Here is a 57,671-nt window from a genome sequence, read left to right as displayed (position 1 = left end):
CACAACTATTGATGCCCAAAGCTACAGCCGTTTGGCTGGTTGATAATACGGCGCTTTCTTTTGACCAGATCGCCGCTTTTTGCAAATTGCATCCATTGGAAGTCAAAGCGATTGCCGATGGAGAATCAGCACAAGGCATCAAAGGGCTTGATCCCATCATTACCGGTCAATTGACGCGTGATGAAATCGAACGCGGCGAAAAGAATAATGATTACCGCCTGAAAATCTCCGAACCCAAAGTTCGCCTTCCGGAAAACAAGCGTAAAGGGCCGCGTTATACACCGCTTTCAAAGCGTCAGGACCGTCCGAATGCGATTTTGTGGCTGGTACGCAATCATGCCGAATTGAAAGATGCACAGATTGCCCGTCTGATCGGCACAACAAAGTCGACAATCGAACAAATTCGCAATCGTACACACTGGAATTCGGCAAATTTGACACCGATGGATCCGGTAACACTGGGACTTTGCTCGCAAATCGAACTTGATATAGAAGTAGAAAAAGCAGCCAAAAACCGTCCTGCTGCAATGCCTGAAGATGGCACATTGCTACCGGCATCGGCAACCGAAAACCTTGAAATTAACGATAAGAAAGACGAAGAACTGGACGCCGACAAGGTTTTCGCCAAGCTTTCTTCGCTCAAAAGTGATAACAGCGAAACAAACGATAGCGACGACAAGTAAAAGAGCTTTCTCTTATAGGTGAAGTTGCTTGTGTATATAGACCCCGTGCCTATACACATTGTTACGTGCTTATCACGATTGAAGAATTGTTGAATTTCTGAATTTTATTTTTTAAGCACCCGCAATTTTTGTAAATTGCGGGTTGTCTTTATAGCATCTACCCAAGTTTTCAAAATGACGGAAGTCATCATGACCCGTTGTATAATATCAACGGGAAACATTATATTTCATATGTTCGGGTAAAAAATGGTAAAATCCGGAGTTTATTATTGTAGAAAATTTAAAAATATAATTTATGAAAGAAAAATAGAAATAAAATAAGTCATCATAAAATATCTATTGTTTCAAAAATTGAATATGATGTTTGAATATATTTTTACTAATTATTTCAGCACGTTTGGCAATGCTTTTTTGGCTGTTTTTTAGATAATCGGGAAAGGAAAACAGGCAAAGCAGAGATCATCCATTTTATGGCGATCGACTTTGTAGAAGCGAGAAAAAATTACTAAAAATTAACCATCTTTGGCTATCTATAAACGAGAAGCATAAGCGCCGTAATCTTTGCGTTTTGGCCTTTGTTTCACCAAATTTGAACGTCATAGAAATGTCGTGAAGCATTGCTAATAGAATTTGAAAACATGCTTCGGGCGTTTAGACAGGAATTGAAGAGTTTTGCTAAAGGCCGCCCGGTAAAAGATGCCGGGCGTTTGGATTCAGGGATTAACACATTATGCCGGGAATAGAATTAGCAAGTCCAGCGTCAGTAGGAATCTGGAGCCTGTTCATGCAGGCCAATTGGGTTGTAAAAGCTGTCATGATCGGCTTGCTATTGGCATCTATCTGGAGTTGGGCAATCATTATTGACAAATTGATTACCTATAGTCGCATTCGCCACGCGATGAACCGTTTCGAGCAGATCTTTTGGTCCGGTCAATCGCTCGAAGATCTTTACAGAAGCTTGAACGACCGACGCGTTTTCGGCATGGGCGCTATTTTTATGGCGGCTATGCGGGAATGGAAGAAGTCGCTCGAAAAGGGTGCGCGTTCGCCTATGGGATTGCAAAGCCGTATTGATAAAGCCATGGATGTTGCACTCGCCCGCGAAAGCGACAGGATGGAATCGCGTTTGGGGTTTCTCGCAACAGTCGGCTCGGCGGGGCCGTTTATTGGCCTCTTCGGAACAGTTGTCGGTATTATGAGTTCCTTCCAGTCAATTGCTGCATCGAAAAATACCTCTCTTGCGGTTGTTGCACCCGGTATTGCGGAAGCTTTGTTGGCAACGGCCATTGGTCTTCTTGCGGCTATTCCGGCGGTTATTGCTTTCAATAAATTGTCGGGAGACGCGGGAAAAATTACAGGCCGTCTTGAAGGCTTTGCCGACGAATTTTCAGCCATTCTTTCCCGTCAAATTGATGAGAAATTGACTTCTCGCCAGTCTTACTAAAAGGAATTCTGTCATGGGTATGGCTGTAGGAAGTTCCGGTGGTTCAAAACGGCGTGGTCGCCGTGGCGGTGCACCGCGCCGTGGCTTGATGAGCGAAATCAACGTGACACCATTCGTTGATGTGATGCTGGTTCTGTTGATTATTTTTATGGTTTCGGCACCATTGCTTGTTAATGGTGTGCCACTTGATTTACCGAAAACGCAAGCAGGCCCCGTCAATACCGAAACAAAACCTTTGACGGTTTCCATTAACGATCAGGGACGGCTTGCCGTTAATGAGGAATATTATGATACGCCGGATGAAGTTGTTGCGAAATTGAAAGCGGTTACAGAATCAGGCGGTGATGCTTCCAAACAACGTATTTTTGTTCGCGGGGCAAAAACAGTAGAATACCAGAAGGTTCTTGACCTTCTTGCAATCATTCAGAAAGCGGGCTTTACCAATGTTGCATTGGCAAGTCTGCCACAACAGTAAAATTGGCGATAAACTGATATTATGAAAGCAGGTCTGGCAACATCGGTAGCGGCACATGCCCTGATTCTTACCTGGGGGCTTATCAGCCTTTCCTCGCCTGCCGATTTTAATGCGGAGGTAACCGAAGCTTTGCCGGTTTCTCTGGTGCCGATTGCCGAAACGACTTCGATACAAAAGGGCGAGTTGACAGCATCCAAAGAGAATAAGGCCGCGCCGAAACCGACCACAAAACCGGTTGAAAAACCCGATGCCGAGCATGTCGGTGATGGCAAGGTTGATAATGAAGCGCCATTAAAGCCCAAGGAAAAAGATCGCGATGTGGATGCAACACCGCCGCCTTCGGGTACACCCGACGCGGATCCGAATCCTGTTCCACCTACAAAAACGCCCGAAACAAAGCCGGACAATACTCCGAAACCTGAAGAAAAACCGAAGGTAGAAGAACAGAAACCGGAAGAAAGTTCCAAGCCGGATAAGGCCGAGCCGAAACCGGAAGAATCGGCCGATGCGACCGAACCAGCCAGCGAGCCGAAGAAGGATCCTTTCCCGAATTTACCGGAAAAAGCACCTTTGCCGACAGCAAAACCGAAACCGGCAGAACCAAAGCCTGCTGTAAAAGCCAAAGGTGAAAGTGTCGATGATATTCTGGCAATGAACGAAAAGGCCTTGATTGATAAAACGCGCACATCCGGCGGTGGTGCTGCCCGTTCACAGGGGCCGGCCGGTTTTGGTGCCAAGAAAAATATCGGCAATGGTCAGGATGTTGGACAGACACTCGTTAATGCGGCAACAAGCTGTATCACCAAAAACTTGAAATTGGCCGCCCTTGGTGGCGGGGTTGCCGGAGAAAATCCGGTTGCCGAAGCCAAGTTCAATTTGAGCATAGAGGGTAAAGTTGTCGGTGAACCGATCATTACCGGAATGAGTGGTAACCCCAATAAAGTGGACTTGCTGATTAACCAGACACGCGCGGCCATATTTGCCTGTCAGCCGTTCGAGGATTTGCCACGTGACCAGTATGACAAATGGGGTCAGGGATTTGATTTGAAAATCGACCCGTTCAACTCGTTCTGATTGTGGCGATGAATTTTTGTGACGGGATTAAACAGAGTAAACAATTTTAGGAGAGATAACCGACTTTACTATTCGCCAATGGTGTTGATGAGATAATTTCTTCATAATGGCGGAAAACAGTTTTCGATGTTCATATTGTTTTCGATTGCATATCCGGTTTCCGGCTTGGCAAAATTGTCTCATGGCAATGATGATAGCAGCAGAAAACCCGGCGTTGCTCGAAAATGTTTTGAAGGTGTTGGAAAGGTCGGGAAGGATCTGATGCGAAATGGCTTGGAACCGGTTTTTCAAACAAGTCTTGTCATGAGTGAAAAGCTGTTCATGCAATTGGAATGGATATCCGGAATTTTTACGATTCCGATACAAAAAAGACGTAAAGTGGAATGCTTTAAGGCAACGGAAAGAAAATGGTTTCTTCGATGATTAAGAAAAATAAGCGCCTTTATATTTTTGTTTTTTTGTCAATGGTTTTGCCATTTTTAAGCTGGCAAACCGCTTATGCGCAATTGAAAGGAACTGTCTCGTCGGCCGATTTCAATCCGATACCTATTGCAGTTACCGATTTTATTGCCGGTGACCAGATGGGTGTGCAGATTTCCTCGGTCGTAACTGCCGATCTTGAACGTTCAGGGCTTTTCAAACCGATTGACAAATCGTCATTTCTTGAACGTATTTCCAATCCGGATGTACAACCACGGTTTCCCGATTGGCAGCAAATCAACGCACAAGGTCTGGTAACCGGCCGTGTCACAAAAGAAGCAGACGGGCGTTTGCGTGTAGAATTCCGTCTATGGGATGTTTATGGCGGCAAACAGCTTGAAGGCCGCCAGTTCTATGCAACACCGCAAACCTGGCGTCGCGTTGCCCATATTATCGCCGATGCTATTTATACGAAAATGACCGGTGAAAAAGGTTATTTCGATACGCGCATTGTATTTGTTGATGAAACAGGTGCAGCAAATGCACGTGTCAAACGTCTTGCTATTATGGATCAGGACGGAGCAAACCTCACTTATATCTCGAATGGACGTGAACTCGTTTTAACACCGCGTTTTTCGCCCAGCCGTCAGGAAATTACCTATATGGCTTATGCCGGTAACAATGTCCCGAAGGTTTATTTGCAACAAATCGAAACAGGTCAGCGTGAACTTGTCGGTACTTTCCCGAATATGACCATTGCACCGCGTTTTTCACCGGATGGTCAAAAGGTGATTATGAGCCTTTTACAGGATAATGGCAGCGCCAATCTTTACACTATGGATTTGCGTTCGCGTTCGACAACACGGCTTACAACAACACCGGCCATTGATACATCGGCGTCCTATTCGCCCGATGGCACACAGATTGTTTTTGAATCCGATCGCGGTGGCAAACCGCAAATCTATGTCATGAATACCGATGGCAGCAACCAGCACCGCATCTCGTTCGGAGATGGCAGCTATTCAACACCGGTCTGGTCGCCTCGCGGTGATTACATTGCTTTCACCAAGCAGTCGCAGGGGCAATTTTCAATCGGTGTTATGAAGCCCGACGGGCAGGGTGAACGCTTGTTGACTTCCGGCTTCCATAATGAAGGTCCGACATGGGCGCCAAATGGCCGCGTTATCATGTTCTTCCGGCAAAATCAGGGGCAGCAGCCAAAGCTCTATACGATTGATATAACCGGACGTAACGAACGTGTATTGCCAACCCCCAATGGTGCATCCGACCCGGCCTGGTCACCATTGCTAGATTAGGAATAATCCTGAAAACCGGTTTCGATAAAAAGACCTTCTCGTTTTATAATTTTCGGTTTTCCGGCCCGTTCATTGCATGAGCGATCAAAAAGGAAATATGTTGGTTTCAACGCCGCTTTAAAAGTTTTAAAGCGGCGTTTTTATTTAAGCTCTTTTCACTTTAACTTGCTATTGGACTTTTTACTCATTTCGCGCTAAGGAAAAACACGTCTGCCGTCTTTCCGCCTCAATCAGCGAGCAACCGGTGGATTTGTATTTTTTATAAAAAGTGATGCGTAAGTATTCATTAACCATGCGTGTTGAGAGCTTTTTAAGCAAATCAAGCTAAAAGCCTTGAAATCAACCGCTAACTTTTAAGGAGTCTCGGCACATGGGCCGTTTCCAAAAACTTGCTCGCAATCCGCTTGCTATAGCATTTGTCCTATCGCTAACTCTCGCTGGCTGCGCCAAACACGGCCTGAATGATCCGAATGCGCTTGGACTGAACAACGCAAAACCGGGATCAGCGCAGGACTTTACAGTCAACGTTGGTGACCGCGTATTCTTTGATCTCGATTCTTCCAGCATTCGTGCTGATGCCCAGCAGACATTGACCCGTCAGGCACAATGGTTGCAGCGTTATCCGCAATACACCATCACTGTTGAAGGTCATGCCGACGAACGTGGTACACGCGAATACAATATTGCTCTTGGTCAGCGCCGTGCGGTTGCCGCACGTGACTACCTGATCTCGCAAGGTGTTGCAGCCAACCGTATGCGGACAATTTCCTATGGTAAGGAACGTCCGGTTGCCGTTTGTGATGCTCCACAGTGCTGGAACCAGAACCGTCGCGCTGTTACAGTCTTGAACAACGCACGCTGATTTACATTTTTATTCCAATGTTAAAGACGGCCCCTTCAAGGGCCGTTTTTTTGTGACAAATTTCCGCCGAAGTTGCCTGATAACGTTTTTGGTGCGCGAACATAAATAAAAGGACAAAGCTATGGGTTTTCTTTCATCCCCCCGTTTATTGACATGTTCGGTAAAACGTCTGGTTATCACAGCAGCTTTTATACCGGCATTGTCATTTGCCGCTCTCTCGCCCTGTTATAGTGCATCTGCCGATCAGGGAGGCTCGTCTTTTGCAAACGGGCTTTTTCCCTTTGGCAAGAAAAAAACCGTTGAAAGCCAGACGGTGCAAATGTCACCGCAACCCGATAGCCGGGTAACCGACCTTCAACAACAGGTGCGTGAACTTACGGGGAAAGTTGAAGAACTCAATTTCATGGTTCTGCAAATGCAGGAGCAATTGCGACAATTGCAAGGAGGAGCGGCGGCAAATCCTTCACAACAAACTGCTCAGGAACCGAAAAAACAGTCGCAAGCGGTGGAACCGCAATCGCCTTCATCTTCAACCAATGGCAAGCAGGAATTGCCAAGAACGGCCACCTCGACTGAAAGTTCGGCAACACTTCCCGGTGTGGGAAGCGACAAAAGTGGCGAACAAAAAAATATAAATCCGCAGGAAGCGCCGAAAGATCTGGGATCTATCGAATTCGACAAAAACGGCAATATCCTCAACGGGAGCATCAACCAGAATGCGGTGGCAACAGCTTCACAAGAACAAGCGGCCACCCAGGGGAACTCTGCTGCACCTGTCGCTCCACAGACGGCGAGTGCAAAAGAACTCTATGACATCGGTTATAAAAATATTCTTTCCGGCGATTATCGGACGGCTGAGGCCGATTTTCGAGCTTTTCAGGAGCGTTATCCGACAGATCCGCAAATTGCCGATGCCGGTTTCTGGCTTGGTGAATCACTTTTCGGGCAGAAGCGCTATCGTGAAGCGGCACAAGCCTATATTGATGTGCAACGCAATTACAAGGATTCACCGCGCGGACCGGAAAATCTTTTAAAACTTGGAATGAGCATGGCTCATCTTGATGAACAGAAAGTGGCTTGCGCAACCTTTGCCGAAGTGACAAAACGATATAAAACCGTAGACCCGGCAGTTTTAAAACGTGTCAAGGACGAGCAAAGTCGTAACAAGTGTCAGTAATAGATTTTAAACAACTCTTTCAGCCTTCAGATTTCAAAAACTGTAAAATTGTCATTGCTGCTGTTTCAGGGGGCGGAGATTCGACTTCGCTTCTGTTTCTTCTGCGCGATTATCTGAAACAACTTGAAGACGCACCCGAACTCCTTGCTGTCACAGTCGACCATCGTTTGCGTCCCGAATCCGCAGCCGAGGCGGAAGAAGTTGCCCGATTGTGCAAGCGTCTCGATGTTCGCCACGAGACCGTTTGTTGGGCAGATGCAAAACCGCAAACGGCTTTGTCTCACGAAGCACGGATCGCCCGTTACGGCTTGCTTTTTTCGGAAGCTGAAAAAGTCGGGGCGAACGTTATCATGACCGGCCACACTTTGAACGATCAGGCCGAGACATATGAAATGCGGTTGCATCGCGGTAGCCGTCGCGGACTTGCCTGTATGCCGCGTGAATCACTTCTGATGCGCAAAATACGCTTAATCCGGCCTCTCTTGGGGGTGAAACGGGAACAATTACGGGAATATCTGCGCTCTATCAAACAGGACTGGATCGACGACCCGACGAATGAAAACCCGCATTATGAACGGGTGCGAATCCGTCAACGTTTGAAAGACGAGGATATTGATATTATCGCCAAAAAAGTCGAAGAGGCAGCCATTTTCAGACGTGACGAGAACAAAGCCGCAGTTGAATTGATTGCCAAACTTGATATGAAGATGCAACATGCTTTATGTACGATCAGCAATGTTTCAGATGAACAATTGAATGACCCCCAATTTCCTTTTGTCATGGGTGTTCTTGCCTCAATTATTGGTGGTTCTCAGGCTCTTGCAAGTGATTCACAAGTCGATTTTTTGAAAAAACAATTGGTGAAGAAACGCACGTCACTTTATCATTTTACGTTGCTTGGAACAGTCATCGAAATCAATGGTAAAACGATCAGGCTATGGCGCGAGGCGAGAAACCAGACGGCAAGTGTCGCCGGTCCACAATCTTCCATTATATGGGATGGGCGCTACCGCGTTGATAACCGGTCGAATAATGCAGTCAGGGTAAATGTTCCCTCGGTTTGCGATATAAAGGCTGTCGCTGAAGAACAGAATATAAGCAGCCGTTCAATCCATTTTCTTTCATTGCAAACAGCATTGGCAATTTTCAGCCGGTCGGGAATCGATATTCCGGCACTTACCGGAAAACTTGTTCACGCCGAAAATTTGACTTGCAAAAGATTTATGCGGCCGTTCGGGTGGCTTATATCATCGGACGATTACTCCCTTTTCAATATATTAAGCCCGTTTTTTGAAATGACATTGTCAACATCGCGGGAAAATGACTAAAAAGCCGGATGAATTATGATGAAAGGTGATCTTCAACCTTGGCAAGGCAACTTCAAGCACATATGTTACATTAAAATTATCTGACAGAGCGTAATAGATCGAGTGGACCTAATATGAATCCAAATTATCGTTCCTTCCTGATATGGGGGATCATTGCACTCTTGCTGATTACTTTGTTTTCGTTTTTTAACGGGAATAGTCAGCAAGCTGGCACAGGAGAGATTACTTATTCAGATTTTCTGAAGCGGGTTGATAATAAAGAAATCAAAACCGTCACGATTCAAGGACAACGTTTGACCGGTATCACAACCGATAACCGGACCGTCCTTTCTTTCGCTCCTAATGATCCCGGTCTTGTCGATCGTCTTGAAAGCAAGAACGTCAATGTCCGGGCGCAACCGGAAAGCACGGGAAACAGCACATTCATGAATTTGCTTTTCTCGCTTTTACCCGTTGTTATCCTGATTGGTGTGTGGATTTTCTTCATGCGCCAGATGCAAGGCGGTTCACGCGGCGCTATGGGGTTCGGCAAGTCGAAAGCAAAACTGCTGACAGAAGCCCATGGTCGCGTAACATTCAAGGATGTCGCGGGTGTTGATGAAGCCAAACAGGATCTACAGGAAATTGTCGAATTTTTGCGCGAACCACAAAAGTTCCAGCGTCTTGGCGGCCGTATCCCGCGGGGTGTTTTACTTGTTGGCCCGCCCGGAACCGGTAAAACATTGCTCGCCCGTTCTGTTGCCGGTGAAGCCAATGTGCCTTTCTTCACAATTTCCGGTTCGGATTTTGTCGAAATGTTTGTTGGTGTTGGTGCAAGCCGCGTTCGCGACATGTTCGAGCAGGCAAAAAAGAATGCGCCATGTATCATTTTCATTGATGAGATTGATGCCGTTGGCCGTCACCGTGGAGCCGGTTTCGGCGGTGGCAATGATGAACGTGAACAGACTTTGAACCAGCTTCTTGTCGAGATGGACGGGTTCGAGCCGAATGAAAGCATTATTCTGATTGCCGCAACCAACCGTCCCGATGTGCTTGATCCGGCATTGTTGCGTCCGGGTCGTTTTGACCGGCAGGTGGTTGTTCCCAATCCCGATGTTGCAGGGCGTGAGGAAATTCTTAAAGTCCATGTTCGCAATGTGCCTTTGGCACCCAATGTCGATTTGAAGATTGTGGCGCGCGGCACACCCGGATTTTCCGGTGCCGATTTGATGAATCTTGTCAATGAAGCGGCACTTATGGCAGCACGGCGCGACAAACGTCTGGTCACCATGCAGGAATTCGAGGATGCCAAAGACAAAGTCATGATGGGGGCAGAACGCCATTCCGCCATGACACCGGCAGAAAAAGAGCTGACAGCTTTTCACGAAGCCGGACATGCCATTATTGCTATCAATATGCCGGCAGCCGATCCCGTGCACAAAGCAACAATTGTCCCGCGTGGTCGCGCACTCGGCATGGTTATGCAATTGCCGGAAGGTGACAAATATTCGATGAGCTACCGCTACATGATTTCGCGACTGGCAATCATGATGGGTGGCCGTGTTGCCGAAGAATTGAAGTTCGGCAAGGATAACATCACTTCCGGCGCGTCCTCCGACATTGAACAGGCAACGAAACTTGCCCGTGCTATGGTCACACGTTGGGGCTTTTCCGATGAACTCGGCAAGGTTACTTATGGCGAAAGTCAGGAAGATATGTATCAGGGAGGCGGGCGTAACCAGCAAGTTTCGGAAGAAACTGCAAGGGTGATTGATGCCGAAATTCGTCGTCTTATCGACGAAGCCTATCAGACGGCCAAACAAACCTTGACCTCGAAAAAGAAACAATGGGTTGCACTTGCCGAAGGCCTGCTTGAATACGAAACTCTTACGGGAGCCGAAATTCAGGAAGTTATCAATGGCAAACCGCCTTCACGGGATATGGGCAAGGATTCGCCGACACCGCATGTCTCAAGTGTTCCGAAAGCCGGAAAAACGCCCGAAAAACCCAAAGCCGACCAGTCGAAGTCGGTTGTTGTAAGGGCAAAAGCGGCTTCTCAACCGGCTGATGAAGCCGATGAAAAGTCTGAAACTTCCGAAAAGTCGGAAATCGAAAAAAAGACAACTGAAAAAAAAGCAGCCGAAAAAAAGCCGAAAAGGACAAGAAAGGCGACAAAAACTTCGCCATCGCAAAAGTCCGAAAAACCGGTAACGGAAAGTGAAAAATCGGCAAAGGAAGAAACCGTCACCGATCATGGTGATGATAAAAAGGCCTGAATTCCGGTTCAAAAAATCTGAAGCGGCTTGATACGCTCAAGCCGCTTTTATTTTGTTCAAACATATGAATGTTAACCGTGTCGTGATAATTCGCGCCATGAAGGCCTTCATTGATGCGGTCGACGGTTGGTTTTCTGCTTAAAAATTGTTAGTTGGAACATTGAAAATTGTAGTATGAATGGCCGGCAGAATTTTATCGAAATTTGAATTGATCGAAATTTGAATTTTATCGAACACGGAATTTTGTCGAAAAAGGAAAATATAATGGCGTTTAAATATTTCGGTACCGATGGAATAAGGGGGAAAGCCAATACATTTCCGATGACCGCGGATGTGGCTATGAAAGTCGGTATGGCGGTAGGTATTCTTTTTCGCAGTCAGGGACGGCCGGGAAGAGTTGTTATCGGCAAAGATACACGCCTGTCAGGCTATATGCTGGAAAATGCTATGGTTGCAGGCTTTACGGCAAGCGGCATGGAAGTGTTTCTTTTGGGGCCAATTCCTACACCAGCCGTGGCAATGCTTTGCCGTTCGCTGCGTGCCGATGTCGGCGTTATGATTTCGGCTTCCCATAATCCTTTTTTCGATAATGGTATAAAATTGTTCGGTCCGGACGGTTTCAAACTTTCCGACGAAATCGAGATGAAAATCGAAAAACTCATTGAAAGCGACATGACAAACGAGCTTGCGGGACAGTCGCAAATCGGTCGGGCAAAGCGCGTTGAAGGTGATATTTATCGTTATATCGAGTTTGCCAAACGCACATTGCCGCGTGATGTCCGATTGGACGGTATGCGGATTGTTGTCGATTGTGCCAATGGTGCGGCCTATAAAGCAGCACCGCTTGCACTGTGGGAGCTTGGTGCGGAAGTTGTCACATTGAGCGATAAGCCGACAGGCACAAATATCAACGAAGATTGCGGTTCGACCCACCCGATTGCTTTGATGCGCAAGGTTCATGAAGTGAGAGCGGATGCGGGAATCGCACTTGATGGCGATGGCGACCGCGTGGTGATGGTTGATGAAACCGGAGCCATTATCGACGGTGACCAGTTGATGGCCGTTGTTGCCGAACGGTGGCTGGAAAATGGTCTTTTACGGGGGGGCGGTATCGTTGCAACAGTCATGTCCAATCTCGGACTTGAACGTTTTCTCGGTCAAAAAGGGCTGACCATGGCAAGAACCAAGGTTGGCGACCGGTATGTGGTTGAATATATGCGCCAGCATGGTTTCAATGTCGGTGGCGAACAATCGGGTCATATTGTGCTATCCGATTACGGGACGACCGGCGATGGTCTGGTGACATCGTTACAAATTCTGGGATGTGCGAAGGAATCACAAAAGCCGATGAGCGAGCTTTGTCACCGCTTCGAGCCGGTGCCGCAAGTCTTGAAGAATGTCCGCTTTTCCGAAGGCAAACCGCTTGAAGATGCCCACGTCAAAGATGTTATCAAAAACGCTGAAAAACGTTTGGGAAAAAATGGTCGACTGGTTATTCGCCCGTCGGGAACCGAGCCTCTCATTCGTGTTATGGCGGAAGGTGATGATGAACGTTTGATCGGAAATGTGGTTGACGAGATCGTCGAGGCGTTAAAAAAGGTAAGAGACGCCATCTGACAAGTGCCCGAAGTACAGTTCAAGCGCAAATAGACTTTTCGGTTTTTTGAAAAGCAGCCTGAAAATGGCTGCTTTTTTTATGCCTGTTCCGGCTTTGAATAGCTTTTTGGTTATGGAAAATAGATAGTTAAAATTTATGGTTAAGAACGTCTTAACCAATCATGTTTAAAAAGCTTCACAAGATGATGGCATTTGCGTCTTGTTTAGAGGCTTGAGAATGAAATTTTGCTTTGCATTTATTGGAGCATTGTCGGCACTTGGTTTAAATCAGGCGTTGGCCAATGACATCGACCTTGACAAGGTTCCCGAAATTGCCATCACAACCGAAAACATTCCCTTTTATGCAAAAGCATATGCCGGTGTCAGCCTCGGCGACATCCATAAATTCGACAGATTCGATTCGGGCGACGCAAGTGCCGATTATCACTGGAAAAATAAAGGTGATATGGATAACGCCTTTCTTGGCGGGGTCGGTCTGGGCTATCGTCTCAATGATATTGTCCGCTTTGACGGGACGATCGAATATCGTGCCAAAAATACAATCACTGCGAAGGATCGCGATTTCGATACAACAAGAAAATATGAAGGTGATGTGTCTTCAACCGTATTCATGGCGAATGCTTATGTCGACCTTGTAACCTATCATGATGTTACGCCCTATATCGGGGCAGGCCTCGGAGCAAGTGCCAATCGTGTCAGCGACTTCGAGGTGGATAACGGTAGACAAACCTATGAGGCAGCCGCAAAAACCGAATGGGACTTTGCTTTTGCAATCCATGCAGGCATAGGTGTGAAACTTTCCCCTCGTGTTATATTCGATATCGGTTATAGCTATAGCGATCTGGGCGACGCAAAAACTGCCGGTATTTCGGAAAACGGCGCTCTCAAGCTCGACCATCTGACATCACATGATGTAAAAGTGGGTATAAGATACGCTTTCAAATAATCAATTGTAACCACTTGCGAAAAGACAAAAACCGGTTGGAACACAACCGGTTTTTTAAAATTTCATCCCTTGAATACGGATTTCACGACTTCCGGTTGTTATCCTTGTTCCAGAACATCAATGCTGCCAATCCGATAAGGGGAATTGCAAGAGTAAGCGTCTTTTTGTTTTTCAATATGGCAGGAACGGCAGCAACAAGAGATGCCGCCACAAGGTTGAACCGCTCGTCATTCATCTGTTCTTCATAGATTTTTCGTCTTTTGGCTGAAACAGACCGGCCGATTAAAAAACCGGCAAGCGCCACAATGAGCCAAAAGGCAAAAATAATCGTTGCCGACAAGATCGGAGAGACCACCCATGTAAGGGCAATAAATGCTATGACGCACAGGAATATCACCGCGAAAAACAGTGACAAACCGATCAGTAAATAACAAATTGCCTGATTACGCGTTGATTTGACTGCCGTTTTCACGCTGCCATTTGCCAAACCGCCAATAAGCGGCGCGATAAGCCGCAACATATTTTAACGCCGCATCAACAGAGCAAGAATAAAACCGACACCTGCGGCTGCGGCAAGGCTTGCAATCGGTTTTTCGCGTATGCAATTGCACAATTGTCCTTGCACATCGCCAATCTTTTCTTTTGCCTGCGAGATCGCTTCCTCACCATTTTCTTTCGCCGATGCATAAAGCTTTTCGGCTTTGCCTTTGGCGGCTGTCAGTTTTTCGGAACCCAGATCATTCAATGTGGAATGAATATTGGAAACCTCTTTTTTCAACTGTTCAAATTGTTCCTGGAGACTTTTTTCGGTTGGTGTCGCATTTTCCTTAGGCATATCGTCTTCTCCTGCTTTAAGAATGAATGACCGTACGAAATTTTCGGACGATGTACTTTAATTACATAGTTATTGTGTTTGTTTTTTCCACTTTTTTCGCAAAAGTCTGCAACAATAAACTGTAAATGGAAATAAAAATCTGAAACAAAAGAAACGGGAAACAGATTTTTCGGGGAGGTCATAATTGAAAAATAACAATGATCGTCAATTATTGAACGAACTTTTTGATTGTGCGGTTGCCGCTGCCAATCCGGAATGTTTGATGGAACAGTTTTTACCCGCAAAGCCAAAAGGCAGGACCATTGTTGTGGGAGCGGGCAAAGGTTCCGCTCAAATGGCTTTGGCACTTGAAAAACTATGGGATAAAGCCGGCTATGGCGAGCTTGAAGGTGCGGTTGTCACCTGTTATGGCCACGCGACCTCGCTTCGTTCGATTGAAGTTCTGGAAGCTTCCCACCCCTTGCCGGATGAAAACGGGCTGAAAGCGGCAAAAAAGCTTGTCAAACTTGTTCAAGGATTATCAGCCGATGATCTCGTCATTGCGCTTATCTGCGGTGGTGGCTCGGCTTTGTTGCCTTTGCCGCTGGAACCTTTGACACTTGAAGACGAAATCGCGATCAATGAGGCATTGTTGAAGAGCGGGGCTCCCATCGGCGCGATGAATACGATCAGGAAGCATTTGTCACAAATCAAAGGGGGGCGGCTTGCCTATTATGCAGCGCCCGCCCGCGTCGTCAGTTTCATTGTGTCGGATATTCCGGGAGACATTGCCTCGCAAGTTGCATCTGGTCCCACAGTTGCCGATTGGTCAACCCGCGAGGAAGCGTTAAAATTTGTAAGCCAATATCATATTGCTTTGCCTCCAAAAGCCGTTTCCGTTTTAAAGAGCGAGCTTGCCAAGGCTCCAACTCCCGATAATCCTGCTTTTGAAAAAAATGCCGCCTATATTGTTGCATCGGCGGCGACATCGCTGGAAGCAGCCGCCGCTCATGCGCGCAAAGCCGGTTTGAATGCCATTATCCTTTCCGATTCGATTGAAGGTGAAGCAAAGGATATTGCATTGATGCATGCTGCCATTGCCCGTGAAATTGCCTTGAAAAACCGCCCTTTTGAAAAACCTGTCGTTATGCTTTCGGGCGGCGAAACAACCGTGACGATCACCGGCGATTACAACAAGGGTGACGTTGGCAAGGGTGGAAGAAATAGCGAATTTTTACTGTCATTTTCGATGGCAATAGAGGGGGAGAGTTCTATCACGGCACTTGCGGCAGATACGGATGGTCGCGACGGTAGTGAATTCAATGCAGGTGCATTTTGTGACGGCAATAGTTGTTTACGTCTCAAACAGCAAGGTTTTGATCCCGCAACTTTTCTTGCCCGCCACGATGCTTGGAGTGCATTCAATATGCTTGATGACCTTCTTGAAACCGGCCCGACGGGAACCAATGTCAATGATTTCCGTGCAATCATTGTTCGTTAAGACGGCGCCGGGGGTAGAATTTTTTGGCAGGCAGAAAATAACTTCAATATTTGCATAAACATGACTTGATTTATCATATTAAATTTTGTTAATTAATCGCCATCGAATTGAAGTTCAGGAACGAGAGCGATGATGAGATCTTTGACAAGGCTTGTAACTGCCGCGGCATTTCTATGCCTGGCTGGCGGCTATGCATCGGCACAAAATGAAGTGCAGCAAACAACCGGAAATCAGGTATTGCAAGCTGGTGAACAAGCTGGCGAAAAAGCCTTACAAACCGGTGAAAATGTCTTGCATTCCGGTGAAAGTGCCGTTCAGACGGGCGAAAATGCTTTGAAAGCAGGTGAACAGGCTTTGCAATCGGCCGCTTCGGAGACGGAAAGCACAGCTAAAGCTGCTGCCGATACGGCCAGTCAGGCTGCCGACCATTTTATCGCTTCCATCCCGCATGATCTTTCTCCTATCGGTATGTTCCTGAATGCGGACTGGGTCGTTAAAGTGGTTATGGTCGGTCTGGCACTCGCTTCTGTAGCAACCTGGGTTATTTTCATTGTCAAACTTATCGAAGTATCGGCGGTGAAAAGGCGGGCAAGAGCGACCATGAGGCAGGTTAACGGTGCTCAAAGCCTTTCCGAGCTTGCTTTGGCAGTTAAAAATGACAAAGGCGTCGGCCCCCGCTTGGTACAGGCGGCACAAGATGAAGTGGAAGCTTCGCTCGCAGCCGTGGATTTGGCTGGAACCGAGGGCTTGAAAGAACGATTGAGTTCGGTTCTCTCGCGCATTATTTCAGCATCCGGACGTCATGTTGCATTCGGAACCGGTGTGTTGGCAACAATCGGCGCTATCGGTCCTTTCGTCGGCCTTTTCGGTACTGTCTGGGGTATTATGAATTCCTTCATCGGTATTTCGCAAGCGCAAACAACCAATCTTGCCGTTGTTGCTCCCGGTATTGCTGAAGCGCTTCTTGCAACAGCCATCGGCCTTGTTGCAGCCGTGCCCGCTGTCATTATCTACAATGTCTTTGCCCGTTTGATTACCGGTTATCGGCAACAGCTTATTGATGTTTCAGCCGGAATTGAACGTCTTGTCAGTCGTGATCTCGACTTCCGTAAAGTCAAGCGTGAAACAGCAACACGGCCGAGTTTGTCGATTGCTGCGGAGTAGGAAGAGATGGCAACAAAGCTTTCAGATCTCGACAGTGATGAACTTGATGTCAGTCATGAAATCAATGTAACGCCGTTCATTGATGTTATTCTGGTTTTGCTCATCATTTTCATGGTTGCCGCACCTCTGGCAACAAGCGATATTCCGGTGCAGCTGCCGACATCTTCGACACCTGCGCAACCAAAACCTGACAAACCGGTCTATATCACATTGCAGCAGGATAAATCGCTTTATGTAGGAGAAGAAAAAGCGTCTTTGGACGACCTCAGGACGACTCTTGATCGGCTTACTTCAAACAATCATGAAGAAAAAATCTTTATTCGTGGTGACGCAAGCGTGGAATATAGCGGCATTATCGAACTTCTTAATGAATTGCGTGCGGCCGGATACACAAAAATAGGTCTTGTCGGTTTGGAAAAAACATCGGCGCCGGCTCCACAATAAAATAAGCTGTCCCCTGTGAAACAAGCTGTCAAAGCGGGTTTGTTTCACTTCGGATGGTGTTAAAATCCTGTTCTTGCCAAAAAGATTGACCTATCTGACGGCAAAATCATTGCTCAAATCAGATGGCAAAAGCATCATTCAAATCTGGCGGCCAAAGCATTGCTCAAATTTGAAAGCAAAATCATCGCTCAAATCAGATGGCAAAATTATCATTCAAAGGCAGCCCTATTGAATTCTGCGCCTTATTTTTCAAGTGTTATCCTTCGACATTTATAGATTGGTTGGACAAGTTCCGTTTTCCGGTTATAAAATTGACCGAACTAAAAATGGAGTCCATTGAAATATGCCGCGTAATAAAAAATTCGAAGGAGATATGACCGAAGTCGGTCATATGCGCACGCCTCCTTTCGTCCGGCTTCCCGATATTAATACGTTATTCGAGGAACGGAGCAAACGTTTTGAAGAGCTTGCTCCCACAAGTCCGGTTAAAGACTATATAGATTTTATGGTGGAATTTACCGGAGCACAGCAATTCGTCTGTAACGAGTTTTCTACAAGCGATATTCCGACAGCCGATCAGGTTCAGGCACAAAAATTCGTTATGCCGCCGATCGACCGGCAGGCAATTATATCTGCCCCTGTTTTTGACGAGATTGCGAATAGTTTTTTCAAAGTTCTCGGCAAAAGAAAGTTGAAAGGTTCAAGCCTCCTTGCCCTTGAGGATACACAAGCCAATAAGGCAAAATGGCAAAATTGGGCTTCCGATATTATTGCGCACAAATTGCCGCAGGAAAATTTGGCCCAGCATATTTACGTAACCGGCGCTTTGCAGATTACATTGGCATTGGCTGCTGCAAAACTTGACGCAAAGAAATTGCAGCCTATTGAAGGCAATCTTTGCCCCTGTTGCGGTGGTACGCATTCGGCTTCGATGATTGTCGGTTGGCCATCTTCGGAAGGCATCCGGTTCTGTTCATGCCTTTATTGTGGATCCATGTGGCGTTATGTACGCATCAAATGCACGTTTTGCGAAGAAACCAAAGGTATCAGTTTCCGCGAGATAGACGGGGGGCCGGGAACGATACTTGCCGAGACATGTGATACCTGCAAACGCTATTGCAAACAGATGAATCATCAAAAAGATAGCCATTTCGATGTGTTTGCCGATGATATAGGTTCATTGGCACTTGATCTTTTGATGAAAGAGGATGGTACATTCAAAAGAGGTGCATTCAATCCATTTCTGGCGGGTTATTGATGGTCGCAGATTTTTCTCTCCTACCTCCGGTCAACGCAATTCTTGCCGAACGAGCGGCAAAAGAGGCGGAAGCCGAATTCGGGCACAGTGCAACGGTCGATGCTATCAGGGCAACCCTTGCAGATGAGCGCATTCTCATCAAGGCAGGACGCACACCACGCACAAGCGCTGTTCTGGCAATGATGGCACTTGAACGGCTGGAGGTGGATGCCCAGTCGACCATGCGCGCCGTGTTCAACCTAACCGGCACAATTTTGCACACCAATTTCGGACGTGCGCAACTTCCGGAAGTTGCAATCCAGAATGCCGTTAATGCCATGCGTAACGCCGTTTCACTGGAATATGATCTTGAAAGTGGCGAGCGGGGAGAACGCGACGACCATTTGCGCGAATTGATTTGCGAGCTTACCGGTGCGGAAGATGCAACCCTTGTCAACAATAATGCGGCAGCCGTTCTTCTGGTGTTGAATACGCTTGCGGGCAAACAGGGCGAAAGCATTATTTCCCGTGGCGAACTTATTGAAATTGGCGGTGCATTCCGTATGCCCGATATTATGGAAAGTGCCGGTTGCAAGCTGGTGGAAGTGGGAACAACCAATCGCACCCACCTTGCCGATTATGAAAAAGCCATCAATGAAGAGACCGCACTTTTATTGAAAGTGCACACATCGAACTATCGTATTGAAGGATTTTCTTCTGCGGTTACCACAAAAGAACTCGCGGCATTGGCTGCAACGCGTCATATACCTTTGATGGAAGATCTCGGTTCGGGAACGCTCGTCAATCTCGTGACTTTCGGGCTCCCCTATGAACCGACCGTTCAGGATGTCATCAAAGCGGGTGCAGATATTGTCACTTTTTCCGGCGATAAATTATTGGGCGGTGTTCAGGCCGGTTTTATTATCGGCAAGCAGGAATTGATTGCACGTGTGAATAAAAACCCCATGAAACGCTCGCTTCGTGTCGACAAAGTGCGCCTTGCGGCACTGGAAGCGGTTTTGCGTGCCTATCGGAATGAAGAAAAAAGGAACACAACAATTCCGACCTTGCGTTATCTTTCGCGGAGCCAAAGCGATATTGCCCATCAGGCCGCCGATTTATGCGCAAAAATAAGCGAATTTTTTCAACCGGCTTATCATGTTGAAATCTGCCCGTGTAATAGTCAGGTAGGCTCAGGCGCTATGCCAATGGAAACTTTGCCAAGCTACGGTATTTCGGTAAGTCCTGTTGACCCGACAAATTCCTTGACGGAACTCGCTTATCGTTTGCGCCAATTGCCAAAGCCCGTTATCGGACGCATGCATGCCAACCGGCTGGTTTTTGATTTACGCTGCCTTGATGACACAAACGGTTTTGTTAACAATCTCGATAAATTATCATGATTATTGGTACTGCCGGTCATATTGACCATGGAAAAACGGCTCTCGTCAAAGCATTGACAGGCATTGATACAGATCGTCTGCCACAGGAAAAACAACGTGGTATCACAATTGAACTGGGTTTTGCTTATAAGACTTTGAAAAATGGCGAACGTATCGGTTTTGTGGATGTTCCGGGGCATGAAAAACTCATCCATACCATGCTGACAGGAGCCGGTAGCATTGATTATGTCATGCTGGTTGTGGCTGCCGATGACGGTATTATGCCGCAAACGCGCGAGCATTTTGAAATATTGAAGCTTCTGGGGTTAAAACACGGGGTTGTTGTCATCACACGCATCGACCTTGTCGACAAAGAGCGTGTTGATGCATTGCAAGCGGAATTGCACGAATTTCTCAAAGGTTCATTTCTTGAAAATGCACCGATTTTTCCCGTGTCGTCACTGACCGGCGAGGGGATAGCGGCTCTTCGGGAAGAGATAGAAAATGCAGCCCTGCATTTGAAAAAACGTGTTTCCCATGGGCGTTTCCGCCATGCAATCGACCGCTGTTTTGTGCTTTCCGGTGCGGGGACTGTGGTGACGGGAACCGTGCTTTCAGGTGAAGCATCGACCAATGATCTTATGGTAATTGCCCCCAATCATCTGCCAGCGCGATTACGGTCTATCCATGTACAGGATGAAGTTTCCGAAAAGGCAAGAACGGGCGACAGGGCAGCACTCAATATTGTGGGCGACGCAATCAACAAGGATAAAGTTAAACGGGGTATGATGGTCATTGACCCGTTTCTTGATAAGCCAAGTCAAAGGTTCGATGTTCGTCTCAGAATTCTTTCATCTGAACCGAAGCCTTTGAAACAATGGTTTCCTGTTCACTTGCACCATGGTTCATTGGAAACCAATGCCCGTCTTGTATTTTTGTCGCAAGACACAATGAAAGCCGGTGAAACCGCTTATGTGCAGATTATTTCCGATAAAGCTGTGATTGCCGCAAGCGGCGACCGTTTTGTTATTCGGGATACATCGGCAAGCCGTACAATTGGTGGCGGTATTATTCTTGACCCGCTGGCACCGGAACGCCACCGTCGCTCACCTGAGCGTTTCAAATTTCTTGCCGCAATGGAAAATGAAAATCATCTTCAAGCTTTGTCGGCAATTCTGGCATTGCCGCCTTATGGCATTGACTGGCTTTATTTTTGTCGTGCGCGTAACCTGTCTGAAGTCGAGGCGGCCAAACTTCTTGCGAGTGGAAATTTTGTTGTTCTCGAACATGGTCAAGACCGGTTTGTTATGGAACAGCAACAAGAACAACGCCTGCAAAAGGCGATTGTCGATTATCTTGTCGAATTTCATAAAAACGAGCCTGATCTTTTCGGTGTCGGGCTTGAAAAATTGCGGCGTGACGTTGCCCGCGAAATCCGTGCCCCTTATTTTCGTGATCTGTTACAGAACGAAATTGACAAAGGCCGGTTGAAAATTCGCGGCGCCTGGGTGGGGCTTGCCGGTCATGAAGCCAAATTATCGCCTGAAGATGAAGCAATCTGGCAACGTGTCTATAAAGTTTTGAAAGGTGAAGAACGTTTTCGCCCGCCGCGTACGCGCGATTTTGCGCAAGAACTTGGAATTGATGAAAATCATATGCGGCAAATTCTCAAATCATGCGCACGAATGGGGCGTGTCTATGAAGTGGCGCAAGACTATTTCTTCCCGCGTGAAGTGCTGGCTGAAATTATTATGATTATGCGGGACATTGCCGAAAAAAAAGAAAAGCACGAATTTATCGCCGCCGATTTGCGTGACCGGCTGAATAACGGCCGCAAGGTTTCCATTTTTCTGCTGGAATTTTTTGACCGCCACGGTGTGACAATCAGAAAGGGCGACATAAGGCGGTTAAATCCGCATCGGCTCGACTTGTTTGCCGATAGTTAGGCTTGCAGTTTTTGCCTAAAAGCCGCATAAGACATTCGGAAGGGCTTTTCATCCGGTGATGGATGCGGCCTTCAAAGCCGTAAGGGGCCGTGAGACGGTCTTTTATGGGTTCGACTCCCATGCTCTTCCGCCAATTGTTTTTAATTGAATGATGTCCGATTGAAGCCCATCGCTTATCATCACTATTCCCGAACCGTTGCTGATCGCCTTGGCACGTCAAGTGTCGGGAAAGGCATAAGCCATTGAACGTCGGGAACACGAAAACTAACGGGCGTTAGAGACGTTTTCGACCAAGTTTGTCTTCTGTAAAACAGAATTCATCACGATAGTTTTTTGAAATTGGCAGGATATGTGTCCGCAAAGTTCTGGAAACTTGTAATCAGCAAAAATTGGTCTGCCATTAACGGGGAAATAAAAAGGGTAAAACCGAAAAGACCGGCAAAAAACCTATTAATGCGAGCAAAAATAAAAAAGACGGGCAATAGCCCGTCTGATTTGATGAATCTCACAGTTTGATAAATCCCATAGAATGGCTCAGGCTTCTTCTTCAGCCTTTTCCACTTTCGGTTTTGTCGTGCGTCTGCGACGCGGTTTCTTTTCAACAACCTCTTCGGCTGCAACCGGTTTTTCAACCGTCTCTTCAGAAGCTTCCGCTTTTTCTTTTACTTGCTCTTCGGCCTCGTTTTCACCGCCATCGGAACGATTTGCCGGTGTGCTGCGACGACGTGGTGCACGACGGGGTTTCTTGAGTTCTACAACCTTACCGACTTCGTCTGAATCCTCGGCAAGAGCGACTTCAGCAGGAACACCCTGAATTTCCGGTTGCGGGCCACTTCCTGCGGCTTCATGCTCTTCATTCAGTTCCAAAGAAACGACCGGTGTATTCTCGTCCTCTTCATCGTCATCAATCAGTTCTTCACGCTGGATCGGTTGCGGCATTTGTGCCTGTGCTGCCAGAATGATGCGAACATAATGTTCGGCATGTTGCAGGTAATTTTCTGCCATCACCCTATCACCGGCAGCCTGCGCATCGCGAGCCAAAGCAGTATATTTATCTGCTATATGTTGTGCATTACCACGAATTTTTACATCCGGACCGTTACTTTCATAATTGCGTGAAAGAGGATTTGGACCGCGACGATTATTATTGTTATTATTGCGTCCACGGATGCGCCTATTTTGTTGTGGCCTCATAATGATCTCTTTAAGAATATGTTTTATCTAATTTTATTCAGTTGATTTTCAGACAGGGATATGATGGCGTTCGCGCCAATATCCGTTTTTGATTATGCTTGTTGACAAGCCATCAAGCTCAAACCAATTTTTTGAAAATCTCAAAAAGCCTATGGAAACGACTCCAATAGCTAAGTTCCATGACGATCTATTTGATATGGGGGAAATTAGCGTTCTTCAACCGAATTGCCAAGCATTTTTTTCAAAATTCATTATCTAATTCAAATGAAAAGAGAGAATTGTTCGCAAAAATGGGTCATATTGGTAAATCGTCGCCCGTTCGGGCGGGAAATTGCCGATAGCAACCCCGTCCGCGGGCGAGAAAAGCCACTCGAATCACTCTTCTATAACGACTTTTGGAGTGCCATTGCGGGCTTCGCCAATAATGGTAGAGAGTGGATAGCCCTTGCTTTTCCCGTAAGCAACGAGTGATTGGGCTTTCTCCGGCGAAATTGACACAAGAAGGCCGCCGGATGTTTGCGGGTCGGTCAACAGAAAGCGTTTATAATCGGGATAGTTTTCCGGCAACACAATATGTTCGCCATAGCTATCCCAGTTGCGGCGTGAAGCACCGGTAAAACAACCGTCTTTTGCGAGTGCCTCGGCTTGCTTGAGAAACGGAATTTTCGAATAATTTATAGCAATCTCGACATTGGAACCTTGAGCCATTTCAAGACTGTGTCCCAGAATCCCGAAGCCGGTCACATCGGTCAAGGCGTGAACATCGGGGTTATTTCCAAGCTCTGTACCGATTTTATTGAGAAGCGTCATGGATGCAATCATTTCCTGATAGGCTTCATCGGAAAGTTTTCCGGTTTTGAATGCATGCGAATAAACGCCGACGCCGATACCTTTCATGAGAACGAGTTTGTCACCGGCATGGGCACGGGCGTTCAATTTGATCTCGCTTTTTTTGCAAATGCCGATAACGGCCAAACCATAGACAGGTTCGGGATTGTCGATCGAATGGCCACCGGCGACAGCAATGCCGGCTTCTGCGGCTTTTTGTCGCCCGCCTTTTAAAATCTCTCCGACAATGGCCGGATCAATCTTGTCAACCGGCATACCAAGGATTGCCAGCGACATAATCGGCTTTCCGCCCATGGCATAAACGTCGGAAATAGCATTTGTCGCGGCGATTTGACCAAAAGTGACAGGGTCATCAACCATCGGCATGAAAAAGTCTGTTGTAGCGATAACACAAGTGCCATCGTCAAGTTCGTAAACGGCGGCGTCATCACTCGTTTCGGTTCCCACCAACAAATGTTCAAATGGTCCATATTCCGGCTGGTTTTTCAGCATTTTCTGCAAAACGGAGGGTGCCAGTTTACAACCGCAACCCCCACCGTGAGCAAGACTTGTCAAACGGAAGGGTGTCATCAAAATATCCTCTTAATTATTCATTTTCCTGCGGATACCAGTTTATATCCGGTGGTAAGCCAATGTTACCATTTGTCAAACCTGCGTGCAATGCAGCGCTTCTTCATCCCTGATCGTTGACCAGATCGTTGACCAGACGTTAATTGTGTTCACAATAACGCGACTGTCATAGAAAAGCCGATTGCATTATCGGTTTTTGCGACACATATCGAAATATTGTAGATGATCTCACCCGACCGGCAGACATCCGCTCATGTTCTAACAGAGCGTTGTTTGGACTTTTTCAAAGCAGGATTGGTTGCTTTGGAACAATTGTTGATTTACAATTGTGAGCTTGTGGGATGATCGAAAAATACTAGAGGAAAGCCCGTATGAATATAGAAATTTCGCGTCGCGCCTTTTTAAAGGGTGCTGGTGCGGGTGTCGGCGCAACAGCCTTGGGGGCACTCGGCTTTAGTGAAGCCGAGGCGACCGTTGTTTCGGCGATAAAGCCTTTCAGGTTGGCTTCAACAACCCAGACCCGACAAACCTGTACTTATTGTTCGGTTGCTTGCGGCATTATCCTTTATTCAAAAGGATCAATGAAAGACGGCACAGCAAAAGTTATCCACGTCGAGGGTGATGTTGACCACCCGACCAATCATGGAACTCTGTGCCCGAAAGGTGCAGCCCTTCTTGATACAATCCATTCAAAGAACCGTTTGACAAAACCGAAGGTTCGTCGCCCCGGTTCCGATCACTTTGAAGAAATCACATGGGACGAGGCACTCGATAAAATTGCCCGCTACATGAAAGATGATCGCGACGCCAATTTTGTTCAGAAAAACGAAAAAGGCCAAACAGTCAATCGCTGGTTGACAACAGGATTTCTCGCAGCCTCTGCGGCTACAAACGAAACCGCATTTGCGACTTATAAGGTCGTGCGTTCATGCGGTATGCTGGTATTCGATAATCAGGCACGCGTTTGACACGGCCCCACGGTGTCCAGTCTGGGCCCAACATTTGGTCGTGGCGCGATGACAAATCCATGGACGGATATCCGTGCAACGGATCTCGTCATTATTATGGGTGGTAATGCTGCCGAAGCACATCCTTGTGGCTTCAAATGGGTTACCTATGCAAAAGAGCATCGCGGTGCAAAGCTGATCGTTGTTGATCCGCGCTTTACCCGTTCGGCTTCGGTTGCCGATTTTTATGCACCGATCCGTCAGGGAACCGATATTGCCTTTTTGTCCGGTGTCATCAACTACTGCATAACGCATGACAAAGTTCAGTATGAATATGTCAAACATTTCACCAATGCCGGTTTGATCGTCAATGAAGGTTTCGGTTACAAAGATGGCCTGTTTACCGGATATGACGAAGCCAAACGTGATTATGACCGCTCGACCTGGTCCTACGAAATGGACGAGAACGGTTATGCCAAGAATGACGAGACTTTGACGCATCCGCGTTCGGTCTGGCAGCTTCTTAAAAAACACGTTTCGGTTTACACGCCTGAAATGGTTGAAAGAATTTGCGGTACACCTAAGGATAAGTTCCTTAAAATCTGCGAGATGATTGCAGAATGTTCAAGCCCGACAAAGGCGATGACATCCATGTATGCTCTCGGCTGGACGCAACACTCCAAGGGTGCGCAAAACATTCGCACAATGTGCATGTTGCAGCTTATTCTTGGTGACATTGGTGTTCGTGGTGGCGGTGTGAATGCACTTCGTGGCCACTCCAATATTCAAGGCCTGACAGATGTCGGACTGATGTCCAACCTCATTCCGGGCTATATGAATATTCCGATGGAAAACGAGACAGATCTCAAGACCTATCTCGGAAAACGCAAGTTCACGCCGACACGGCCGAATCAGGTCAGCTACTGGCAGAATTATGACAAGTTCTTCATCTCGTTCATGAAGGCAATGTGGGGTAAGGCCGCAACAAAAGAAAACGACTTTGCCTATGATTATCTGCCGAAGCTTGATATCGCCAATTACGATATTCTTAAAGCTGTCGACCTGATGGATCATAACCGGATGAACGGCTATTTCTGCCAAGGCTTCAATCCTGTTCTTGCTTTCCCGAACCGTAAAAAGGTCGAGCGTGGCTTGAGCAAATTGAAATTCCTCGTCGTGATGGATCCGTTGGAAACAGAGACGGCACGTTTCTGGGAAAACCATGGTGATTTCAATGATGTCAATACATCCGAAATCAAAACGGAAGTTTTCCAATTGCCGACAAGCTGTTTTGCCGAAGATGAAGGTGCTGTTGTCAATTCCGGCCGCTGGTTGCAGTGGCACTGGGCAGGGCAAAATCCGCCGGGTGAGGCAAAGCACGACACATGGATCATGGCGCAACTCTGGTTGAGGCTGAAGAAGCTTTATGAAAAAGAAGGCGGTGTGTTCCCCGATCCTATCGTCAATCTCCATTGGCCATATGAGGACGAAAGCGAACCTCAGCCGGCAGAACTTGCCAAGGAAATGAACGGTTATGCTGTCGAAGATCTTTATGATCCGAAAGACCCGACCAAAAAAATCCTTGAAAAAGGCAAACAGGTTCCAGGCTTTGCTTCCTTGAAGGCCGATGGAAGTACTGCTTCGGGCTGCTGGATTTATTCAGGCAGCTTTACCGAAGACGGAAACATGATGGCACGGCGTGATAACACCGACTATGACGGTGCCGGACTTTATCCGAAGTGGACATTTGCATGGCCGGCAAACCGCCGCATTCTCTATAACCGTGCATCTGCCGATTTTGACGGTAAGGCCTGGGATCCGGAACGTAAAGTTATCGAATGGAATGGCGAGAAATGGACGGGATTTGATGTTCCGGATATTCCGCCTGCATCCGATCCGCACGCTGTTGGTCCATTCATTATGAATGCGGAAGGTACTGCACGACTGTTTACGCTTGCCGGACTTCGCGACGGACCGTTCCCGGTTCACTACGAGCCGTTTGAATCGCCGGTCGTCAACCCGATTGCTCCGAATATTCGTGGCAATCCGGCCGCTCGTATCTTCGATGAAGATCTTGCACAATTGGGAACGAGTGATGAATTCCCATATGCTGCAACCTCTTATCGCTTGACCGAGCATTTCCACTATTGGACGAAAAACAACCGGATCAACGCTGCTTTACAACCGCAATTCTTTGTTGAAATTTCGGAAGAACTGGCAGCAGAGAAAGGTGTTGTAAAAGGTGATTGGGTGAGAGTTTGGAACAAACGCGGGCAGGTTTTTGCCAAAGCGCTGGTTACCAAACGTATCCGTCCGATCATTTGTGACGGCAAACCGGTTCATGTTATCGGCATTCCACTGCATTGGGGCTTTATCGGAGAGGCGAAGAAAGGCTTCGGTCCTAACTCGCTCACGCCGTTTGTCGGCGATGCCAATTCCCAGACGCCTGAATTCAAGGCATTTCTGGTGAATATGGAAAAATCGAAAGCACCAGTCGATGAGAATGGAAAGGCGGAACAATGATTAATATCAATCCTCCAACACAGGATAAAATCGAACCGCAGATCGGTCCGGATGATTACATCCGGATTTCCGCTTCGCCAGCGCCGAAACCGAAGCGAAAATTGGAAGAAATCGCCAAGCTGATTGACGTTTCACGCTGCATCGGCTGTAAAGCTTGCCAATCGGCCTGTTCGGAGTGGAACGAACTGAACCCCGAAATTGGTGACAATGTCGGTGTTTATGACAACCCACGTGACCTTTCTCCGGACGCTTTCACAATTATGCGTTTCACAGAATGGGTTAATCCGGAAACAGATGCACTCGAATGGCTTATCCGCAAGGATGGTTGCATGCATTGTTCGGAACCGGGATGTCTGGCCGCTTGCCCGTCACCGGGTGCTATCGTGCAATATTCCAACGGTATTGTGGATTTTATTCACGATAAATGTATCGGTTGCGGTTATTGCATTAAAGGCTGTCCTTTCAATATTCCGCGTGTCTCGCAAGTAACCCACAGAGCCTATAAATGCACCTTGTGTTCGGACCGTGTTGCTGTCGGGCAAAAGCCTGCTTGTGCAAAAACCTGCCCGACCGAAGCCATTATGTTCGGGACAAAAGCCGAGCTTAAAGAACATGCCAAAGAGCGCATTGCCGATCTGAAAGCCCGCGGTTACAAGAATGCCGGTCTTTATGACCCGCAAGGGGTTGGCGGAACGCACGTCATGTATGTTCTCCATCATGCCGATCAACCAAGCATTTATGCAAACCTGCCGGAAGACCCGCACATTTCACCGATTGTGAAAACGTGGAAGGGCATTTCCAAATATTTCGGGCTTGGTGCTATTGCTGCGGCTATCCTTGGAGCTGCCGCACATGGTATCTTCATCGGGCGTACAAGAGTAACCAAACACGATGAAGAACGAGCCGAAAAGACTCTGGAGGATATCGATCATGACGCATAAGCTTTATGAAAAATACGATTATGTCCATAAAGGTAATCCGGTTATGGTCGACCGCTATACAAAAGGCGCGCGCATCAACCACTGGATTGGCGCCATTTCAATGATTCTTTTGGCATTGACCGGTCTGATGATGTATTGGCCACCGCTTTTCCCGCTTTCAAACCTCATTGGAGGCGGGCAAGTTGTGCGTACCATTCACCCTTATATCGGTGTTGTCATGGTTATCAGTTTTGCCGGACTTTTCTTCCGCTTCTGGCGCCTCAATATCTGGGAAAATACGGATTTGAAATGGATTGTCGATATCAAGGATGTTCTTGAAGGCGATGAAGAAAAACTGCCAATGATCGGAAAATACAATTTTGGTCAAAAATGTATTTTCTGGTCGATGTCGATTGGTCTTATCATATTGATTGTGACAGGCTTTATGGTTTGGCAAGCCTATTTTGCACCTTTTGTTCCTATTGAATGGCAGCGTTATGCATTGCTTACCCATTCACTGGTTGCCGCCTGTATTATCGCGGTGTGGATTTTCCATGTCTATGCCGGTTATTGGGTTGCCGGTTCAATCGGCGCAATGATAAAGGGCAAGATTTCCGGCGGCTTTGCATGGGCTCACCATCGCAAATGGTATATCGCGCTTTTGAGGGCAAATCGCATTAAAGACCGCTAGGTTCAGGCCTTGAGGTTTCAATGAATTTAACCGCAATGTTTTTCCAAACATTGCGGTTTTATATTTTTGAGCGTTGTTTTGTTGTCGATATTATCAAAGCAATACCGCAGAAGGCGAAAGAGAACCTGATAAGAACCCCTGTAATAAATCGGGCATTCGCACTTCTTTTCAGAGGCTTTGTCTTATTTTCAGGTTTGTTGTTTTTAAATCTCTACGGATTCTAATTGTTTAGTTGTGTCCGGTTGAACCAAACCCTTTGGTGCCGCGAATTGTATCCGAAGTTGTTGCGGTTTCCACAACGGCAATTTGCGGAGCGGGTGAAATGACAGTTTGTGCAATTCTCATGCCGCGGGTAATTGTGAATGGTTCCTGACCGAGATTGATAAGCAGAACTTTGATTTCACCGCGATAATCGCTGTCGATTGTGCCGGGTGTATTCAAACAGGTAACGCCGTTTTTGAAGGCCAGCCCCGAACGCGGGCGAATTTGCGCCTCATATCCTTCCGGTAACTCGAATATCAAACCTGTAGGGACGAGTGCGCGTTCACCGGGGGAAAGGATAAGCTCTTTTCCTTCTTCCAATGCCGCTCTCAAATCCATTCCCGCCGAGCCTGCGGTTTCATAGCAAGGCAATTTCAGCCCTTCCGAATGGGGAAGTCGACGGATAGCAAGTTTAACGGAAGAATCTGTTTGCGACATGGAAAGCCTTCAGGACGATATAATCACTACCAACCCTTTTAAAGGGGATAGCGAAAAGTTACAAGTTCCCTTGGAGCGGTCTTTTTCAAGCGCTACCGATAAGAATACCGGTTGCAAAAACCAGAGCCCCGCCGACAACAACCTGTAAAGCGGCACGCCAGAATGGTGTTTCCATAAATTTGTTCTGGATCCATGCAATTGCCCATAATTCAAAAAACACAACAGCAAATGCAATGGCAATTGCGATGTGAAAATCGGGAATGAGAAACGGAAGCGCGTGTCCGAGACCGCCCAAAGAAGTCATAACACCATTGGCAATGCCGCGTTTGATTGGTGAGCCGCGGCCGGATAGTTTTCCGTCATCGTGGGCGGCTTCGGTAAAGCCCATTGAAATACCCGCGCCGAGTGAAGCCGATAAACCGACGAGAAATGTTTGTCTTGTGTCACCGGTGGCAAAGGCAGCCGCAAAAATCGGTGCCAGAGTTGAAACCGAACCATCCATCAAACCGGCAAGGCCGGGCTGGATCCATGTGAGAAGCGTTTGCTTGCGTTCTTTTGCACGTTCTTCATCGGCAACCGATTTCGGCGTGTATTTCTTTTCAAGCTCGATCGCCACATCTTCATGGTGTTTTTCTTCAAGAGCAAGATCGCCCAGGAGTTTGCGTATTTCCGCATCCTTGGCATGTTCGGCAGCCTGTTCATAAAAGCGTGCCGATTGGTCTTCCATTTGTGCAACCGAATCACGCACTTTATCAATGCCGAGCGGGCGAACCAACCAATCCGGTTTGCGATCATAAAAGCCGCTGACATGTTCGCGCCGGATAAGCGGAATCATTTTGCCAAAACGTTTTTCAAAAATCTTTATCAGCCTGTCGCGGTGGCTATGTTCCTCATCCGCCATTTTTTCAAAAATCTTGGCAGTTGCGGGAAACTCGTCACGTAAACCATCAGCATAGTTAAGATAGATGCGCTCATCATCTTCTTCAGAGGAAATGGCAAGAGCGAGAATTTCCTTTTCGCTAAGCGAGGAAAATGGTTTGCGATAGGAAGAGGCGAAAAGTTTTGAAAACATTTGGAACCTGCAAATTAGAATTGTTCTAAACTAATCGAGTTGGTAAGAATTTCAATTGTAAAATACGCTTTGCACCGGATTGTGAATGCCTTTATCCGGCTGGAACGCGTGTTGAGATGGATGAGTGGCGGGGCCTAAGCCTTTTAAATTAACCTGCAAGCCGGAATATGGGGCTTTTCTGCGCTCCTCCAATCGTTTCCAACCGGAATTTTTGTTTGCACCCGTCTGGTTTTGATAAACATGATCGCTTTACCCAATCTCCGGTTTTTAATAAACGGAATTTAACCCCTTTTGATTTGTGACAAAAATAAACCTGAATGTCACCCTTAGAATTGCAAAAAAGCAATTTCCTGTCCACATTATCCGGCGCGGATGAAAATTCGCCGATAGCTCGGAACAAGCCGGATTAAAATGTAAGAAGTGCTCTATAGCGACCATCGGCGTTGGTTTTCATTGCCACTCCAACCGGTTTATTTATGCCCGATCATTCGCTTATATTTTGGAACAATATTTAGAACAATATTTGGAACGCTATAAAGGGGAAGGAATAATTATCACTTCCTCCAAGAGGCCATAAAGATAAAGCCGATGTCTCCGGAATTAAAGAGACATTCATGACAAATATCTATAAAGCCTCGCTAACAGCTAGAGAATTCTTTGCATCAACACAAGATTGAGCCACTGTCCGGCCTTTGTGCCGACTTCCGGCATGTGTCCGGTAATGGTAAAACCGAAGGCTTTATGAATGGCTATGGATGCTTTGTTACCTGCTTCAATACCGGCAATAAGCACATGGATATGGTTTTGTTCGGCATGGGTAATCAAGGCACCGAGAAGTTTTTTTCCGATGCCTTTGCCGCGTTGGGTTTTTTCAATATAAATGGATATTTCGGCAGAATAGCGATACCCCTCGAAAGGTCTGAACGGGCCATAGCTTGCATAACCGACAGTTTTACCATCATCATCTGCTACAAGAACCGGATATCCGCTTGCATTTCTCGTCTTTAGCCATTCCCGACGATTATCAATATCGACGGTTTTTTCATTCCAGATCGCAAGTGTGTTTTTTACTGCATCATTATAAATATCTGTGATGGCTTCGAGATCACGTTCTTCGGCCGGTCTAATAGTAATCATTTTTAAAATCCATCGAATATTATGATTTCAAACCCTAATCGTTTTTTAAAACGGTGGGAAGAGGGGGGAACTGTAGCAACGGTCAAATTTCCGGCAAAATGGCAAGAATGTCTTGTAACGATAGCCCGTGTTCACGCAGCGAGCGCAAACTTGTATCTTTGCTGGATTTTGACAATTTGTGCCCGTCTCGACCAAGAACCAGCGGGTGGTGGTAATAAAGCGGCGGTTTATAACCCAGAATCTCCTGTAACAGCCGGTGAACCGAAGTTGCTTGAAAGAGATCGGCTCCTCTTACGACATGGCTGATCTTTTGAAGAGCATCGTCGACAACAACCGATAAATGATAGCTTGTCGGGATGTCTTTGCGCGCGATAATGACATCACCCCACAGTTCCGGACGCGCTATAATTTTTCCGGTTTCATGGCCTTTAAATTCGTACCAGAAAAGCTCTTTGTTTAAAAAACGCCGTGCCAGATCCATATTGAGCCGCCATGAATAGGGCACACCTTCGGCGATCATTTTTTTCGCTTTCACAGGTGAAAGAGAGCGTTCATCTGTCGGGTAAAGTGGCACTCCATCGGGATCACGCGGCCAATTTTTACCCTTCCGTTCAGCTTCGGCAATGATTTCTTTCACCTCGCCACGGGTCAAAAATGCAGGATAGACAAGTCCGAGTTTTTCAAGTTCGTTGAATGCCTTTCTATAGTCGGAAAAATGTTCCGACTGGCGTCTGAACGGCTTTTGAAAATCGCATTCGAGCCATGAAAGATCTTCAACAATTGCATTTTCAAACTCTGTTGTGCAACGAATTGTATCAATATTTTCCATGCGCAAGATAAGCTCGCCATTCAACTCATCGGCGATATGCTTGTTCACAAGTGCCGAATAGGCGTGCCCCAGATGCAAATATCCATTGGGACTGGGGGCAAAACGTAATCTGGCAGTTTTAGAGTTCACCATTCTTCTTGAAGGCACAAAACGAGCCGATAAAACCCAGAACAGTCAAAATGAGACTTGAAACGCCATTCCAACCGGCAAATGAAAGACCGAGAAAATATCCTGCGGCCTTGTCGCAAGAGGGGGGGCGTTTGCTATTCAAATTGGCGAGCAAATCATTTGCATCGGTGGTAATCGCGGTTGCTGCAGCCGAACAATCTGTCGGCCCTTGCCAGAATTTATACTCGGCTCCGGCGTGATAGATAGATAGACCGCAATTATAGAGCATCAAAACGGCGCAAATTAAAAAAAGCACACGGATAAGAATCCCCGGCTTTCCCTTTAAAGACAGAATAAAAGTAACAGCCATCAAAGGGATGCCCGAATAATAGGGAATACGTTCTTCAAGGCACAATTTGCACGGCATATAGCCGCCAATATGTTCAAAGCCGAGTGCCGTTCCAATCGCGATCACCATAATGACCAGCATCAAACATGACAGAATCGTTTGAAGCCGTCCGGATAAATAAATGGGCGAGGCGAAACCGATCACTCCGAATTCCTTTAAACCAATATTTTATAAAAAATATAGCCGATTATCAGAACAGTGCAAGCGATAGCGATAATCCATTTGAGCCTGGGCAGGATATATTCGAGCATGGCTGCACCATAACGGCTTATGAGCCAGGCCAGACAATAGAAACGCGCACTGCGTGTGATAATTGCCGAAAGGATGAAAATCCATATATTCATTCCCACAACACCGGCAAGAATCGTCACTACCTTGATTGGTGGCAGGTGTGATATTCCCGACGTAATGAGCAAAAGCAGAATGATTTCCATACTGGTATTGCTGCGCAATGCCTCGAAGGTTTCAAATTTTCCATAAAATTCGAGAACCGGTTTTGCTATTGCTTCATATGCAAAATGGCCGATAAGCCATCCAAGTACGCCGCCAAGAACAGAAAACAGCGATGCGATAAAGGCATAGCGATAGGTCTTTTCTTTGTTGATAAGCGACATAGGGATAAACAGAACATCGGCGGGAATGAGAAAGACAGAGCTTTCCACAAAAGCGATAAACGCCAGCCAATATTCTGCCGACCGGCGGCCCGCAAGAGATAGTGTCCAGTCTCCGAGCTTTTTTAGCATTCTTCTTTTCCTCGTCAATGATGCTATCTCTAAAGAGGGTTAAAGCGTTAATCCAGTAGCTCGAACAAATTTTTTTAAGATAATTGTGCGTAAGACAGTTGACGAGACATCGGTTCTTAATATAACTCAACAAATCCATGACACAGGTTTGTGTCCTCACTTCATCGATGCGGGTGTGGTGGAACTGGTAGACGCGCCAGACTCAAAATCTGGTTCCCAAAAGGAGTGTCGGTTCGATTCCGACCACCCGCACCAATCAGACTTTCATGATTCCTGGGCTTCATTGCTATTTTGTTGGCTGCTTGAAGATGTTCTTCAAGAAATATCTTGAAACAAATAATTTTTATAAGATTATCTGATGATAATAGTTTCCTGATATGAAAGCCCATACGCGGCTTTTTTCTCCCATATAAAAACACCTTGTCATTCGGCTTTTTATCTATTCAAGAAAAATTCCGGCACTTTTTTCGTGTCGTATAGACGCAAAGATTCAAGTCTCCCCAACCGATATTTTTAAAAAACGTTTCAGTAACCCGCTTTTATATCAAAAACATAAAAACGGGTTTGATAATTGCTCTATCGGTCAGGAAACAGATAGAATATCCTCGGCAAATCTTTTCCGGCCGTGTTAAAGCAGATAGAGAATACTCAATTATAAAAGGGGCAATTTATGCAAAATACCGATGTTATCATTTATCATAACCCGCGTTGTGCAACCTCGCGAAACGTGGTCGGTCTTGTGCGCGCCATGGGATATGAACCCCATATTATCGAATATCTGAAAACACCACCCACACCGGAAATGCTTCTTTGGCTTGCCAATCGGGCCAATGTTTCCATCCGCGAATTTTTGCGGACGAAAGAACCGGCCTATAAAAAACAGGGTCTTGACGATGAAACATTGCCGGACGATGTCATCGCCAGCAAGATGCACGATTATCCTGAATTGATAAACCGGCCGATTGTCGTTTGTCCCAAAGGGGTTCAATTGTGTAGACCGGCCGAAAAGGTAACAAATCTTCTGATTTTACCGGAAGAATAAAGCTTTTTATAAAAGCTGATAATGAGCCGACAAACGTTCGGGCGCAGAACTACAAAAATAATGAAAGTCCGGTAGGGCTTTCTATTTTCCGGACAAATGGTGTCGGACGAAATGCGCATTAAAAATCGCCAGTTGAAAACTTTTCCTTCAATTTTGAAATAGATTAACCCGATAAATTAAAATTCGACTTGTTAGTTCATTCGACCTTGTCACTTCATCCGACCTTGTCACTTCATCCGGCATTGTCACTTCAGTCAACCTTGTCACTTATTGAAAACATTTCCTTGTTCATTCCGGTCCGGTTTTGAACCTTGTTTTTTGCTTGAAAATAATTTGAATTATCATTCGATATGCCGGTGGTTCTAAACCCGTTTTTTACGTTTGAAACCCTCAATGTTGATATTTTTCAATGAGCTTTTGTGCAAATTCCGGTACGGTCTTTGTTGCCGGTCCGGAAATGACTTCATCGAATAACGTATAGGAATGGGGATTGGCAGCAAGGTTGATTTCCAGACATTCTGCGCCTGAAAGACGTGCAAGGTTTACAAAACCGGCCGCCGGATAGACGAGGCCGGATGTTCCGATAGCAGCAAAAATATCGGCTCTGGAAAGCGCATTTTCGATTTTTTCCATATAATAGGGTATTTCACCAAACCATACGATGTCGGGTCTGAGACTCGCTTTGGCGTGACAATGCGGACAAACACTTGTTTCTGTTACGTCGGTGAGCCATTCGGATTTTTTATGGCAGGAAAGGCACAGAACCTGATTGAGCCTTCCATGCATATGAAGAACATTTGTCGAACCGGCTCTTTCATGCAAATCATCAACGTTCTGCGTCACAAGTACAAAGGATTCTGTGAAATGCTTTTGCAGCGCGGCGAGCGCAAAATGCGCTTTATTGGGTGAGGCTTTTAATGCATCACGTCGGCGTTTGTTATAGAAGTCATTGACGAGACGGGGGCTTCGTGCAAAGGCTTCCGGCGTAGCAACATCTTCGACCTTATATTTATTCCATGTACCATCGCTGCCACGGAAGGTTTCCAACCCTGATTCGGCAGATATACCTGCGCCTGTTAGAACAACAATATTGGGGAATTCATTCATTTATTACTCGCTCGTGACATGGTTATTTCTGTTTTATCAGAAATGCATATGTTACAAAGGATTTATTTTTAAAAGGAATCGTTCGGTTGGCTTTGGATAGTGACAGCAAAAAAACGCTTCGACAGAAGGTTGAGGATGCAGATTTGGCATTGTCGCTAAAAAAACGTGCTGAAAATAATGCCTCGTGGGCAGAAGCGCATATCGAACTTTCAGAAGCACTGCTGGCACTTGCCGATGCCGAAGAAGGGGAAGATGATGCCCTCGGTCATTACAGTGAAGCCGCATCCGGATTTGAAAAAGCCCTACAGGTTTTTACCCGCAAGAAAAATTTTACCCGCTGGGGAGGAATCATTGTTTCCTATGTGCGGTGTCTGCGCAATTATGCTTTAAGAGAAGGTGGCGAAATTGCAGTTTTGCGGTTAAAACGCGGGCTTTCTTTACTTGAAGAAGTTTATAGCGGCCTGCCAGAGCAGAAAGGTGCTTTTGATCGCGCACTGATATTGACGGAAAAAGGCCACGTCTATCGTGCGCTTTCCGACATAGATTTTTCACGGCCACGTCAGGAAAGATTGAAATTGGCAATGGAAGCATTCGATGCAGCCATTGCTATTCTAAGGGAAAAAGAAAATTTCCATTATTGGTCGCTCGCCGTGTCTGCAAGTGCGCTGGTTGCGGCGGAATTGGCTCGCATAGAGCCGGTTGAAAAAGCGAGAGGATACCTCGAACAGGCAATCGAACGTTTCGAGACGGCATTGGTCTTTTTCAACGGTGATGATGCCCCACAGGATCTTTCCTATGTCTATTTTGAAATGGGGCGAACATTGATGCAGCTTGCAACATTGGATAGTCCGAACAATGTGAACCTTATGGAAAATGCGCTGAAGGCTTACGAAAATGCTAACAAATCATTGAAGAATGACAATACGAGCAATGCCCTTTTTCGCCTTCAGAATGAAACAGCATTGGCACTTTCCCTTGTTGCCCAGCAAAAAGATAGTGAAAATGCAATTCCACTTTTGGAAAAGGCAGTTGCGCTTTACCGTTCAAATATAGCCCTTGTCAAAGATAAGGGAGAAACCGTGGAGCTTGCACTTGCTTACGGCAATATGGGAAAAGATCTGACGCAGCTTGCCAATTTGGCATCTTCACCATTTCGGGAGCTTGAAAAAAGGCTTGAAGCTATTTCCGCGTTGAGAAAAGCTGTCGGTAAAGAAATAAAAGTTGCCCGTCCATTGGATTGGTTGTCGTATTTTATTGAACTTGGTGCAGCCCTTCAGGCTGCAGCCAATATCGAAGCGCCGGAAAAACGTGGCGACATGCTTCGTGAGGCGGTAAAATTTTATAATCAGGTTCTGGAAACGGTCAAAGGCCAGCAGAATGCAAAACTTGTGAACCGGATTTTGCAATGGCGTGCTCTTGCCCGTGCCCGTCTCGGAGAGGATGAAAAAAGCCATCAGGGATTGATATTGCTTAAACAGGCGGAGCTGGATTTCCGGCTGGCAATTTCCAAACTCGATCCGGAAAAAGACAAAAGAGATCTATTCCGCCTTTATAGCAATCTCGCTCATGTTCTTTACGCAATGGCGCGGCGCAAAGATTCCGAAACTCCGGTTGATTTGTTAAAGGCTGCCAATATTGCCGTAGAAACAGCCTTTTCTGTTATCGCGAAGGGAACCGTTGATAATATAGAAGAACAACTCGACACGCGTTCTCACCATGCACTTATTTTATGGCGCCTTGGCTCGTTTGGCGGCATACCGGATGCGTTCCCGAAATCGCAGGCAATTTATGAGGAATTGCTAGCCTCGCCGGTATTGAAAGATAAATATAACAAATTGGTCAACATATTGAATAGCTATGCGCTGATGTTGAAAGACTGGGCAGAAATTGTGCCCGCAAAACAGGCGCGACCATTGCTCGAAAAAGCAGCAGAACTGCTTGCAGAACTCCATGCGGTAGCAGTTGCCAGTGATGACAAGAAGGCTACAAAACGTTGCAACAATGCTTTGGCTGAAGTTAGATCGAGAATCGATGAACTCACCAAAAAGCGGTTTTTGAATTTTTGGCCATTCAGCCGGAAATAAAACCGCTTTTTGTATTGTTACCTCTCACGCAAAGAGCTTATCAACTTCAAATATCAATCGGTAAAGTGAACCACCACGCCCGGTTTTACCAATTTTGCCAATTCTTCGGCATCCCAATTGGTCAAACGTATGCAACCATGGCTGGAAGTCTTGCCAATCCGTGACGGGTCGGGCGTCCCGTGAATACCGTAAGTGGGTTTTGAAAGAGCTATCCAGACGGTGCCGACCGGTCCGTTGGGGCCGGGGGGAATTGTGAGAATTTCGTTGTTACTTCCCTGTTTGAAATTGACTTTGGGGTTATAAGTATAATTCGGGTTAAAGGCTATTCGTTCAACTTGTACAGTACCGGAAGGCGAGGGATTATCAGTGGAGCCGATTGTTGCCGGATAAGCCACAACAAGACGGCCTTCCGCGTTATAGCCGCGCACTTGTTTGCGAGCCTTGTCGGCAACAATGCGTACGACACTTTCCCGCTTTGGTAAAACGAGATTGGGAACTTTGATTGTTTCACCAACACGGGAAAAACGGGCTTGCGGATTGAGCTGTTGCAGATAATTTTCATCAATATGGAAGCGTTCTGCCAACATTTCCCTGACCGAAGTATAAGCCATAGCAGGCATTTGTGCTTTCATTGCATAGTCGGCGGGAATTGAAGACGCATAATGCCGGTTAACATCGCTTTCTGTAATTGTATATTGTGTAAAGGCCGGACCGCCGGTTGCTTGCAATGCCGAATCAAGCCGTTGCTTGTCGTTGGGGTCAATGAAACGACCACTGATTTCGCTTGCGGCGGCGGCTGCTTTATCAAAATTGCTTCCAACCTGTCCGTCAATTGCCCCCGGTGAAGAGCCAAGCCGATCCATCAGAATTTGCACAGCTGCTATCGTTTCACGCCCTTTGGGAACATTGATTGCAGGCGTATGTTCGGACGGAGTATCGCCGGTCTGATAATGCGGGGTATTTTTGCGATAGTTAGGCGAATTATTTTGCCTGCTGCCGCGATAGGGCCTTGCGTCAGGCGCTTCCGGTACATCCTGATCGTATGGTGCTCCGCCTTCTACCGGCCCCTGATTATTTGTTTCATAAGGCGGAGGGGTTAGCCCGTGCGGGTAGTTTTGCGGTTCTTCAACACGCACAACCTGTCCACGTTCGTCGACATAGATCCGTCGCCCGTATTGATCCTGATAAATGCGCAATTGCTGGCTATGGCGCGGCGCATCGGCGGGGTCATAAAGCTGTGCCAGCCGGATTATTTCATCTTTTTCAACTTCGCTTGCAAAAACAGGAGTTATTGATGTGACAAAAATAGTAAAAGCCAAACAAGAACCGGAAGAAATTTGAAACATTATGAACCGCGCAAATCTATTGTCATAAATTCGTTTAAATCAAAGAACCCGTTTTCTAGACCAAATTGGAGGCAGGAAAAAGGCAGCCTTTATTCTGTGTGCCGTCACATTATTCAAACAATGTCGACTGTTATCGAATATCCGGACTGAAACGGCGTTCAAAAGAGAACAGTTTTTTATTCTCATTATTTAGAGAACCGGAATGCACTGAATTTATAGGTTTGGAACGCACCGAGCGCGATATTTTGAATTGTTATTCCCCGATATGTATTTGGCACATGCATTTTTGAAATTCGGGAAGATTTTCCCGTCTCTCCTGACCGGATAATTGCTTTTGCCGAATTGCAGCGAAGTCATCTTCCGATTTTTTCGCAAATGATTCACGCATTGCTTTTTAACGATGACCGGTAACAATAGTGATGAAAGATGATCGGTAACAATGCCGAAATTTCAAGAAGGAAGGTTACTGGTGCTGCGAGAGAGGATTGAACTCTCGACCTCTCCCTTACCAAGGGAGTGCTCTACCACTGAGCTACCGCAGCCAATAAAAACAGTTTTCGGGCGGCGTTCTGCCACATTGTAAAGAAATAGGCAAGCGTACATTCACTTTTCTCGTAAGAAAAATCGGGATAATATTCTTTGTCTGGCAATTTTTTTTACATGGTGTTATGCCGGAAGCGTTTTTTAACAAAATTCAACAGGTTTGAAGGATGGCAGATTCGATTGCCCAGGAACGTCGCCAGAAACGGCTGGCTCAACAATTGCGCGCCAATCTCGTTCGGCGCAAGCAGCAAGCGCGCGGGCGCGATGAAGTGCGTGAAAACACCGGACATGAAAAGGCGGAAGAGCTGAAACATTCTTCGACAGAATAATTCCGGATTGGCCGGATCCGGCGGTTCAGCCGGATTTGTCGGATCAATTTGCCACTGCCGGTTTAATCTTGTAAAAGCCGGGCTTGTCTTGTCGGATGTGCCCGGTTGTGTTTTATGCCGGTTGTGTGTGACGTTAAGTGCGTATCAGGTCCCGTTTGTGCCATGATTTATTTTTAAAGAACAAACGGAAACCGGTATATCCGGCTACCAACAGGAAAAACAAAGAAAGGCCTTGCGGAATGGATCGTATTAAAATTATCGGCGGGAACCGTTTAAATGGGGTTATACCCATTTCAGGTGCAAAAAATGCAGCATTGCCGTTGATGATTGCCTCTTTGCTTACCGATGATACGTTGACACTGGATAATGTTCCCCACCTTGCCGATGTCGAGCAGCTTATCAGAATTCTGGGCAATCATGGTGTCGATTATTCGGTAAATGGCCGCCGCCAACATCAGGATGGAGCCTATTCCCGAACGGTCCATTTTACGGCACGACAGATTGTGACAACCCGTGCACCTTACGAGCTTGTCTCGAAAATGCGGGCAAGTTTCTGGGTTATTGCACCATTGGTTGCCCGCATGGGAGAAGCTTGCGTTTCGCTCCCCGGTGGCTGCGCAATCGGTACCCGTCCGGTTGATTTTATCCTTCAAGGGCTTGAAGCACTTGGCACAGAAATCAATATCGAGAATGGTTATGTCCATGCCAAAGCGCCAAAAGGGCTGCGGGCTGCCGAATTTACTTTTCCGAAGGTAACTGTCGGAGGCACTCACACCATGCTGATGGCAGCATGTCTGGCAAGAGGCGATACTGTTTTACACAATGCGGCTTGCGAACCGGAAGTTGTCAACCTTGCCGAATGCCTTAATGCAATGGGAGCAAAAATCAAAGGTGCCGGAACCCCGACGATTTATATCGAAGGCGTCGAGGGGCTTTCTGGCGCACGCGTCAAAGTTATTTCCGATCGTATTGAAGCCGGTACCTATGCCATGGCGGTTGCCATGACAGGGGGTGATGTCATGCTGAAAGACGCACGCCCCGATTATTTGCGTTCGGTACTCGATACGCTTTCCAAAACCGGACTTGAAATAAAGGAAAGTGATGAGGGAATACGGGTTGCAAGAAACGGCCTTGACATTGTTCCGACCGATATAGAAACCCAGCCATTTCCAGGCTTCCCGACAGATTTGCAAGCGCAATTTATGGGGTTGATGACACGTGCAAAAGGTGTTTCGCACATCACCGAGACAATTTTTGAAAACCGGTTCATGCACGTTCAGGAACTTGCCCGACTTGGAGCCCATATTTCGCTTGTGGGGCAAACGGCAACGGTTGAAGGTGTCGACCGTCTATTAGGTGCGCAGGTTATGGCAACCGATTTGCGCGCTTCGGTTTCTCTCGTCATAGCCGGACTTGCAGCCGAAGGGGAAACAACGGTCAATCGTGTTTATCACCTCGACCGCGGCTTCGAGCGTCTGGAAGAAAAACTTTCAAATTGTGGTGCACAGATTGAACGCATCAGTGGATAATGACAATATCTTTCTTGTCGACAGAAGGATAATATAAAACTAAAATAGGTTGGTAAGATGCCACTTTTGAAATTGATAGCCATGGATGATGAGGATTTGGAGGTCTTGTCGGCGCATTTGCAGGATGCTGTTGTCAAGGTTGGCGATCTTGACTGGCGCAGTAATGAAAAGCGTTTTATCGCGGCACTCAACCGTTTTGCATGGGAAGAACAGATGAAGGGGGGCTTTTTTTCGCGTGCAAAAACCGGAGAACGCCACCGCACAGCTCTTCGTTTCGATCGTGTTTTGAGTGTCAAAAGCCGTGGTTTCAATCGCGACAAAAAAGACAATGTTTTGTCACTTCTGACGATGCAATTCCAGCCAACACTTCCTCCTGCCGGTATTGTAACGCTGATTTTTTCCGGTGAAGCGGCTATCCGCCTTGAAGTGGAATGTATTGAAGCACAATTGACCGACCTTGGTCCCGTATGGCAAGCCAAGGCCAACCCCCATCACAGATAGTTTTTTCGACAGGAAAAAGAATGGTTCAAATTCTTCGTCAGACATCGACAAATTTTGAAAACGAGTTTCGTGTATTCCTTGATTCAAAACGGGAAGTTTCCCAAAGCGTTGATGATACAGTCCGCACCATTATTCAAACTGTTCGGGAACAGGGTGATAAAGCGCTGATCGACTATTCGGCAAAATTCGATCGCGTGGATTTAAAAGAAAAAGGGCTGAAAATCAGCGAGGAAGAAATTGATGAAGCGGTCAAGCTTGTTCCGTCAAAGACTCTTGATGCGCTGAAGCTTGCCCATGACCGTATTGCTGTTTACCACCGGAAACAATTGCCGAAGGATGAACGGTTTGTAGATCCTCTCGGTGTCGAACTCGGTTGGCGCTGGACAGCCGTCCAATCGGTCGGGCTTTATGTGCCGGGTGGTACGGCAAGTTATCCGAGTTCGGTTTTGATGAACGCTGTTCCGGCTAAAGTGGCCGGTGTCGAGCGTATTGTTATGGTGGTTCCGACACCGGATGGCCAGCTCAATCCGCTGGTTCTTGCCGCAGCCAAACTTGGCGGTGTCAGCGAGATTTATCGTGTTGGCGGGGCGCAAGCGGTGGCAGCTCTTGCCTATGGTACAAAAACCATAAAGCCGGTGGCAAAAATTGTCGGCCCCGGTAATGCCTTCGTTGCTGCTGCCAAAAGACAGGTTTTCGGCAAAGTCGGTATCGATATGATTGCCGGTCCCTCGGAAGTTCTCGTGATTGCCGATAAAATGAACGATGCCGACTGGATAGCAGCCGACCTATTGGCTCAAGCCGAACATGATACAGCCGCCCAATCCATTCTGATGACCGATGACGAAGCTTTTGCAAACGATGTCATGAAGGCGGTTCAAACACAATTGACGACATTGAAACGCGGCAAAACAGCTTCTGCCAGTTGGCAGGACTTTGGCGCGGTTATTCTTGTCAATGATCTTGAAAGTGCGTTTCCGCTTGCCAATCGTATCGCGCCGGAACATCTCGAACTGGCAGTTGAAGACCCTGACCGCTTTTTGCCTTTGATACGCAATGCAGGAGCCATTTTTGTCGGGCGCTATACGCCGGAAGTGATCGGTGACTATGTAGGGGGGTCGAATCACGTATTGCCGACGGCTCGTTCAGCGAGGTTTTCATCGGGTCTTTCGGTTCTTGACTATATGAAACGCAGCTCGATTTTAAAACTTGGAGCCGATGAATTGCGCAAACTTGGCCCTTCTGCAATAGAGCTTGCCAATGCCGAAGGGCTGGAAGCCCACGGGCGGTCGGTTGCAGTAAGATTGAACCTCTAGGCTAAAAAGGGAGGGGGAATGTGGACAAGGCACGTCTAATCGATGTTGAACTTGATGAAACGATCGGGCGGTCAACGCCCGAAATAGAACATGAACGTGCTGTCGCTATTTTCGATCTGATTGAAGAAAATAGTTTCAAGCCCGTAGGCGACACTGGAACCGGCCCCTATAAGCTAAAATTGTCACTTGTCGACAGGCGGCTGGTTTTCGATATTTCCCGTGAAAATGGCGAATGGGTAACCACCCATATATTATCGCTTGGGCCGTTTCGACGCATTGTTAAAGATTATTATCTTATTTGTGATAGCTATTACGAGGCTATCCGGTCTGCAACTCCCACAAAAATTGAAGCCATTGATATGGGGCGTCGCGGTTTGCACAATGAAGGTTCGACCACTCTGGAAGAACGGCTGCGGGGGAAAATAGATATGGATTTCAAAACCGCGCGGCGCCTTTTCACCCTTCTTTGCGTTTTATACTGGAAAGGGTGACAATGATCGAAGACCGGAAGTCAACACGCCCTTCATCAGTGCTTTTTGTTTGCGGACAGAATGCGATACGCTCGCCCATTGCCGAAGCACTGACGCGCAAAATGTTTCCTGATATTTATGTCGCCTCGGCCGGCGTTGTCAAAGGTAACCGCGACCCTTTTGCAGCGGCAGTTATTGCTGAAGACGGGCTTTCCATGGAAGAACATAACCCGCGCGGGCTTGAAGAATTGTCGGATGGTTATTTTGATCTCGCTATCACACTCACCCCGCAAGCCCATCACGCAGTGCTCGAACAGATGCGCGGTTTTTCGGTTGATGTCGAATATTGGCCCACACCCGATCCGGCACTTGCAACAGGCTCGCGTGAACAAATACTCGATGCCTATCGGGATATTCGGGAAAACCTGAAGAAACGGATATTGGCGCGTTTCGGCAATAAATAGTGCCAATTTAGATAAAAACCGGCACAAACCGTTGCGCTCTTTTGATTCAGTTGTTCACAAATGGCCGAGAATAGGGTAGGTTCGCCCCAACTGGATGGACGGTATAGGCCGTTTGTCAAATTTTGATCAAAATAAACAGTCTTGAAATAGGTAATTTATGGCCAAAGAAGAAGTCTTGGAATTTTCCGGCGTGATTACAGAGCTTTTACCCAATGCGATGTTCCGCGTAAAGCTTGATAACGATCACGAAATCATCGCCCATACGGCAGGGCGTATGCGCAAGAACCGTATCAGAGTTCTCGCAGGTGACAAGGTCATGGTGGAAATGACACCTTATGACCTGACAAAGGGTAGGATCACCTACCGTTATAAATAATATGACCGAAAGTGCTGCTATGCCTGAAGAAGACTCTTTGGCGAAAGTCAAACTTGTTCTTGCTTCAGCCTCTCCGCGTCGTCTGGCATTGCTGCGGCAGATCGGGGTTTATCCCGATCATTTGCACCCTGCCGATATTGACGAAACACCGCGGCGTCTGGAACATCCGCGTTTTTTGGCGCGTAGACTGGCAAAAGAAAAAGCCGAAAGAGGCGCTGAAAAGGTTCGGGTTTTGCCGGATCTCGAAAATGCTCTGGTGCTTGCTGCCGATACAGTTGTTGCAGTGGGGCGCAGAATTCTTCCCAAACCGGTTGACGAAGATGAAGCGCGTGAATGTTTGCGGCTTCTTTCAGGGCGCACCCACAAAGTTTATACCGGTGTCTGTCTTATTAATGCCAAAGGTAAAAGCCACCATAAGCTTGTTGAAAGCAGAGTACGTTTCGAGCGCCTTGGACGGGCGGTTATCGAAGCTTACTTGCAATCCGGCGAATGGCAAGGAAAAGCAGGCGGGTATGCTATTCAGGGCAGGGCCGGTTGTTTTGCCCTGCAAATATCCGGTTCATATAGCGGTATTGTCGGCTTGCCGCTTGCCGAAACAGTTGAATTGTTGACGACACAGAATTATCCCGTATTTGAACATTGGCAGAAAGATGAGGTCTGAAAATGGCTACGTCGAAAAATGGCGAGGTTTCAGAAACTGCAAAAGTATATCCTTTGCGTTCGCCCAGACCATGTCCGGAATGTGGTAAACCTTCAATCCGTGAAGCCTATCCGTTCTGTTCGGAGCGTTGCCGGTCAATCGACCTTAACCGCTGGCTGAAAGGTGCTTATATATTGCCGGGAAAGCCATTCAACAACGCGGATGAACAAGAATGAATATGATAAAGCCGGTTGCTATTTTTGACGCGGGCATTGGTTCTTATGCCATTGTTGATCTGTTACATAGAAAACAACCACAACGCGACATTATCTATTTTGCCGATCGGGCCAATTTCCCTTACGGGAAAAAAACAGCCGGAGAGCTTACCGATATAATGAAGTTGACCTTCAAACGGTTGATGCATTACGACCCTTCCGCCATCATTATCGCTTCAAATGCGCCGTCTATTATGGTGTTCGACGATGTGAAAGAGTGCTGCCCTGTGCCGCTTTATGGGGTATTTCCGCCACTTGAAGAAGCAGAAAGAAAAAGCCGGAGCGGTCACGTGGCAATTATGGGGGTTGCTTCTATGGTTGCAAGCCCCATGGGGAGAGCATTTGTGAAGAAACACAGCAAACGTCCGGAAAATGTCGCCCTCGTCAATGCGTCTTCTATGGTCGAGCTGGTGGAAAGCGGCACTTTCCTGTTTGATCCTCTAAAGACACAAGCCGAAGTCGACCGTTTCATGGCCGATTTGTTGGAACAATATCCGGCCGTTGATACGTGCACACTTTCAAGCACCCATTTGCCGTGGCTCAAAAGCTTTTTTGAAAAAGCAGCGCCACAATGCTGTTTTCTTGATCCAGCCGAAAGCGTTATTGCCAAACTTGGAAAAAGCGAAGAGGGAAGCGGTTTTATTCAAGGGCTGGTAACCGAGAGCGCCGGTTATGGTGTTCAGGACTTTAAAAATATGCTGGGAAAACTTGGTATTACAATTCCTCTGGATATTATTCCGGCAAATGAAAGCCAGACTTTTTCCAAATAAAAGCGCTTGTTTTTATTTCTTTTCAGAGAGCACATTTTGTTTGTCGGCTTGACTATTTTTGATCTTGTCGAATTTCACCGTCAATACCATATCAGGTAACGAGTACGGCTTGCCTTAACGGGAGTCTGTCACTTCAAGCCCATAAGGCCATTTATGGATTGTGGGAAAAGGAGACGAGAATGAATTTAGAAAAATATACCGAGCGCGTGCAGGGGTTCCTACAATCTGCACAAAATTTTGCCTTATCGTCTGATAATCAGCAGTTTTTTCCGGAACATTTGTTAAAGGTGTTGCTAGACGACAATGAAGGCCTTTGTGCATCGTTGATAGAGAAGGCCGGTGGCAACGTAAAAGCTGCAAAAGACGCATTGGCTACGGCACTTTCGGCATTGCCCAAGGTGAGTGGTGGCAATGGCCAGCTTTATATGTCGGAAGCATTGGCAAAGGTTTTTACGAAAGCCGAAGAACTGGCTGAAAAAGCAGGAGACAGCTTTGTAACGGTCGAACGGCTTTTACAGGCTTTGCTGATGGAGCCGAAAGCGAAAACAGCAGAAATTCTTTCAAAAAGTGGGGTTACGCCAACGGCGTTAAACAAGGCGATCAACGAGATGAGAAAAGGACGCACAGCTGATTCGGCCAATGCCGAAGCGCAGTATGACGCATTGAAGAAATATGCGCGTGATCTGACAAAGGATGCGCGCGAGGGGAAACTTGATCCGGTCATCGGGCGTGATGAAGAAATCCGCCGGACAATTCAGGTCCTGTCAAGGCGCACCAAAAACAATCCGGTGCTGATAGGTGAACCAGGCGTTGGTAAAACAGCTATTGTCGAAGGGCTTGCATTGCGTATTATCAATGGTGATGTTCCCGAAACATTGCGTGATAAATCGCTTTTGGCTCTCGATATGGGGGCATTGATTGCCGGTGCAAAATATCGTGGCGAGTTTGAAGAGCGCCTGAAAGCGGTTTTGACCGAAGTTCAGGCTGCAAATGGCGAAATTATTCTGTTCATTGATGAAATGCACACATTGGTCGGTGCCGGTAAATCGGATGGCGCAATGGATGCGTCGAACCTTTTAAAACCGGCTCTTGCCCGTGGTGAACTGCATTGTGTCGGTGCGACGACTCTCGAAGAATATCGCAAATATGTTGAAAAGGACGCGGCTCTTGCACGTCGTTTCCAGCCGGTCTTTGTCGACGAGCCGACGGTTGAAGACACGATTTCTATTCTGCGTGGCATTAAAGAAAAATACGAGCAACATCATAAAGTCCGGATTTCCGACTCGGCTCTTGTTGCTGCGGCAACTTTGTCGAATCGTTATATTACCGACCGGTTTTTGCCCGATAAAGCAATTGACCTTATTGATGAAGCGGCTTCAAGGCTGCGTATGCAGGTTGATTCCAAACCGGAAGAACTCGATGAAATTGACCGCCGTGTCATGCAGTTGAAGATCGAGCGGGAAGCTTTGAAAGCCGAAACCGATCCTGCCTCGAAAGATCGTTTGGAAAAACTCGAAGATGAATTGGTCGAGCTTGAAGAACAATCGCATGAAATCACAGCAAAATGGCAATCGGAAAAACAGAAACTGGGTCATGCTGCCGAATTGAAGAAACAATTGGAAGCAGCACGCAACAATCTGGCTATTGCACAACGTAACGGTGAATACCAAAAAGCCGGTGAACTTTCCTACAGCATCATTCCGCAATTGGCTAAACAATTGGAAGAGGCTGAAAGTCAGGAAAATCACGGTTCAATTCTGGAAGAAACCGTCACACCCGATCACATTGCACAAGTTGTATCGCGCTGGACCGGTATTCCGGTTGACAGCATGCTTGAAGGCGAGCGTGAGAAACTTCTGAGAATGGAAGACGAGCTTGCCAAACGCGTTGTCGGACAGGGCGAAGCAATACAGGCTGTTTCGCGGGCGGTACGTCGTGCACGTGCGGGCTTGCAAGACCCGAACAGGCCGATTGGTTCGTTCATTTTCCTGGGGCCAACAGGTGTTGGTAAAACAGAACTCACCAAGGCTCTGGCAAAATTCCTGTTTCAGGACGAAACCGCAATGGTTCGTATCGACATGTCGGAATATATGGAAAAGCATTCGGTTGCCCGTTTGATTGGTGCTCCTCCGGGATATGTCGGTTATGAAGAAGGCGGTGCTTTGACAGAAGCGGTTCGTCGTCGGCCCTATCAGGTCATTCTGTTCGATGAAATTGAAAAAGCCCATCCGGATGTTTTCAACGTTCTTTTACAAGTGCTTGATGATGGCCGCTTGACCGATGGGCAGGGGCGCACAGTCGATTTCCGCAATACGCTCATCATTATGACATCGAATCTGGGTGCCGAATATTTGACAGCACTTGACGATAATGACGAAGCCGAGAAAGCCCGTGACGATGTTATGGCAGTGGTTAAAGCTGCATTCAGACCGGAATTTCTCAACCGTGTTGACGAAATCATCCTGTTCCACCGGTTGCACCGGAAAGAAATGGGAGCCATTGTCGACATCCAGTTGCAACGTTTGCAATCATTGTTGTCAGACCGGAAGATCAAACTGGTTATTGATGATAGTGCTCGTGAATTTCTTGCCGACAAGGGTTATGACCCGGCTTATGGTGCACGGCCGCTTAAACGGGTTATCCAGAGAGAAGTTCAGGATCCGCTCGCTGAGAGGTTGCTGATCGGTGATATTCTTGATGGTTCGACAGTCAATATATCCCGTGGTTCCGATCGCTTGATCTTTACGCCAACGCCAACGCATCCGGTCGATGAGGCAAAAGTTGAAGAAAAAGTTGCCGAAAAGACCGAAGAGGCGGGTGATGGAAAAACTTCCAATGCAAACCGTAAAACAGACAAGAAATAAGATCATGAGATGATGAAAAGGCCGCTTTTTGAAGCGGCCTTTTCTTTTGAATAGAATTTGAAATCTTTTTATTGTGCGGGCTGGCTTTGTGGTGTCGGTTCTTCAACCGGCTGTTTGGCAACCGGCGATGTATCAACCGTGATTCCGGCAACCAGATGCCCTTGGCGATAATCGTAAATCACAAGTTCCGTATTGCCTTCAGGTGTCAATGTTTCAAGCGCAATCATATCGTTCGACAGGCTCTGCGAGAGAATGCGGGTTCCTTGTGGAAGGGCAATCGAACGCCGGATAAATTCCGGAACGGCTGGCTGTGTTGTTTTGGCTTCAGAGGGCGCATCGGTTTCTGCACCGGGAACGGGACTAGCCTCTGTTTTGCTGACTTCAGTCGGTGTTTTTTCTGAAGGTGAAGATGTCACTTTATAAATGACCGCCGCCAGAATAATCAAAATCAGAACGATTGTTATTCCGATTGAAATCATCATCAAACGCATAAGTTTGCGTCTTACTTTTTCAACTGCAGGGTCTAATTGCGCTTGTGGCTGTGTTGGTTGCTGATTATAGGGATCCTGATAATCCATATCGTCGTAACCTGACTGGTAATCATCGCGCATTGAACATTCTCCATTGATAGTGCACCGCATTTACGAGTTTCGAGGTGATCTTTCAATGGAAAATATATTTTTTAGTCCGTGGTATATAAAGTGTTAAGGGGAAAGATAAACCGGAAACGGAAAGTCAAATCCGGTTATCAGGCAAGATTTTATTGAAATCAGGCAGTCGGCTTATTGGTTACCGGTTTACCCGCCACCGGTTTTTCAAGTTTTTCAAGTGGCACAGTGAGCTCTTCTTCTTCACTGTCCTCGTTGGAAAGCTCGACAATGAAATCGCCATTCTGGTCGACCCGCCAATAAATACTCAAATCTCCGTTGATAAAGTCCGGATCGGATTTGATACATTTACCGAAAACCATCTCGTTTGTCTGTCCAACACGGCTGACCGCAGGCAAAAGCGCTGCTTCGCAAGCTTCGTGTGTCGGAAAAACCTTGACCATATCATCAGAGGCATTGCAGGCAGAAAAACCATCTGTACAGGAAACAAGCAACATGACAGCAATGACGGAATTCATAATTGACCCCTTCAGAAAAGATACAGTATTGAACGGCTGGATTTACGTTTGTTTTATAATTAATAAACGGTTGATCCGGTTATTTGTTCCAGAACAAAACATATTTCATAAAAAGGTTTGAATTTGGCGCGCAAGAACCGCTATCCTTTTAAGCAGGATATTAAAAAATTTCTGTGAGCGCGAATGCGATCAGCCGTAAAAATCAAAATAGGTATCAGGCAAAGTCAGATGATAAACGACACCGTCATCGGTAAATTCGAGACTTGCTGTTCCATCGACAGAAACCGGAACAATTTTTTCGAGAACTGCGCTGCCGAAACAGGCCTTGCGATCATCGTCCAGGGTTTGATCGGGTGAAAAAACTTCATACCAGGAAATATAAAGGTGGGAAGGCTGCCCTTTATCCTTGCTGATCCGGCTTGTCACACGTATCGAACCGTCAGGTCTGGAGAGAGCACCATAAGAAAGAGAATTGATGATAAGTTCGTGAAACGCCAAACCGATGTGCAAGGCTGCACCAGGGAACAAATAGGGATCTTCTCCCTCGATCGTAAAGCGTTTATGTTCGCTCCCGAGGTAGCTTGAAGCCTGGCTTAAAAAAAGCTCCCTGAAATGCGCACCGCGCCAATCCGAATCTGTGACCAGATCTTGCGAATGCGACAAGGATTGTATGCGTCCCTGAAACTTCTTTAAAAATGTTTGCAATGAATCGGTATAACGGGCAGTCTGGCCGGCCACGCTCTGGATAATGGCTAAAAGATTTTTTGAACGGTGGCTTACTTCTCTCAATAAAGCTTTGAGTACCTGCTCGCGTCGCCGTAATTCTGTTACATTGACGCCCGTCGTCAATAAACCGATAATTTCTCCCTGATCGTTGCGATGACAATCGATAGAAAATTTATACCACAAAATCCGGTTCGAGCTATTTTCAAAGCGCGCTTCTAATGTTTGCATCTTGCCTGTTGCAAGAACCTGCGATTTTACAGTTTTCATATTATCGGCGAGTGTTTCGGATAGAAAATCCGATTCACGGCATCCGGCAAACCACTTGTTCGCGAGTATATCAGGCAAATTTTCAGCCCAATGATAGATAAAATCGGGCGTTTGATAGAGTACAAAAATATCGGCTCCGTGAATGGCCTGTGCCAAGGCACTCACATGCAATCTTTCAACGGCAGGTGCTGATCGGGGAGCCGATGTCATAAGAAACGAATAACCTTTTGTCTGAGATAGTTCTGAAGCTTCACTTTTGTTACTTCCGTGATGCATTTTCTTGGAAGAAAAGCGCTTGCGAGATCAACGCTTTGACCATATCGGGATTGAAAGGCTTGGTTACAAGGAATGTCGGTTCGGGCCGCTCACCTGTGAGGAGACGTTCGGGAAATGCGGTAATAAAGATGACCGGAACTTCATCGGTTTCCAGAATGTCATTGACCGCATCAATGCCCGAACTGTTATCGGCAAGTTGAATATCCGCCAGAACCATTCCGGGTTTTTCCTTTTTGAACAGTGAAACCGCTTCGTCACGTGTACGTGCAATGCCGACCACCTGGTGACCAAGCGATTCAACCAGTTGCTCGATATCCATAGCAATTAACGGTTCATCTTCAATAATAAGGATGCGTGTTGCGACCTGTTCGGAAATATCACTCGAAGCATCATTCAGCAATTTTCTGAATTCTTGAGCATCGACATTCATAATTTTCATAGCTTCTTTATCGCTGAAACCTTCAACAGCGATGAGCAGAAATGCCTGACGGGCCTTGGGAGTGAGATAGGAAAGTTTTGCATTTGCCTTCTGCTCGACACCGAATTGCGGCAATGGCTCTGCAATATTAGGCGTTGTCTGATCGAATAATTCACAAAACAACCGATAAACGCTTATGCGGTCGGAAGATGTGTCAGGGAAAATCGAAATGTCGGCAATTAATGCTTCAAGCATAGCTGCAACATAGGCGTCACCCGAAGTTTGAGATCCGGTAACGGCACGCGCAAATCTTCTCAAGTAAGGTAGATGCGGTGCAATACGCGTTGATAAGGTCATATAAGAACTCCTTCTGCCCCTGAAAGTGTACCCGCATGAGGGTGTGTTTGGAAGATTAATTCATGAATAATAAAAAAGTTCCAGCCCCTTGGAACTTTTTACTCACTTCTATATTCTTTAAGGTAAGTGTATTTTTTTACACTCTTTATAAATTAACGGATGGCGTCATTTTTAAGGGACTTAAGATGGATGATGGCAAGGAAAAAAACGGTTCCGAGAATTTCGGTCCGCAAGATGATCTGCTTGGATCCAATAGCGAAATAGCGGTTAAGTTGCGGCAGTTTTATACAGCTCTTCAGGAAGAAGAAATACCGGAAAAATTTCTCGATCTTCTTGAAAAGCTTGATAAAGCCGAACAAGGCAGCCAAAATTGATATGGGAAAGTGAAACCCATGAGCCCGCATAATCCTGATTTCAAACGTGAACTTCTTTCAATTTTACCGTCTCTGCGCGCTTTTGCCGTGTCTTTGAGTGGTCAGCACGATAAAGCCGACGACCTTGTTCAAGACACCATTATGAAAGCTTGGGCAAAGCAGGACAGTTTCGAAATCGGAACAAATATGAAAGCTTGGTTATTCACGATTTTGAGAAACGAGTTTTTCAGTCAAATGCGTAAAAAAGGCCGTGAAGTGCAGGACAGCGAAGGCGTTTTCACTGAAAATGTCGCTGTTCATCCTGCACAATACGGTTCCCTTGATTTACAAGATTTCAGAAAAGCTCTGGACCAATTGCCCGACGACCAGAAAGAAGCCATCATCCTTATTGGTGCTTCCGGCTTTTCTTATGAAGATACAGCAGAAATTTGCGGTTGTGCTGTCGGCACAATAAAAAGCCGTGTCAGCCGCGCGCGTACCCGTCTACAGGAATTATTGGGCGTTAACGGTCAATCGGATTATGGTCCCGACGCCAATTCGGCAGCCGCAACAATGCGCTCGTTTACGAATAACTGACAGGCGGAACAAACAGGCTTGCCGGAATTTTTCCGGTGAGAGAGGCTAGAGGCTGTATTGCTAAAAGCAACTCGCGGAACCGCCTAGCTATCTTATTATGATAGAATTGGAATTTATAATAGGATTGGCATCGGAAGCCCATAATATCAAACCCGCCAGTTGAAAGCGGGGTTCAGTTATTCCGGTGTTGTTGCCGGAACGGTTCCGCAAACGGGAAGTGAAAAATTGGTCATCTGCCCAATTGTTGACGAATGGAAAATCATTTTTCGATTTCCTGCAATATATCGTGAATTTTTGATTGGCCGGTGAGCCGTAAACGCAGCTTCAAACTGCGCGAGTGCCATTCATTTTAATAAATCCAAAACAGGTTCTGTCGAATCAATATAAGAAATAATCTGCGACGTTTACAATTTTTAAGCTCACCCGATATGATAAAAAAAATCCGGTGAGCCGGTTTATAGCGGTCTAAAGCAGTTTCCTGTCAAATGTCGGAACGTGGATTTCGCACTTTATCGTCGGAAGTGACCGTTGCTGCAAGCTTCTGATCGTCCTGTCCGTTGATAAGAGCCTCCAATTTGTTGCGATCACGTTTGAATGCTTCCAGATCTTTTCCGTGTAACGACTTCGCATCGGGCAGACGAATTCGCATCGGATCTACTTTGGTGTTGTTGACAGAAACTTCAAAGTGGCAGTGAGGTCCCGTTGCAAGACCGCTTGATCCGACATAGCCGATAATCTGCCCCTGACGAACTTTTGCTCCGACTTTGATACCGGGAGCGAAGCTGTTCTGATGGGCATAGGATGTGACATATCCGTTAGCATGACGGATTTCGGTTTGATTGCCATAACCGCGAACGGGGCCTGCTTTCGTTACAACACCGTCACCGGCTGCAACAATGGGAGATCCCCTCGGCGCACTCCAATCGACGCCGGTATGCATTCTGACATAACCGAGAACGGGATGTCTTCTTGGCCCGAATGGCGAGCGGAAGATAGCGTTGGGGACAGGCTTTCTTAACAGAAATTGTTTCGAGCTGCGGCCTTGCGAATCATAATAATCAATTGTTCCGTCAGTTGAACGGAAGCGATAATATTTACGTGTAACGCCGCCGAATGTAGCACTGACAAAGCGAATCTCCGGTTCGGAACTGTCTTCCTCGTCTTTTCCCGGAGTCGCATAAAAGACTTCCAATGTATCGTTTGGCGAAACGCGATCTTCAAGGTCGACATCATTGGCCATGACGCGAATAAGTTGTCGGGCAGTCGTCAACGGCATATCATAACTCAAAACCGACCGGTAAATTGCATCATAGATTGTCGGTAAATTGGAAGCATTAATATGGGTGAGCGGTACGCCCCCCTCGAAAGCGGTTTTCAGAATCGGAGTCATTTCCGGTTCGTTGCTTTTTATAAATTCGTTTTTGTCGTTCAAAGAAATGGAAAGCACATGATGCATACCGTGATAAATGCTTGCACGCACGAGATGATCTTCCGACGCCGAATTGGTTTCGATACCGATTCGCAAGACATTTCCGGCATGAAGTGTGTCTGAGCCGTTGAAACGGGTTAGCGCTTGAGCAAGCCTGTCGGCATCATCGCCTTCGTAATTGGCATCATTCAACGCGTTGATAATAGTTTGCGTTTTTCTGAAAGGAATAATGTCTTCGGCATATTCGTCATAATTGTCGGCTTGGGCCACACGTGGCGAAACGCTTACATTTTCCTGTATGATCTTGACATCCGGCATTTCGGAAAATTTCACTGAACCGAAATGCCCTAATTGGGCAGGGTCAAGATAATGAAGTGCGGCGACACGGGTTATATTGTCTCCCAGAACAAATCCGGCAGAGCGTATATTTTGTTCGGCTTGTTCGGTGGTCAAACTATCAGCGTCGTCAAAAGAAGCCGAATTCACATCAAAGTCGACACTGTGAAGTGTAATTTCTGTTTCAACTTTGGTTCCATAAATTTGCAGGCTGTTTTCCGGCTTTTCGCCTTGCTTGACTGTTTGATCGGCAAAAATCGTCAATGCATTAAACGGCGGATATTTCAAATTACCGGGGCGATCTTCAGCAAGCGCCATACGTACCAGTTCAAAAGGCTGGGTGCGAATGACTTCCTTTTCACCTTGCTTTTGCATGATCGATAAATCGAAATGCCGCCGGTCATCAAAGTTCTTTCTTGGCACCACTTGGGCAATCCGGTCGACTTTCTTTTCTTCTGATTCTTCAGCCTCGATTGTCGGTAGTTCCGACTGCGTCATCAATTCCGGTGGTGTCGCGAGTTGTTCGCGCCCATCAAGTGCCACAAACAAAGCAACCCCCATCAATGTACATGAGGTAACACCGGTCAGAATCGTGCCTGCCAACCAACGGATAGAAATTTGTCGACGATCAGGCTGCCGGCGCCCGTCCGTGACAAGCGCAGGTTCCTCTCCGGGATCATTGGTAAAACGTCGATCTTCTAACATTAATTCAGCAAATGGTTTCCACGAACAAAAAAAGCAATATCCGTTTCTTGATTTCTTTAAAGCCTAGCCGTTGTAATTATGAAAGCGTCGGTAAAGACAATAACTGTGCCATAGCGAACCCAAAAAGAAAAGTCCAAGAGCATGACCGCCTTTAAAAATATAATCACCCTCTAATGAGAAAAGCACATTATAAGAACAATCACAGACCGACCCAAAAAAGAAACCGGAACTACGAGTTCCGGCAATCTAAAGAACGAATGCGGCCAGTTTTTGGCCGTTGAATGAACCTAATTACACGATTTCTGCACGATAAGCGTTAAAGTGCCCCGCGAAACCGGCAGTTTTGTTCGGTTTTATGAAAAAAAATCAAAAAAATGAAAAAAAATGCATATTGGCTGTTGACTCTTGGAGAAAGGAAGGTCTATATGAGCGCCACAACGAGGGCGGTACGCCGCTGGCGACAGTGAGTTGCGCTCTTGTAAAGAACGGATGAATTAGCGGTTAGCGAGCTTTGGAAGAAGTAAGCTAAGTCCTTGAAAGAAAAGGGATAAGCGGTTAATTTATCGAGTTTGGAAACGGTAGGAATACTGTTTGATCTTTGACAAAAGAAGATAGAAGAAAGAGAAACGTGGGCGGCATAGTTCGCGGAAGC

General features: G+C 46.7%; 54 protein-coding genes and 3 tRNA genes (1 of these 57 running past the window's edge). 37 read left to right on the top strand and 20 right to left on the bottom strand.

The features are described from left to right. From GQS64_RS00285 to GQS64_RS00235, 11 genes are all read left to right on the top strand, one after another. A protein-coding gene (locus GQS64_RS00285) for a DUF1013 domain-containing protein (RefSeq protein WP_198230302.1) crosses the window boundary here: on the top strand, positions 1 to 683 show its 3' portion. It extends 7 nt beyond the left edge of the window; the window shows 683 of its 690 coding nt (coding positions 8–690); its start codon lies beyond the left edge, outside the window; it ends in the stop codon at positions 681 to 683. Between the two features lie 730 nt (positions 684 to 1,413). Then, a complete protein-coding gene (gene tolQ / locus GQS64_RS00280) occupies positions 1,414 to 2,127 on the top strand; it encodes a protein TolQ (protein WP_077993971.1) in 714 nt (237 codons plus the stop codon). Positions 2,128 to 2,140: 13 nt separating this feature from the next. Continuing rightward, a complete protein-coding gene (gene tolR / locus GQS64_RS00275) occupies positions 2,141 to 2,602 on the top strand; it encodes a protein TolR (RefSeq protein ID WP_077972976.1) in 462 nt (153 codons plus the stop codon). A gap of 21 nt (positions 2,603 to 2,623) precedes the next feature. Further along, a complete protein-coding gene (locus GQS64_RS00270) occupies positions 2,624 to 3,676 on the top strand; it encodes a hypothetical protein (protein WP_077993967.1) in 1,053 nt (350 codons plus the stop codon). 464 nt (positions 3,677 to 4,140) lie between these two features. Beyond that, positions 4,141 to 5,412, top strand: coding sequence for a Tol-Pal system beta propeller repeat protein TolB (gene tolB / locus GQS64_RS00265; RefSeq protein WP_225868198.1), 1,272 nt, complete (start codon positions 4,141 to 4,143; stop codon positions 5,410 to 5,412). A gap of 370 nt (positions 5,413 to 5,782) precedes the next feature. After that, complete coding sequence (gene pal, locus GQS64_RS00260) at positions 5,783 to 6,274, top strand: peptidoglycan-associated lipoprotein Pal (protein ID WP_075869304.1); 492 nt, start codon at positions 5,783 to 5,785, stop codon at positions 6,272 to 6,274. A 121-nt stretch (positions 6,275 to 6,395) separates the two neighbouring features. Beyond that, positions 6,396 to 7,451 carry a tol-pal system protein YbgF gene (gene ybgF / locus GQS64_RS00255; RefSeq protein ID WP_077993963.1) on the top strand — a complete coding sequence of 352 codons (1,056 nt, stop codon included), beginning with the start codon at positions 6,396 to 6,398 and terminating at the stop codon, positions 7,449 to 7,451. Further along, a complete protein-coding gene (tilS, locus tag GQS64_RS00250) occupies positions 7,442 to 8,779 on the top strand; it encodes a tRNA lysidine(34) synthetase TilS (protein WP_198230301.1) in 1,338 nt (445 codons plus the stop codon). Before ybgF ends, tilS begins: the two co-directional genes overlap by 10 nt. 113 nt (positions 8,780 to 8,892) lie before the next feature. After that, positions 8,893 to 11,034, top strand: a complete 2,142-nt coding sequence (ftsH, locus tag GQS64_RS00245) for an ATP-dependent zinc metalloprotease FtsH (RefSeq protein WP_198230300.1) — start codon at positions 8,893 to 8,895, stop codon at positions 11,032 to 11,034. 264 nt (positions 11,035 to 11,298) lie between these two features. Then, complete coding sequence (gene glmM / locus GQS64_RS00240; protein WP_198230299.1) at positions 11,299 to 12,651, top strand: phosphoglucosamine mutase; 1,353 nt, start codon at positions 11,299 to 11,301, stop codon at positions 12,649 to 12,651. Positions 12,652 to 12,868: 217 nt separating this feature from the next. Then, positions 12,869 to 13,597 carry an outer membrane protein gene (locus GQS64_RS00235; RefSeq protein WP_198230298.1) on the top strand — a complete coding sequence of 243 codons (729 nt, stop codon included), beginning with the start codon at positions 12,869 to 12,871 and terminating at the stop codon, positions 13,595 to 13,597. An 82-nt stretch (positions 13,598 to 13,679) separates the two neighbouring features. Here GQS64_RS00235 and GQS64_RS00230 read toward each other — a convergent pair whose 3' ends face one another. Together GQS64_RS00230 and GQS64_RS00225 are read right to left on the bottom strand one after the other, a co-directional pair. After that, a complete protein-coding gene (locus GQS64_RS00230) occupies positions 13,680 to 14,117 on the bottom strand; it encodes a phage holin family protein (RefSeq protein ID WP_077993956.1) in 438 nt (145 codons plus the stop codon). Between the two features lie 3 nt (positions 14,118 to 14,120). Continuing rightward, positions 14,121 to 14,432, bottom strand: a complete 312-nt coding sequence (locus GQS64_RS00225) for a DUF883 family protein (RefSeq protein ID WP_077993954.1) — start codon at positions 14,430 to 14,432, stop codon at positions 14,121 to 14,123. A 184-nt stretch (positions 14,433 to 14,616) separates the two neighbouring features. On the opposite strand from GQS64_RS00225, the gene GQS64_RS00220 reads away from it, so the two are divergent. The 7 genes from GQS64_RS00220 to GQS64_RS00190 all read left to right on the top strand — a co-directional run bounded on the left by GQS64_RS00220 (position 14,617) and on the right by GQS64_RS00190 (position 22,218). Further along, a complete protein-coding gene (locus tag GQS64_RS00220) occupies positions 14,617 to 15,912 on the top strand; it encodes a glycerate kinase type-2 family protein (RefSeq protein WP_198230297.1) in 1,296 nt (431 codons plus the stop codon). Between the two features lie 129 nt (positions 15,913 to 16,041). Continuing rightward, positions 16,042 to 17,076, top strand: a complete 1,035-nt coding sequence (exbB, locus tag GQS64_RS00215) for a tonB-system energizer ExbB (protein ID WP_246798473.1) — start codon at positions 16,042 to 16,044, stop codon at positions 17,074 to 17,076. A gap of 6 nt (positions 17,077 to 17,082) precedes the next feature. Next, a complete protein-coding gene (exbD, locus tag GQS64_RS00210; protein ID WP_077993950.1) occupies positions 17,083 to 17,520 on the top strand; it encodes a TonB system transport protein ExbD in 438 nt (145 codons plus the stop codon). Between the two features lie 343 nt (positions 17,521 to 17,863). Continuing rightward, positions 17,864 to 18,778, top strand: coding sequence for a formate dehydrogenase accessory protein FdhE (gene fdhE, locus GQS64_RS00205; protein ID WP_198230296.1), 915 nt, complete (start codon positions 17,864 to 17,866; stop codon positions 18,776 to 18,778). Beyond that, on the top strand, positions 18,778 to 20,160 hold the full coding sequence (gene selA / locus GQS64_RS00200; RefSeq protein ID WP_198230295.1) for an L-seryl-tRNA(Sec) selenium transferase: 1,383 nt from the start codon (positions 18,778 to 18,780) through the stop codon (positions 20,158 to 20,160). Before fdhE ends, selA begins: the two co-directional genes overlap by 1 nt. After that, complete coding sequence (gene selB / locus GQS64_RS00195) at positions 20,157 to 22,085, top strand: selenocysteine-specific translation elongation factor (protein ID WP_198230294.1); 1,929 nt, start codon at positions 20,157 to 20,159, stop codon at positions 22,083 to 22,085. The genes selA and selB overlap by 4 nt, the downstream gene beginning before the upstream one ends. Before the next feature lie 37 nt (positions 22,086 to 22,122). Next, a tRNA-Sec gene (locus GQS64_RS00190) sits at positions 22,123 to 22,218 on the top strand. A gap of 401 nt (positions 22,219 to 22,619) precedes the next feature. Here GQS64_RS00190 and GQS64_RS00185 read toward each other — a convergent pair. Then, a complete protein-coding gene (locus GQS64_RS00185; protein ID WP_198230293.1) occupies positions 22,620 to 23,279 on the bottom strand; it encodes a DUF4167 domain-containing protein in 660 nt (219 codons plus the stop codon). Between the two features lie 375 nt (positions 23,280 to 23,654). Continuing rightward, entirely contained in the window at positions 23,655 to 24,698 is a 1,044-nt protein-coding gene (selD, locus tag GQS64_RS00180; RefSeq protein ID WP_198230292.1) for a selenide, water dikinase SelD, read from the bottom strand. 371 nt (positions 24,699 to 25,069) lie between these two features. On the opposite strand from selD, the gene fdnG reads away from it, so the two are divergent. Genes fdnG through GQS64_RS00165 form a run of 3 tightly spaced genes read left to right on the top strand, consistent with a single transcriptional unit; the run spans position 25,070 to position 29,779 of the window. Next, a complete protein-coding gene (gene fdnG / locus GQS64_RS00175; RefSeq protein WP_198230291.1) occupies positions 25,070 to 28,168 on the top strand; it encodes a formate dehydrogenase-N subunit alpha in 3,099 nt (1,032 codons plus the stop codon). Continuing rightward, positions 28,165 to 29,109, top strand: coding sequence for a formate dehydrogenase subunit beta (gene fdxH, locus GQS64_RS00170; RefSeq protein ID WP_198230290.1), 945 nt, complete (start codon positions 28,165 to 28,167; stop codon positions 29,107 to 29,109). Before fdnG ends, fdxH begins: the two co-directional genes overlap by 4 nt. Further along, positions 29,099 to 29,779, top strand: a complete 681-nt coding sequence (locus GQS64_RS00165; protein ID WP_077993929.1) for a formate dehydrogenase subunit gamma — start codon at positions 29,099 to 29,101, stop codon at positions 29,777 to 29,779. The genes fdxH and GQS64_RS00165 overlap by 11 nt, the downstream gene beginning before the upstream one ends. A gap of 228 nt (positions 29,780 to 30,007) precedes the next feature. On the opposite strand, the gene dut is transcribed toward GQS64_RS00165, so the two are convergent. From dut to GQS64_RS00135, 6 genes are all read right to left on the bottom strand, one after another. Further along, entirely contained in the window at positions 30,008 to 30,478 is a 471-nt protein-coding gene (gene dut, locus GQS64_RS00160; protein WP_198230289.1) for a dUTP diphosphatase, read from the bottom strand. Positions 30,479 to 30,563: 85 nt separating this feature from the next. Further along, positions 30,564 to 31,550, bottom strand: a complete 987-nt coding sequence (mbfA, locus tag GQS64_RS00155; protein WP_198230288.1) for an iron exporter MbfA — start codon at positions 31,548 to 31,550, stop codon at positions 30,564 to 30,566. A 645-nt stretch (positions 31,551 to 32,195) separates the two neighbouring features. Further along, the gene (locus GQS64_RS00150; RefSeq protein WP_149866701.1) at positions 32,196 to 32,687 is read right to left on the bottom strand and encodes a GNAT family N-acetyltransferase; all 492 of its coding nucleotides are present in this window, start codon (positions 32,685 to 32,687) and stop codon (positions 32,196 to 32,198) included. Positions 32,688 to 32,769: 82 nt separating this feature from the next. Beyond that, the gene (gluQRS, locus tag GQS64_RS00145) at positions 32,770 to 33,648 is read right to left on the bottom strand and encodes a tRNA glutamyl-Q(34) synthetase GluQRS (RefSeq protein ID WP_077993922.1); all 879 of its coding nucleotides are present in this window, start codon (positions 33,646 to 33,648) and stop codon (positions 32,770 to 32,772) included. Beyond that, positions 33,635 to 34,114, bottom strand: coding sequence for a disulfide bond formation protein B (locus GQS64_RS00140; RefSeq protein WP_077994689.1), 480 nt, complete (start codon positions 34,112 to 34,114; stop codon positions 33,635 to 33,637). The genes gluQRS and GQS64_RS00140 overlap by 14 nt, the downstream gene beginning before the upstream one ends. Positions 34,115 to 34,188: 74 nt before the next feature. After that, positions 34,189 to 34,776, bottom strand: a complete 588-nt coding sequence (locus GQS64_RS00135) for a YqaA family protein (protein ID WP_077993921.1) — start codon at positions 34,774 to 34,776, stop codon at positions 34,189 to 34,191. A 169-nt stretch (positions 34,777 to 34,945) separates the two neighbouring features. Here GQS64_RS00135 and GQS64_RS00130 point away from each other — a divergent pair. Next, positions 34,946 to 35,031, top strand: a tRNA-Leu gene (locus GQS64_RS00130). Between the two features lie 415 nt (positions 35,032 to 35,446). After that, on the top strand, positions 35,447 to 35,818 hold the full coding sequence (gene arsC, locus GQS64_RS00125) for an arsenate reductase (glutaredoxin) (RefSeq protein ID WP_077993919.1): 372 nt from the start codon (positions 35,447 to 35,449) through the stop codon (positions 35,816 to 35,818). Between the two features lie 390 nt (positions 35,819 to 36,208). On the opposite strand, the gene GQS64_RS00120 is transcribed toward arsC, so the two are convergent. After that, complete coding sequence (locus GQS64_RS00120; protein ID WP_077993917.1) at positions 36,209 to 36,925, bottom strand: NAD-dependent deacylase; 717 nt, start codon at positions 36,923 to 36,925, stop codon at positions 36,209 to 36,211. Between the two features lie 86 nt (positions 36,926 to 37,011). Here GQS64_RS00120 and GQS64_RS00115 point away from each other — a divergent pair, with 86 nt between their 5' ends. After that, entirely contained in the window at positions 37,012 to 39,009 is a 1,998-nt protein-coding gene (locus GQS64_RS00115) for a hypothetical protein (RefSeq protein ID WP_198230287.1), read from the top strand. Between the two features lie 53 nt (positions 39,010 to 39,062). On the opposite strand, the gene GQS64_RS00110 is transcribed toward GQS64_RS00115, so the two are convergent. Both GQS64_RS00110 and GQS64_RS00105 read right to left on the bottom strand, forming a co-directional pair. Further along, a complete protein-coding gene (locus GQS64_RS00110; protein WP_077993914.1) occupies positions 39,063 to 40,355 on the bottom strand; it encodes a L,D-transpeptidase in 1,293 nt (430 codons plus the stop codon). A gap of 467 nt (positions 40,356 to 40,822) precedes the next feature. Next, positions 40,823 to 40,897: transfer RNA gene (locus GQS64_RS00105), tRNA-Thr, on the bottom strand. Positions 40,898 to 41,065: 168 nt separating this feature from the next. Here GQS64_RS00105 and GQS64_RS00100 point away from each other — a divergent pair. From GQS64_RS00100 to clpB, 11 genes are all read left to right on the top strand, one after another. Beyond that, the gene (locus GQS64_RS00100) at positions 41,066 to 41,227 is read left to right on the top strand and encodes a hypothetical protein (RefSeq protein ID WP_188318049.1); all 162 of its coding nucleotides are present in this window, start codon (positions 41,066 to 41,068) and stop codon (positions 41,225 to 41,227) included. A 239-nt stretch (positions 41,228 to 41,466) separates the two neighbouring features. Further along, positions 41,467 to 42,756 carry a UDP-N-acetylglucosamine 1-carboxyvinyltransferase gene (murA, locus tag GQS64_RS00095; RefSeq protein ID WP_077993913.1) on the top strand — a complete coding sequence of 430 codons (1,290 nt, stop codon included), beginning with the start codon at positions 41,467 to 41,469 and terminating at the stop codon, positions 42,754 to 42,756. A 57-nt stretch (positions 42,757 to 42,813) separates the two neighbouring features. Beyond that, a complete protein-coding gene (locus tag GQS64_RS00090; RefSeq protein WP_077993911.1) occupies positions 42,814 to 43,257 on the top strand; it encodes a DUF2948 family protein in 444 nt (147 codons plus the stop codon). A gap of 20 nt (positions 43,258 to 43,277) precedes the next feature. Beyond that, positions 43,278 to 44,570, top strand: a complete 1,293-nt coding sequence (gene hisD / locus GQS64_RS00085; RefSeq protein WP_198230286.1) for a histidinol dehydrogenase — start codon at positions 43,278 to 43,280, stop codon at positions 44,568 to 44,570. A gap of 20 nt (positions 44,571 to 44,590) precedes the next feature. Beyond that, positions 44,591 to 45,061, top strand: coding sequence for a UPF0262 family protein (locus GQS64_RS00080; protein WP_077993907.1), 471 nt, complete (start codon positions 44,591 to 44,593; stop codon positions 45,059 to 45,061). A gap of 2 nt (positions 45,062 to 45,063) precedes the next feature. Further along, a complete protein-coding gene (locus tag GQS64_RS00075) occupies positions 45,064 to 45,504 on the top strand; it encodes a low molecular weight phosphatase family protein (RefSeq protein WP_077993905.1) in 441 nt (146 codons plus the stop codon). Positions 45,505 to 45,661: 157 nt separating this feature from the next. Continuing rightward, positions 45,662 to 45,880 carry a translation initiation factor IF-1 gene (gene infA, locus GQS64_RS00070; RefSeq protein ID WP_075869273.1) on the top strand — a complete coding sequence of 73 codons (219 nt, stop codon included), beginning with the start codon at positions 45,662 to 45,664 and terminating at the stop codon, positions 45,878 to 45,880. Between the two features lie 19 nt (positions 45,881 to 45,899). Next, a complete protein-coding gene (locus GQS64_RS00065; RefSeq protein WP_188318048.1) occupies positions 45,900 to 46,541 on the top strand; it encodes a Maf family nucleotide pyrophosphatase in 642 nt (213 codons plus the stop codon). A 2-nt stretch (positions 46,542 to 46,543) separates the two neighbouring features. After that, positions 46,544 to 46,756, top strand: a complete 213-nt coding sequence (gene yacG, locus GQS64_RS00060; protein ID WP_077993896.1) for a DNA gyrase inhibitor YacG — start codon at positions 46,544 to 46,546, stop codon at positions 46,754 to 46,756. After that, complete coding sequence (locus GQS64_RS00055) at positions 46,753 to 47,565, top strand: glutamate racemase (RefSeq protein ID WP_198230285.1); 813 nt, start codon at positions 46,753 to 46,755, stop codon at positions 47,563 to 47,565. The genes yacG and GQS64_RS00055 overlap by 4 nt, the downstream gene beginning before the upstream one ends. 179 nt (positions 47,566 to 47,744) lie before the next feature. Next, a complete protein-coding gene (gene clpB, locus GQS64_RS00050; RefSeq protein WP_198230284.1) occupies positions 47,745 to 50,429 on the top strand; it encodes an ATP-dependent chaperone ClpB in 2,685 nt (894 codons plus the stop codon). Positions 50,430 to 50,497: 68 nt separating this feature from the next. On the opposite strand, the gene GQS64_RS00045 is transcribed toward clpB, so the two are convergent. From GQS64_RS00045 to GQS64_RS00030, 4 genes are all read right to left on the bottom strand, one after another. After that, positions 50,498 to 51,040 carry a hypothetical protein gene (locus GQS64_RS00045; protein WP_246798472.1) on the bottom strand — a complete coding sequence of 181 codons (543 nt, stop codon included), beginning with the start codon at positions 51,038 to 51,040 and terminating at the stop codon, positions 50,498 to 50,500. A 158-nt stretch (positions 51,041 to 51,198) separates the two neighbouring features. Continuing rightward, positions 51,199 to 51,555 (bottom strand): hypothetical protein, encoded by a 357-nt coding sequence (locus GQS64_RS00040; RefSeq protein ID WP_077993891.1) that lies wholly within the window; start codon positions 51,553 to 51,555, stop codon positions 51,199 to 51,201. A 189-nt stretch (positions 51,556 to 51,744) separates the two neighbouring features. Further along, the gene (locus GQS64_RS00035) at positions 51,745 to 52,758 is read right to left on the bottom strand and encodes a sensor histidine kinase (protein ID WP_077994686.1); all 1,014 of its coding nucleotides are present in this window, start codon (positions 52,756 to 52,758) and stop codon (positions 51,745 to 51,747) included. 49 nt (positions 52,759 to 52,807) lie between these two features. After that, complete coding sequence (locus GQS64_RS00030) at positions 52,808 to 53,599, bottom strand: response regulator (protein ID WP_077993890.1); 792 nt, start codon at positions 53,597 to 53,599, stop codon at positions 52,808 to 52,810. Positions 53,600 to 53,661: 62 nt separating this feature from the next. On the opposite strand from GQS64_RS00030, the gene GQS64_RS00025 reads away from it, so the two are divergent. Beyond that, positions 53,662 to 53,973, top strand: a complete 312-nt coding sequence (locus tag GQS64_RS00025; RefSeq protein WP_369805164.1) for a NepR family anti-sigma factor — start codon at positions 53,662 to 53,664, stop codon at positions 53,971 to 53,973. An 18-nt stretch (positions 53,974 to 53,991) separates the two neighbouring features. Further along, complete coding sequence (locus GQS64_RS00020; RefSeq protein WP_077993887.1) at positions 53,992 to 54,549, top strand: RNA polymerase sigma factor; 558 nt, start codon at positions 53,992 to 53,994, stop codon at positions 54,547 to 54,549. Between the two features lie 176 nt (positions 54,550 to 54,725). Here GQS64_RS00020 and GQS64_RS00015 read toward each other — a convergent pair whose 3' ends face one another. The 3 genes from GQS64_RS00015 to GQS64_RS00005 all read right to left on the bottom strand — a co-directional run. Further along, positions 54,726 to 54,893: a hypothetical protein gene (locus GQS64_RS00015; RefSeq protein WP_198230283.1), complete on the bottom strand. Its 168-nt coding sequence runs from the start codon at positions 54,891 to 54,893 to the stop codon at positions 54,726 to 54,728. A gap of 137 nt (positions 54,894 to 55,030) precedes the next feature. Further along, positions 55,031 to 57,019 (bottom strand): M23 family metallopeptidase, encoded by a 1,989-nt coding sequence (locus GQS64_RS00010; RefSeq protein WP_198230282.1) that lies wholly within the window; start codon positions 57,017 to 57,019, stop codon positions 55,031 to 55,033. Positions 57,020 to 57,440: 421 nt separating this feature from the next. Then, positions 57,441 to 57,671 (bottom strand): hypothetical protein (locus tag GQS64_RS00005; protein WP_210329408.1); only part of this gene is annotated, 231 nt, incomplete at its 5' end.

This window comes from Bartonella sp. P0282, assembly GCF_048452985.1.
In the GTDB taxonomy this organism is placed as follows: domain Bacteria; phylum Pseudomonadota; class Alphaproteobacteria; order Rhizobiales; family Rhizobiaceae; genus Bartonella; species Bartonella choladocola.
Note: the sequence above shows the minus strand (reverse complement) of the source record. Positions and strands in the feature narration are given on the sequence as shown.

What these genes read in the sequence shown, in the direction of transcription:
- tolQ (WP_077993971.1), top strand. Translation starts at nt 1,414, where the DNA reads ATGCCGGGAATAGAATTAGCAAGTCCAGCGTCAGTAGGAATCTGGAGC.
- tolR (WP_077972976.1), top strand. Translation starts at nt 2,141, where the DNA reads ATGGGTATGGCTGTAGGAAGTTCCGGTGGTTCAAAACGGCGTGGTCGC.
- GQS64_RS00270 (WP_077993967.1), top strand. Translation starts at nt 2,624, where the DNA reads ATGAAAGCAGGTCTGGCAACATCGGTAGCGGCACATGCCCTGATTCTT.
- tolB (WP_225868198.1), top strand. Translation starts at nt 4,141, where the DNA reads ATGGTTTTGCCATTTTTAAGCTGGCAAACCGCTTATGCGCAATTGAAA.
- pal (WP_075869304.1), top strand. Translation starts at nt 5,783, where the DNA reads ATGGGCCGTTTCCAAAAACTTGCTCGCAATCCGCTTGCTATAGCATTT.
- ybgF (WP_077993963.1), top strand. Translation starts at nt 6,396, where the DNA reads ATGGGTTTTCTTTCATCCCCCCGTTTATTGACATGTTCGGTAAAACGT.
- ftsH (WP_198230300.1), top strand. Translation starts at nt 8,893, where the DNA reads ATGAATCCAAATTATCGTTCCTTCCTGATATGGGGGATCATTGCACTC.
- glmM (WP_198230299.1), top strand. Translation starts at nt 11,299, where the DNA reads ATGGCGTTTAAATATTTCGGTACCGATGGAATAAGGGGGAAAGCCAAT.
- GQS64_RS00235 (WP_198230298.1), top strand. Translation starts at nt 12,869, where the DNA reads ATGAAATTTTGCTTTGCATTTATTGGAGCATTGTCGGCACTTGGTTTA.
- GQS64_RS00230 (WP_077993956.1), bottom strand. Translation starts at nt 14,117, where the DNA reads ATGTTGCGGCTTATCGCGCCGCTTATTGGCGGTTTGGCAAATGGCAGC.
- GQS64_RS00225 (WP_077993954.1), bottom strand. Translation starts at nt 14,432, where the DNA reads ATGCCTAAGGAAAATGCGACACCAACCGAAAAAAGTCTCCAGGAACAA.
- exbB (WP_246798473.1), top strand. Translation starts at nt 16,042, where the DNA reads ATGATGAGATCTTTGACAAGGCTTGTAACTGCCGCGGCATTTCTATGC.
- exbD (WP_077993950.1), top strand. Translation starts at nt 17,083, where the DNA reads ATGGCAACAAAGCTTTCAGATCTCGACAGTGATGAACTTGATGTCAGT.
- fdhE (WP_198230296.1), top strand. Translation starts at nt 17,864, where the DNA reads ATGCCGCGTAATAAAAAATTCGAAGGAGATATGACCGAAGTCGGTCAT.
- selA (WP_198230295.1), top strand. Translation starts at nt 18,778, where the DNA reads ATGGTCGCAGATTTTTCTCTCCTACCTCCGGTCAACGCAATTCTTGCC.
- selB (WP_198230294.1), top strand. Translation starts at nt 20,157, where the DNA reads ATGATTATTGGTACTGCCGGTCATATTGACCATGGAAAAACGGCTCTC.
- GQS64_RS00185 (WP_198230293.1), bottom strand. Translation starts at nt 23,279, where the DNA reads ATGAGGCCACAACAAAATAGGCGCATCCGTGGACGCAATAATAACAAT.
- selD (WP_198230292.1), bottom strand. Translation starts at nt 24,698, where the DNA reads ATGACACCCTTCCGTTTGACAAGTCTTGCTCACGGTGGGGGTTGCGGT.
- fdxH (WP_198230290.1), top strand. Translation starts at nt 28,165, where the DNA reads ATGATTAATATCAATCCTCCAACACAGGATAAAATCGAACCGCAGATC.
- GQS64_RS00165 (WP_077993929.1), top strand. Translation starts at nt 29,099, where the DNA reads ATGACGCATAAGCTTTATGAAAAATACGATTATGTCCATAAAGGTAAT.
- dut (WP_198230289.1), bottom strand. Translation starts at nt 30,478, where the DNA reads ATGTCGCAAACAGATTCTTCCGTTAAACTTGCTATCCGTCGACTTCCC.
- mbfA (WP_198230288.1), bottom strand. Translation starts at nt 31,550, where the DNA reads ATGTTTTCAAAACTTTTCGCCTCTTCCTATCGCAAACCATTTTCCTCG.
- GQS64_RS00150 (WP_149866701.1), bottom strand. Translation starts at nt 32,687, where the DNA reads ATGATTACTATTAGACCGGCCGAAGAACGTGATCTCGAAGCCATCACA.
- gluQRS (WP_077993922.1), bottom strand. Translation starts at nt 33,648, where the DNA reads ATGGTGAACTCTAAAACTGCCAGATTACGTTTTGCCCCCAGTCCCAAT.
- GQS64_RS00140 (WP_077994689.1), bottom strand. Translation starts at nt 34,114, where the DNA reads ATGCTGGTCATTATGGTGATCGCGATTGGAACGGCACTCGGCTTTGAA.
- GQS64_RS00135 (WP_077993921.1), bottom strand. Translation starts at nt 34,776, where the DNA reads ATGCTAAAAAAGCTCGGAGACTGGACACTATCTCTTGCGGGCCGCCGG.
- arsC (WP_077993919.1), top strand. Translation starts at nt 35,447, where the DNA reads ATGCAAAATACCGATGTTATCATTTATCATAACCCGCGTTGTGCAACC.
- GQS64_RS00120 (WP_077993917.1), bottom strand. Translation starts at nt 36,925, where the DNA reads ATGAATGAATTCCCCAATATTGTTGTTCTAACAGGCGCAGGTATATCT.
- GQS64_RS00110 (WP_077993914.1), bottom strand. Translation starts at nt 40,355, where the DNA reads ATGTTTCAAATTTCTTCCGGTTCTTGTTTGGCTTTTACTATTTTTGTC.
- GQS64_RS00100 (WP_188318049.1), top strand. Translation starts at nt 41,066, where the DNA reads ATGGCAGATTCGATTGCCCAGGAACGTCGCCAGAAACGGCTGGCTCAA.
- murA (WP_077993913.1), top strand. Translation starts at nt 41,467, where the DNA reads ATGGATCGTATTAAAATTATCGGCGGGAACCGTTTAAATGGGGTTATA.
- GQS64_RS00090 (WP_077993911.1), top strand. Translation starts at nt 42,814, where the DNA reads ATGCCACTTTTGAAATTGATAGCCATGGATGATGAGGATTTGGAGGTC.
- hisD (WP_198230286.1), top strand. Translation starts at nt 43,278, where the DNA reads ATGGTTCAAATTCTTCGTCAGACATCGACAAATTTTGAAAACGAGTTT.
- GQS64_RS00075 (WP_077993905.1), top strand. Translation starts at nt 45,064, where the DNA reads ATGATCGAAGACCGGAAGTCAACACGCCCTTCATCAGTGCTTTTTGTT.
- infA (WP_075869273.1), top strand. Translation starts at nt 45,662, where the DNA reads ATGGCCAAAGAAGAAGTCTTGGAATTTTCCGGCGTGATTACAGAGCTT.
- GQS64_RS00065 (WP_188318048.1), top strand. Translation starts at nt 45,900, where the DNA reads ATGCCTGAAGAAGACTCTTTGGCGAAAGTCAAACTTGTTCTTGCTTCA.
- yacG (WP_077993896.1), top strand. Translation starts at nt 46,544, where the DNA reads ATGGCTACGTCGAAAAATGGCGAGGTTTCAGAAACTGCAAAAGTATAT.
- GQS64_RS00055 (WP_198230285.1), top strand. Translation starts at nt 46,753, where the DNA reads ATGAATATGATAAAGCCGGTTGCTATTTTTGACGCGGGCATTGGTTCT.
- clpB (WP_198230284.1), top strand. Translation starts at nt 47,745, where the DNA reads ATGAATTTAGAAAAATATACCGAGCGCGTGCAGGGGTTCCTACAATCT.
- GQS64_RS00045 (WP_246798472.1), bottom strand. Translation starts at nt 51,040, where the DNA reads ATGCGCGATGATTACCAGTCAGGTTACGACGATATGGATTATCAGGAT.
- GQS64_RS00040 (WP_077993891.1), bottom strand. Translation starts at nt 51,555, where the DNA reads ATGAATTCCGTCATTGCTGTCATGTTGCTTGTTTCCTGTACAGATGGT.
- GQS64_RS00035 (WP_077994686.1), bottom strand. Translation starts at nt 52,758, where the DNA reads ATGACATCGGCTCCCCGATCAGCACCTGCCGTTGAAAGATTGCATGTG.
- GQS64_RS00030 (WP_077993890.1), bottom strand. Translation starts at nt 53,599, where the DNA reads ATGACCTTATCAACGCGTATTGCACCGCATCTACCTTACTTGAGAAGA.
- GQS64_RS00025 (WP_369805164.1), top strand. Translation starts at nt 53,662, where the DNA reads ATGAATAATAAAAAAGTTCCAGCCCCTTGGAACTTTTTACTCACTTCT.
- GQS64_RS00020 (WP_077993887.1), top strand. Translation starts at nt 53,992, where the DNA reads ATGAGCCCGCATAATCCTGATTTCAAACGTGAACTTCTTTCAATTTTA.
- GQS64_RS00015 (WP_198230283.1), bottom strand. Translation starts at nt 54,893, where the DNA reads ATGGCACTCGCGCAGTTTGAAGCTGCGTTTACGGCTCACCGGCCAATC.
- GQS64_RS00010 (WP_198230282.1), bottom strand. Translation starts at nt 57,019, where the DNA reads ATGTTAGAAGATCGACGTTTTACCAATGATCCCGGAGAGGAACCTGCG.